The organism is Arthrobacter sp. NPDC057388 (genome assembly GCF_042668165.1).
In the GTDB taxonomy this organism is placed as follows: Bacteria; Actinomycetota; Actinomycetes; order Actinomycetales; family Micrococcaceae; genus Arthrobacter.
The window spans coordinates 103,276-159,701 of record NZ_JBHVBL010000001.1; the positions used below are offsets into that span (position 1 = coordinate 103,276).

Here is a 56,426-nt window from a genome sequence, read left to right on the forward strand (position 1 = left end):
TCCTGGTCACCACACCCGGGATTTACCGCCCCTCCGAGTGCCAGGGTGAGATTTGAGAGCACAATGGAGCGACTGTCAATTAGACGGGATTTCGCCCGATTCTGACGCCGAAATTGATGGGCGCGGTGGGTACCGGACCCTCCCAGGGTTTCTGTTCCCGCTGGCATGACACGATGGCTACTTGACCGAATATCCATTACCGGCGGCGGGCATGTGCGATACCAGCAACGCGCTCGGCTGCAACAAACACGTCCGATCACCGAAGGGGTAAAGACCCGCCCACTCAACTGCAGTCAGTCGAGTAGCGCTACGCCGAACTCAGCGACGACAACCCGTAATTCCCTGAGGTACCGCTGCGCTTGGTCTGTAAGCGGAATAGAGGCATGGCCGATCCAGCCGATCTCGATGCGTTCGTCAACCTCGAGCGGGATGGCGACGATCTCCGGGTCGAGCTGCCCGCTGATGATGCCCGTCGAGATCGTGTAGCCGTCGAGCCCGATCATGAGATTGAAGATCGTCGCACGGTCAGAGACCCGGATCTCCTGCTTGCTGGACAAGGTGGAGAGAATCTCCTCGGCGAAGTAGAAAGAGTTGTTCGCACCTTGATCGAAGGTTAGGCGCGGCAAGCCGGCGAGATCGGCGAGAGTCGCACGCTCTTTTGAGGCGAGCGGGTTCCTCCGTGAAATGAAAATGTGCGGATCGGCGAGGAAAAGCGGAGTGAACGCAAGCCCGGATTCCCGGAGCAGCTTGTCGATGACTTTCCGGTTGAAGTCGTTCCGGTAAAGGATGCCTATCTCGCTACGGAGCGTCCGGACATCTTCGATGATGTCCCAGGTGCGGGACTCACGCAGCGAGAACTCGTATTCGGCCACCTCAGTGGCCTTCACCATCCGGACAAAGGCGTCCACCGCGAACGAGTAGTGCTGCGTTGACACCCCGAGCAGACGTCGCGTCGGCGGCCTGCCTAGGTAGCGCTGCTCGAGGAGGGCGAACTGCTCCACGACCTGCCTGGCGTAACCAAGGAACTCTGCCCCGTCGGCGGTGAGGGTGACCCCGCGGGCAGAGCGAAGCAGGAGCGAACGGCCTACCCGGGCCTCAAGGTCCTTCATCGCTGCGGACATTGTCGGCTGCGCGACATAGAGAAGATCGGCAGCTGCAGAGATCGACCCCTCGGCTGCAACTTCAATGAAGTAGCGGAGCTGCTGCAGGGTCAGTCCGCTCGAAAGCTGTGGCATAGGAAAAGTCTATATGAATGCATAGTAGCGCCTAGTTACCCGATACCCCCCGGAAGGCGGCACCATGGATGCATCACCTTCTGGAAGGCCGTCTCCGGCCCATCAACAACGGATTGGCAGCGCATGGCAGACGACTTCACCTTCAGTATCACCACCACCCGCTTCGACGAGGACTACTGCCCGTCGGAAGGCTCCCGGATCACAACGAACTTCGCCAACCTGGCACGGGGCGAGCACCGCCAGGAGAACCTCCGCAACGCGTTGACCATGATACGGCGCCGGTTTAACGATCTCGCAGACTGGGACAACCCTGACCGGGACCGCTACACGCTCGAGCTTGAGATCGTCTCCGTGCAGATACAGCTCACCGCAGAAGGCACGGATCAGCAGTTCCCTCTGTTCGAGGTTCTCGACATCCAGATCGTCGACCTGCTGAACGGGGTCCGCCATCAGGGGATCGTGGGGAACAACTTCTCCTCCTACGTCCGTGACTTCGACTTCAGCGTTGTACTGCCGGCGGCAGCAGGGGACTCAGGCAAGCCCGCCGTTCCCGAGGACTTCGGCGATCTTCACGGCAAACTGTTCCAGCACTTCCTCGATTCCCCGGAATGCCAGGAACGCTTCCCGCAGCCCCCAGTGGTCTGCATCAGCGTCTCCACAAGCAAGACGTACCGGCGAACCGGGAACCGTCACCCGGTCCTGGGCGTCGAGTACCAGCAGGACGAGTACTCTCTGACGGACGCGTACTTCGCAAAGATGGGGCTGCAGGTCCGCTACTTCATGCCACGCGGCAGCGTTGCGCCGCTCGCCTTCTATTTCCGCGGCGACCTGCTCAACGATTACTCCAACCTGCAGCTCATCGGCACGATCAGCACCATGGAGACGTTCCAGAAGATCTACCGCCCGGAGGTCTACAACGCGAACTCCGCCGCCGCCGTCGTCTACCAGCCGAGCCTGGGAGAGCAGGATTACTCGCGGACCCAGATCGCTTACGACCGCGTCGAGCGCTCTCAGCTCGCTATCACGCAGGCGAAGTACACGGAGGAGCACTTCATCACACCCCACAAGGATCTGTTGGACCAGTGGACCGCCAACTACCCCGCTCTCGTCAACTGACCTACGGAGAATCGTCAATCATGAACACACTTTTGCCCACCACCCTTGTCGGGAGCCTGCCGAAACCATCGTGGCTCGCACAGCCGGAGACTCTTTGGTCCCCGTGGAAGCTGGAGGGAGATGCGCTGCTCGAGGGCAAGCAGGACGCCCTTCGCATCGCCATCCACGAACAGAGCCGACGCGGCATCGACATCGTCAGCGACGGCGAGCAAACCCGCCAGCACTTCGTGACGACCTTCATCGAGCATCTCAGCGGCGTCGATTTTGAACAGCGCAAGACCGTGCGCATCCGCGATCGCTACGACGCGAGCGTGCCGACCGTCGTCGGACCGGTGCGCCGCGAACGGCCGGTATTCGTCGAAGACGCGAAGTTCCTCCGCGCAGCCACCGACCGGCCGATCAAATGGACTCTTCCCGGTCCAATGACGATGGTGGACACGCTCTACGATGACCACTATAAGAGCCGCGAGAAGCTGGCCTGGGAGTTTGCCACGATCCTGAACCAGGAGGCGAAAGAACTGGAGGCGGCCGGGGTGGACATCATCCAGTTCGACGAGCCCGCGTTCAATGTCTTCCTCGATGAGGTCAAGGACTGGGGCGTGGCTGCGCTTGAGAGAGCGGCAGAAGGACTGCGTGCGGAGACCGCCGTGCATATCTGCTACGGCTACGGGATCAAGGCGAATACTGACTGGAAGGCGACGCTCGGCTCACAGTGGCGGCAGTACGAGGAATCGTTCCCGCTGCTGCAGAGCTCCAGCATCGACATCATCTCGCTGGAATGCCAGAACTCCCACGTGCCCATGGATCTCATTGAGCTCCTCCGTGGCAAGAAGGTCATGCTCGGGGCAATCGACGTCGCAAGCGAGACCATCGAGACCCCGGAGGACGTCGCCAACACCCTCCGCAAGGCCCTGCAGTTCGTTGATGCGGACAAGCTCATTCCCAGCTCCAACTGCGGAATGGCACCGTTCCCCCGGGACGTCGCACTGGCCAAGCTGAGTGCTCTCAGCGCAGGGACGAACATCATTCGCGAGGAACTCGCCCGCTCCGCCCCCAGCGTGTCATAACCATGTTTCACGCCTACCCAGCAGACACTTGGCTCGAGGCTCCGAAGCAAAGCTTCCCGTCCTCCCTCACGGCTGACGAATTCAAAGCACTGTTCCGTGGCCACCCGGGAGGTGTCGCCGTCATCACGGCGGATGCCGGCGAAGGACCGGTGGCGCTGACGGTATCGTCGGTCGTGTCAGTGAGTGCGGAACCTCCGTTGCTGATTTTCTCGGTCTCGGCACTGTCCTCTGCGTCAGAGGTGCTTTCGCGCGCCGAAACCGTCGTCGTGCACCTACTGGACGCGCACGACGTCGACCTGGCGAAGTTTGGAGCGACCCCCGGCGCTAACCGCTTTGACCAGACGCACCGCTGGTCGCCCCTTGCAACCGGCGAAGCGGTGTATGACGATGTCCGCGCCTGGGTGCGCTGCGCCGTCATCGACCGCATGGAGGTGGGGACCTCCACAATCATCGCCGTTCACGCCCTGGAGTCCCGCGTGATGCGTGACGTCCAAGCGGGCGAACCCGGCGACGCTCTGGTCTACCACAACCGTTCATGGCACCGTCTGGGCGAGCATTCCAAGCTTGAAGGCTGAGCGCCGCGCCAAAAATGCGAGGCAGCAAGCCGAACGGCTCACGACGGCGGGAGCACAACTCCCGCCGTCATCCGCGCTTCGTGGTTGGCGGCAAGGACGCACAGACGGCCAACGACCACATCCTTGCCGAGGGCCTGATTGAACATCTAAACCCACCAACAAGCATGTCCGAGGGGTGGTCACAGAGATCACCCCTCACGATGAAGGATCCCTTAAACAATGACATCAGCCGTAGCCAGCTCAGGTACTAAAACCGCCTCTACCCCGCAAGATAATGCGTCGTCTCCAGAAAAGTTCCGACTGATGCTCATGATGACCCTCACCCTCGTTACAGGCGTGGTTGACGCGGTCGGATACCTTGGACTTGATCACATCTTCACCGGAAACATGACCGGCAACGTGGTGATTCTTGCGATGGCGTTGGCCGGGGCGGCGAACCTGCCAACTTTGGGCCCACTGGTAGCACTTGGCGCCTTTCTCCTCGGCGCGGCGGTTGCCGGATTTACGCTCCAGTCAAGCCCGAAAGGCTGGAACCGCAGGGTCACGCTCCTTCTCACAGCGGGTTGTATGGCGTTGACGGGAACCGCCGCCATCTCTCTCATCGTGGAAGACGTCGGCCGGCAGTCCATTGGTGTCATTGTTGCCGCCGTTATCGCCATGCACATGGGCTCCCAGGCCCTGATTGCGCGGCATTTGAGCGTACGGGACATGACCACAGTGGTCATTACTTCCACGATGACTTCCCTCGCCGGAGAGTCACTTGTGGGCAAGCAACGGCCCCGGTTACTCAACCGACGGCTGGGCGCTGTCCTCGCTATGTTCGCAGGGGCCGCCATCGGAGTACTCCTGCTCCGGATCCATCTCAGCGTCCCGATCGGCCTCGGCATCGCCATCACCGCCGCTGTGACGGTCTTGGGGAGTCGCCGCTGGCATTGATGCGGTACATCCCACGCATAGCGCGAACACGTCAGTGTTGTCGCCACCGAACTCAACCAGCGACCACGCGAAATCCTCGGATGGCAGACCTCCATGGAGCACCTCGTTAGACGGGCCTAACCACCGACCGAACCATAAAGGTAGCCAAAGCCCACGGAGCAGCTTTACGTAATCTGCATTATCGGCGTTTTAGGCGAACGCTCGTTAAAATGCGAGAAACCGCATCTAGGGTGAAATGCGCGGCCTTGTCGGCAAATTGTCAAACGACCTGGCGAATTCTGCAGGGAGAGCGAAGAGTCCCGGCGGGTGGTCACATAGCGGGCTCTTCTCTGGTGGTTCGGCTTCTCTGCTCATGGTCGGCACAGAAGCTGAACCCAACGTATAGACAGCTATACAAGCTGCCCACGACTGCTACCGCCGCAAGATCGAGGAGCAGGAGAAGTACCTGCCTGACCTCCACGACGCGACAGCCACGCGCCCGACTGGATGACTAGCCCCGGCGGCGTCCCCTGCCGGGATGGTTCACCAGAGCGGCACTGCCCGCTTGGCTGAGGCGCCTGCCTGCCTGCCTGCCACCGGATGATCAAGGGCAGCCAAAACCTGAGGCAAAATCTCGAAGAGGCGCTGGAAGCCGGGTTTGGCGGTTCCGGTGTCATACCGAAAGCGACGTTTTTTTAGAGATTGATGCCTAGGAGATACCCAGTTTTCGGAGATACTGCAGCTGTCGGATCCACTGGTGCTCTTGACCGCCTTCGTGGTTGTTGAAGCGGTACACCTCAATGTTCTTAGTGACATCTCCCACATCGGAGCCGTAGGCGTTGTAGCTGGCGAAGACAGTGGATGGCGGGCTGATGTTGTCCATTTGGGCAACGGAGTACAGGGCGGGCGCGGAGGCCGCCCTTCCCAGATGCACGCCGTCGAAATAGTTCAGTACGGACAGCACGGTTTCGTGTTTCTCCCGGTGTCTGGCCAGGAACGTTGCCACTTCCGGGTAGGGCCCCCGGGGTGCAATGTCTACTCCGTGTGCGATGTCCTGAAGGAATGGAACGTCAGGCAGCACCGCTGCGATACCGTCCAGCCTCCCTGTGGCAAGGCCGGCGACGGCTATCGCCATTCCACCTCCTTGGCTGGAGCCTGTCAGCACGACCCTGGACGAATCCACGAAGGGATGGCTTTGCGCGGCCTCCACTGCCCGGAAAGCATCAACAAAGACGCGGCGATAATAATAGTCTTCACGGTTATCCACCCCGCGGGTCATTAATCCCGCGTAGGCCACTTGAGCGGCTGACGGGTGCGGGTCGGGGGTCTCCCCCACGACGCTTCCATAACCCTGGCCCCGGGTGTCCATGACGAAATGGGCGTAACCGGCCTGAGCCCAGCGAGTGTTCTGGTTGACCAGTCCCCTGCCGCCGGAGTATCCGATGTACTGGACCACTACGGGCAGGGGTGAATCCGTATCCCGGTGAGCCGGCAGGTGGAACCAGCCCTTGATTGGGTCTCCGCCATACCCGTTGAAGGTCACGTCAAAGGTGTCGATCAATGTCAGGTAGTTTTCGGTCGACTCGTACACGGCGGCAAGGGGAAGTTCTCTGGCCTGGGCCAGTGTGCTTTCCCAGAAACCGGTAAAGTCCGGTGGTATTTGCGCAGCCGACTGATAGTCGCGCAGCTGTGGCAGGTCGATATCGAACAGGGGCACCGTATTCCTCTTATTTCGCGGCACGTAGTTGCAGATGGAAGGAAACGTGGCTTGGGTCTGGGGCAGCACTCTGACGTTCTTGCTTGTAGCGCCGGATGTCGGGCTGGGACGTCGGGGCGAACCAGGCGGTGTCGGTGGCGTACCTGCTGACATTCTTCGCGAGCTGCCGGTAGTCCCGGCGGTAAAAGAATGCCTGATTGGACACGTTGGTGCTCGTTAGCGTCTGTGAGTGTATGCCGAAGTTTCGGTGACGCCTACTCCACCGGTGAGGCTGTTGATTGCTCCGGCTAAAACTTGCTGAAGAGGCCGGGCGATGTCAATCACCAGCCCGAGCTCGTCGGCCTCCAGTGGTTCGAGGGTTGTGAGTTGGGAGTCGAGCAGTGCAGCGGGCATGAAGTGTCCGGACCGGGCGGCTAGGCGTTGTTCGAGGACTTTTCTGCTGCCGTGCAGGTGCAGGAAGAGGGTATCCGGCGCCTGGGCCCGAATGGCATCACGGTAGCTGCGGCGCAGGGCGGAGCAGGCGAGCACCAGCCCGCCCTCACCTGCGTCTCTGAGTCGGGTGCCGGCGGTGGCTAGCCACGGCCACCGGTCCTTGTCCGTCAGCGGTGTGCCCGCTGCCATTTTGGCCACGTTCTCTGCCGGGTGGAGGGAGTCGCCGTCAAGGAACGGGACGCCCAGTTCGTGCGCCATCAACTCGCCGACCGTGCTCTTGCCGCAGCCGCATACACCCATCACCACAATCAGGGGCTTGCCCGCCACGTCACCAGTCATGGACGGTGCCGTCGACGAGGCGGTTGTAGGGCAGGTAGGCCTGCTGGTAGGGGAATGCTGCGGCGGCTTCCTCGTTGAATTCGACGCCGATGCCGGGGTTGTCGCCCGGGTGCAGGTAGCCATCCTTGAAGGTCATGGACTGGTGGAAGACCTGGTTGGTCTTGTCCGAGTGTTGCATGTATTCCTGGATGCCGTAGTTGTGGATGGCCAGGCCCACGTGCAGTTGTGCGGCGAAGCCGACCGGAGAGATGTCGGTGGGGCCGTGGAAGCCGGACTTGATCTGGTACTGCGCGGCGAAGTCCATGACCTTCTTCAGCGGGGAGATGCCGCCGAAGTGGGTGGATGCGGCCCGGACGTAGTCGATCAGCTGTTCCTTGATGATGGTCTGGTAGTCGTAGACGGTGTTGAAGATTTCCCCAATTGCCAGCGGCGTGGTGGTGTGCTGGCGGACCAGGCGCAGCGCCTCCTGGTTCTCGGCCGGGGTGCAGTCCTCCAGCCAGAACAGGTCGTAAGGTTCCAGGGCTTTGCCGAGCTTGGCTGCCTGGATGGGCGTCATGCGGTGGTGTCCGTCGTGCAGCAGCGGGATTTCGGGGCCGAACTCGTTGCGCACTGCTTCGAAGACCGTGGGCAGGTGGCGCAGGTAGGCGCGGGTGTCCCAGTCCTCTTCCTGCGGGAACGCGCCGCGGCCGGCGGGCTCGTAGTCGTAACGTTCACCCGAGGCCTGGGCCTGCGCCGCAACTCCGTACACGGCCTTGATGCCCGGAACGGCGGTCTGGATACGGATGGACTTGTACCCGAGTTCCAGGTGCTCGCGGACGGAATCAAACAGCGACGGGATGTCCGCGCCCGACGCGTGCCCGTAGGCGCGCAGCCCGTTCCGGGACGCCCCGCCCAGGAGCTGATAGACGGGCATGCCGGCGATCTTGCCCTTAATGTCCCACAGGGCCATGTCGACGGCGGCGATGGCCGCCATCGTGACGGGGCCGCGGCGCCAGTACGAGGACCGGTACAGGAACTGCCAGATGTCCTCGATCCGGTGCGGGTCCTTGCCGATCAGCAGCTGCGCCACGTGTTCCCTGAGGTACGCTGCCACCGCGAGCTCTCTCCCGTTCAAGGTGGCATCCCCGATGCCGGTCACACCGTCCTCGGTGGTGATTCTCAGCGTCACGAAGTTACGGGTGGGGCTGGTCACGAAGACGTCAGCAGCAATGATTTTCACAGAAGGTCCTTCGGAGGTGTACTAGGCGTGAGTGAGTGAGGGACGGCTCCCCGGAGCCGGTGGATCTGGGAGACGGCTGCTGGGTCGGCGGCCAGGTCAGGGCTGATCAGCCCAAGGAGGGCGGCGGTGCGCTGGTCACCCTTGAGCGTTTTGGCTTGCCGGATTTGTTCAGCGAGCGGGTCCTGACATTCCGCTGTGGAGGAGACGAAGGCTATCCACGCAGCGATCATCCTCATTGCGGCGGAACCGCTGCGCCCGGCTGCCTGCTCGGCCCGGAGCACGGGTAGGGCTCGCATGCGCAGTTTGGTGCTGCCGTCCGTGGCGATCTGGGCCAAGTGGTGGGCAATTCGGGAGTTGCCGAATCGGTTCAGAAGCGCTGACCTGTATTCGGGAATGCGCAGTTCGTGGCCGGGAAGGTGTCTGGCTGCCTCATCCCAGAATTCCTCTACAGCCTGTCGGCATGCCTTGTCGGCCAGGGCGTCCGCCACGGTGGCATGACCTCGCAGTTGCCCGGTGTAGGCCAGCAATGAATGCGCGCCGTTGAGGAGCCAGAGTTTGCGGTTTTCGTAGGGTCCGATGTCGTTGACGAATACTGCACCAGCATCTTCCCAGCGGGGACGTCCGGCGGGGAAATCGCCGCTCAAGACCCAGTTGTGGAACGGTTCGGTGACCACCGGTGCGGCGTCTTCGTAGCCGCACGCCTTGGAGACCTCAGCGAGGTCGGCTTCCGTGGTGCGTGGGGTGATGCGGTCGACCGAGGTGCTGACAAAGCTGACGTTCGCCTCAATCCAGGCGCCGAGCGCGACGTCGTATTCCCGTGCTAACGCCAGTACCTGGTTGCGGGCGACGCTGCCGTTGTCCGCGAGGTTGTCGCAACTGACCAAGGCGAGCGGCCCGGCCCCGGCGTCCTTGCGGGCAGCGAGGCCGAGAACCAAGCGACCTATGGGCGTCTTGGGTTCCTCTCCGGAGACCAGGCGGGGAAGATCCGCAGGACCGAGCGGGTAGGCTGCCTCGGTGATGGTCAGGGTGACTAGTGCGGTCTGGGGTGCGGCGAGAAGTTCGACGAGGCGGCTGAGGTTAGCGCCGTCCACTGCCTCCACGATGCTGCCGACCACCTCGAAGGTGTCGCCGGCATCCGAGCGTTCCACCACGGTGTACAGCCCGTCCTGCGCGGCGAGGATCTGGGCGGCGTCGGGACGCCGACCGGTGAACGACGCGATGCCCCACTCCCCTGCGTCACCGGCGCGTTGTGTATACCAAGCCTGGTGGGATCGGTGGAATGCGCCCAGGCCCAGATGCACGATCCGGACGGGTGCTTTTGGGGCAGACCTCACCTGACGGGTGAGGCGCGGAGCGGTGGCGCTCATAGCTTGAACACCCGACGTGGCGATGAGTCGACGACGTCGACAATGAGTTCATGTGCGCGTTCTTCGGTGACACGGTGTTCCGCGACGAGACGCGCGAGGAAGGAGGCTTCGATTCTGCGTGAGGCATCATGCCGTGCAGGGATGGAACAGAAGGCGCGGGTGTCGTCGATGAAACCCGAGGAGCGGGAGAAACCGGCTGTTTCGGTCACAGCGGAACGGAAGCGCAGCATGGCATCGGGAGCGTCCAGGAACCACCAGGGCGCGCCAAGGTACACCGACGGGTAAAACCCGGCCAGAGGGGCAAGTTCACGCGAGAAGACCGTCTCGTCAAGGGTGAAGAGGACCAGATGGAAATCCTCGGCGGTGCCGAAATCCTGCAGCACGGGGCGGATGGCCTCTGTGTAGTTGATGGCGAAAGGGATGTCGTGCCCAGTGTCAGCCCCGAACGTTTCGAATGTGGGGTGATGGTGGTTTCGGAACGAACCGGGGTGCACGGTCATCACCAGGCCGTCTTCCATGGACATGCGGGCCATTTGATACATCATGTGGGCTTCGAACGCGTCCCGGTCCCGGTCATCTGCTTTGCCGGCCCGCGCCCGGTCAAACAGGGCCTCCGCGTCGGACTGTTCGAGCTTGAGTGTGGCAGGTGTCCGTACGCCGTGGTCCGCGGACACGGCACCGTGATCGATAAAGTAGCGTCGCCGGTTCTCCAGAGCAGTGATGTACCCGCGGTACCCCGTTTCGCCGTCGGCCGCCTGTGCAATCAGCCGCTCCACACTGGTGTTCCACGCTGGGTGGGCGATATTGATGTAGGCATCCGGGCGGAACGTTGGCAGCACGCGGCCGTGGAAGGACGGGTCGGCTGCCAGTCGTGCATGGGCCTCCAGTCCATCCAGGGGGTCGTCCGTGGTGGCAAGCACTTCGATGTTGAAGTCTTTGAACAGCTCGCGGGGACGGAAGCCGGGCTCGGCCAGCTTGGCCGAGATGGCATCAAAACTGGCATCTGCGGTTTCGGGGTCCAGCTCTTTCCGAAGCCCAAAAACTGAATCAAATTGGGTTCGCAGCCAGTAACCGGAGGCCGTGCCTTCGAACAGGGGCCACGCGGCGCAAAAGAGGCGCCAGATTTCCCGTGGCGAGGCCGTGGGCGGCTGGAGGTATTCCAGCCCGATGCCCGAGGCATGAATGAGCCGTGTGACGTAGTGGTCAGGGGAAACCAGTAAGGTCGCGGGATCGGGAAATGGCGTGTTCTGCTCGATGATGGCGGCATCGACATGGCCGTGTGGCGAGATGATGGGCAGGTCCTGGACCCTTTCCAACAAGCTTCGGGCTATGCTGCGTGTACCTGGATCGGCAGGCAGGAGCCGGTCAGGATGAGCGGCTATAGAGACGTTCATTGTCTTCCATTCTCCAAGTAGGCGGCTGGCCCCGCCGAGCCGTCTGAGGGCCGTATATACATGCCCTGACAGTTTCAGCGGCGAGGTCAGCGCCGGACGTACTTTGAATTCTAGGCAGAAGATACGCGTTTGGCAATCGATTGCCAAAAGTTGGCCCCCGGCTTCGCTTGGAACTGTTGCTGCGTCTTATCGAAGCGCTTCACGCCAAGGGTGACCAGGTGTTCCATTGGTTATGTGCTGAGGTTGCGATTGGCCCAATCCACCACGCGATGCACGGTTCGGGCGGCTGCGTCTTCATGGGGACGGTTCAGGTGCCCGTGCGCGGTCCCTGGCTCCGTCACTGTTTCAACGGAAGTTCCTGCCTGCTGTAGTGAGGCAGCGAAGGCTTCACCGGAGACCCGTAGTTCATCTGCTTCACCGTTGATCATGATTGTTGGTGGAAAACCGCCTAGCTGGCCCAGATCGGCTGTGCCAGGAATTGCCGCGGCGGGTGCTCCCGCGACTGGCCCACCCAGATAGTTTTCATACATGGTCAGTAAATTCGGCGCTGAGAACCTTGTCGGATCGGGGAGGCGGGCAACGAGGCGCTGCAGGCTCTCGGGTGTTGGAGCCTGGACGGCGTGAAGTGTGGGGTATGCAAGGAAAACGCCGCTGGGAAGTTTATTGCTTGATGCTGCAAGGAGCCGCAGCACCGCCCCTGACACCAGGTTTCCGCCAGCGCTTGCGCCGCCGAGGATTAGCTTGCGCGGGTCGATTCCGAGTTCTGCTGCATGGTCCAGGGACCACTGCCAAGCTGTGAGGACATCATCCGAGGGTGCCGGCCAGGTGGTCCCGCCCTGGCATAACCGGTAATCCACGCTGACCACTGTCGCGTTGCAAGCGGCAAAGGATTCTGCCGTTTTATGTGCCTCCGGCATGTCCAGATCGCCCTTGACAAAGCCACCGCCATGAACCCATACAAGCCCCATGCCAGGCGGCACCTGTGGGTACTGTCTGCCATCTCCCGCACCTGGTTCGTAAACGCGGACAGGGACCTGGGCGCCTGTGCCGTCCGATATCGCTTTCGTCGCTGGGGCCAGCACCCGTGCGGTGTAACGTGCATCAGTGGCGGACATAGGGCTCCTTTTGTGAACGGTGAATAGGCTGCGCCGCAATCAGGTGCGCAGTGACGTGGCGCTACCCCGGTGATGCCGTTGCCATCGACGGACGCCCGCTGGACCCGCGCACTATCAGTTCGGTGTGCAGCGGCAGAGTTCTGGAGGCACTCGATGCCCGTTCGTTCTGTAGCGCTTCCAGCAGGCGGCCGGTAGCTCTGGCACCACATTCCCGAAGGGGTGAACAGATCGTAGTTAGCGGAGGCGAGGTGAAGTCCGCACCGAATATATCGTCAAATCCCACAAATGCTGATCATGTCCGGGACGGGAACATTCGCGGCTTGAAGCTCCTGCATTAGTCCTATGGCGAGTAGGTCGTTGTATGTCAGGACTGCCGTCACTCCACTTGCCAGCACTTCCTGGGCGGCCTTGCGGCCACCCTCTACGGTGGGATTCGCCGATCTCAGCAGGGTCGCCTGCAAGCGGCACCAGTCAGATGCGGACTTTATGCCGTCCCATCGCCAGCCCGACATCCAGGACTCAACTGGGCCGGCCACGTACAAGATGCGGCTGTGCCCGTTGGCGGCAAGACTTTGGATTGCCTGGCTGATTCCGCGGTCGACGTCGGGCACTACGCCTGGGATTCCCTTGACGTCCCGGTTGATGACCACGACCGGCTTGTCGCTGGGTAATTCCCTGATGTTTTCGTCATTCATTCGCGGGCTGGCAAGGATGAGGCCATCAACTGTGCCGAGCATCCCGGGCTACGACCAGCTCTTTGGCCGGTGACTCGGAGGACTCGGCGAGGACAAGGGTGTAGTCGGCTTCCGCGGCGGCCGTTTCAGCGACGCGGATGACATCGAAAAATATTGGATTGGTAATGTCCGAAACGATCAGGCCGATGGTGTTCGTCCTGCCGGTGGGAAGGGCACGAGCGAACACATTGGCTCTGTAGTTCAGCTTGGTGGCGGCCTGCTCCACAATTTCACGCGGCTTGGCAGTCACCCTGCCCGGGTTGTTCAACGCACGGGACACGGTAGACGGGTTGACCCCCGCCAGTTTGGCGATGTCGTAGATCGTTGCCGCGGCCCGTGGCCGTCCATCATCGGCGGTCAGGTCGTACACGCTGTGCCTCTCAACACTTCAGGTTCTTAGGCCCGGACAGGGAACAGGTTCTCGCTGCGGATCCGTTCGTTCAGCTCGGCCAGGTACTCTTCTTCGTCAAAGTCCAAGGGCACCTCGCGGCCTGTCCAGCTTGACAGGTGGATGGCGTTGGCGAGCCGTACACCGTTGATGCCATCCGACCCCGGGGCCAGGAGTGGGGTTCCATCGATGACGTTGGCTGCGAAGTTTTCCAGGACGCCGGCGTGCTGGCTCCCCCAGGCTGAGTCGAAGGTGATGGTTTCCTGGGTGTACATGGCTGCGGCGTCAAAGCCGCCGCTGAAGAGGCCGCTGACCTCTTCAGGGCTCAGGCCCTCGCTAATTTCCCGTTCTGGTTTGATGAGCCGCGTTACCGTGGCGGTGAGGCTGTTTTCGACGACGATCTTGCCTTGGTCGCCGAGGATTTCGAAGCGGTCGGTGCCGGTGAGATCATGCGTTGCGGTAACGAATACGCCGGTGGCGCCGTTTCCGTAGTCGACCAGTGCTGTTACTTCATCCTCGACGGCGATGTCCCGGCGGAAGCCATAGGCTACCTTCGCGTAAACGGATTTGGGCGCACCGCAGATCCATTGCCACAGGTCGAGCTGATGGGGAGCCTGGTTCACCAGAACGCCGCCACCTTCGCCGCCCCAGGTGGCCCTCCAGGCGCTGGAGTTGTAGTAGCCCTGGGGACGCCACCATTTGGTGATGATCCAGTTGGTCCGGCGGATAGCGCCGATCTCGCCAGAGTGGACGATCTCCTTGAGTCGCTTGTAAAGCGGGTTGTTCCGCTGGTTGAAAATGATGCCGAAGGACAGATGTGGTTTGGCCGCTGCCACTTCGTTGAGTTCCCTGACCTGTTTGGTGTAGACGCCCGCCGGTTTCTCTACAAGGGCGTGGATGTCACGGTTGAGGGCATGGATGGCCATTTCGGGGTGAAGGTAGTGGGGGACGCATGTCACCACGGCGTCCACATCGCCGCTTTCGAGCATCTCGACGTAGTCGGCGAAGAATGGCACATCGGAGTAGTTCGCTGACGCCTTGTCCTTTTTGGCCGGGTCCACATCACAGATCGCCCCGATGGTCATGTTCGGAACCATGCCGTTGGTGATGAACTCGGCGTAGGCGCTGCCTTGCTGGCCGAGGCCAATGATTCCGAGTCGCAGTTTCTTGCTCATGTTTGGTCCTCTGTTGTCTTAGAAAAGGTTGCCGACGCCAAGGCCGACCAGGTTGTCGTGGGATATCTGCAGGGCTTCCCACACCGTTCGGCCGTAGAGTTCGTCCTGTTCGACGAGGAGATACCTGGCACCGCCGTCGAGGGATTCGCTGACGATGGCGCCGAAATCGAGGTTCCCCTCGCCCACCTCGGCGAACTGGACTGTATTTCGGAAGTGTTCGAAGTAGCCGAGGATATCGCCCTGATCCAGCAGGTCGAATGCTTCCTCCGGCAGATTCCCAATTCGGTAGTCCTTCAGATGCACCATGGCGGTGCGGCCGGCATACTTGCGGAGTGTCTGCACAGGATCGAGCCCGCCTCGCTGCACCCAGTGGACATCGAGTTCTATGCCCATGGCCGGGGAGTTTTCCAGGATGATGTCCAGCAGGTACTGTCCGTCGTGTTTGGCGAATTCGACGTGGTGGTTGTGATAGTAGAGTTCGATCCCATGGTCTTTCAGCCGTTCGGCGTATCGATTAGCCTCTTGGGCGAAGGCAACCACATGATCTATCGACCTAAGCGCGGAGTAGGTCAGCATCCCGATACGCAGCATCCGGCTTTCCAGCCGTTCTGCTTGCTGCACGATTTTGTCAAAATCATCCCGCAGGGTGGCGCCGGCGCGTCCTTTGGGCAGTTCGATGGGCGCAGACAAGGCAGCGATGTCCATCCCGAGCTCCTGCCGTGCGCGGTCGAGTTCGTCGACATTGGCCGCGGTCATGGGGATCTGTGCGATCTCCACTGCGTTGTAGCCGATGGCTGATACTTTCCGGAGCGTCTCGAAGACTCCGATTTCTTCTACGCTGCCCTTGAGCATCATCGCCTGCACGCCGATTGTGGCCATGCTGTCCTCCAAAAGTGTGTGTGTCGGTCTCAGGCCAGGGCCCCGGCTTGTTCGTCTTGAGATTTTTGAATGGCCAGCAGTCTGTGCCGGTCGGCCCGTCTCTGTTCCTGCCGGTCGGGATCGGGCACCGGTGAGGCAAAAAGCAGCCGCTGGGTATAGGGATGTTCGGGGTCGCGTGTGACGATTCCGGCCGGACCTTGTTCCACGATTTCGCCCCGGTACATGACGGCGACACGGTGGCTGATGTGGCGGACGACGTCGAGGTCGTGCGAGACGAAGAGATAGGACACTCCGGTGTCCCGCTGGATCTGAAGGAACAGGTCCAGGACTTTGGCCTGAGTGGACAGGTCAAGAGCGCTGACGGGTTCATCGCACACGATCAGTTTCGGTGAAAGTGCCAGCGCCCGGGCGATGGCGACCCGCTGGCGCTGTCCGCCGCTGAACTCGCGTGGCAGGCGGCGCATTGCGTCGGCGGGCAAACCCACCTGGTCGAGCAGTTCCTGCACCCGGCGTTTGGCTTCCAGAGGCGGTACTCCCTGAACGGCGAGAGGCTCGGCCAGGATGTCGCCCACTTCCATGGCGGGGTTGAGGGATGTGTAGGGGTCCTGGAAAACCACTTGGAGGTCGCGGCTGAGGACGCGGCGTTCCCTTCGGGATGCGTTGCCAATGTCCTGGCCGTTGAAAACGATTCTTCCGGCCGTTACGGGTGCAAGTCCCAGCACGGCCCGGCCCAAAGTCGTCTTGCCCGAGCCGGATTCCCCCACCAAGCCCAGCGTCTCTCCTTGGCCGATGCTGATGTTGATGCCTGTCAGCGCCCGGAAAGCCTTGGGGCGAAAGCCTTTACCGCGGTATTCCACGGTCAGGTCCTGAACCTGCAGCAGATCCCCGCTGGTGTCGGGCCGGAGGGTGCTGCGTGGTGCTGTGCTCATCGAACGGCCTCCCTTTGAGCCTCGTTGGTGGATGCCTCGGGTGATTCCGGTGCGGGCTGCACAAGCATCGTCAGGGGCTCCTTGCCTTCCAACATTGAGGCAAGGAGCGTTCGTGTGTAAGGGTCCTGTGGTGAGCGAAGGATGTCACGGACGGGGGCTTCTTCCACGAGCCTGCCGTTCTGCATGACCACTACACGGTCGCAAAGGTCGGCGACAACCCCGAAGTTGTGAGTCACCAGGATCACGCCAACGCCGAGCCGGTTCTGCAGGTCCCGGATAAGATCCAGGACGTCAGCTTGCACTGTGACGTCCAAGGCCGTGGTGGGTTCGTCGGCGATGATCAGGTCCGGTTCGCAACTGATCGCACCTGCAATGAGGACTCGCTGGGCCATTCCGCCTGATACTTCGTGGGGGTATGCCGTGAACGTGCGCTCGGGGTTGACGATTCCGACGTCGGACAGCAGCTGGAGTGCGCGTTGGCGGGCTTCGGCTTTCGAAATGCCCAATACCTTGACCATCGGCCGCACGAGCTGGTGACCGATCGTGAACGCGGGGTCCAAATTGCTCATGGGTTCCTGGGGAATGTAGGAGATGCGTTTTCCCCTGAGTGGTTCGACCGTTTCCTGGTCTACCTTGTCATCGCCGGGTGCCACAGTGTACTTGCCATCGAACTGGACGGAACCGGCGACGATCCGGGCTGAGCCCGGCATCAGGCCCAGGATCGAGAAGGCGGTTTGTGACTTTCCGGATCCCGATTCCCCGACGATTCCAAGTACCTCGCCCCGATCGACGTGGAACGAGACATCATCAACTACCTTTTTGATGCTGCCGTCGGCCTGCGGGTAACCGATGCCCAGATGGGAGACCTTCAGGAGGTGGTGTTCGGTCCCGGGTTCGACATCAGCCAGGGGCCGGCGGGTACCGCGTGACTCCTTGCCCGCAGGAACAGCCTGCCCTCGCGTGACGTTCCTTTTGCTGCCTCTGCGCTGGCGAATCTTTGCAGCATCCTCCAACGCATCACGGATGGCGTTACCCAAGAGTGCCAAGGAGGCGCTACCCAAACCGATGGCCAGTGCGGGCCAAAGCAGGATGGTGGGGTTGAGGTAAACGTTTTTGAAGCCTTCATTGAGCATGACACCCCAGGTGGGAACCGTAGGGTCGCCCAAGCCCAGGAACTCGAGGCCGGACTGGATGGAAATAGCAAGGCCGCATACCGAGGCCGTCTGAATGATGATGGGCGCACGGACCACAGAGAAGATGTGCCTGCTGATGATGCTGGCGTCGCTGAGCCCGGACACCCTTGCGGCGTCAACGTAAAGTTCGTTCCGGACGGACTGCACGGCCGTTCTTGTCAGCCGGAAGTAACCGGGGCTGATGAGGATGCCGAAAGCAATCATGGATATCCAGACGGATGGGCCGAACGCCGCCCGGACGGCCAGCAGGACGATGATTCCCGGAAGACTCATGGTGACGTTCACGAACCAACTGGCCACCGCGTCGAATTTTCCGTTGTAGTAGCCGGCGATGAGGCCGCTGGGGAGTCCAATGCCGATTGCCACGGCCGCGCAAAGGACCGCTGAAAGCAACGTGGTCCGGGCGCCAAAGACCAGACGGCTCCAGATGTCCCGGCCAATGCCGTCCGTGCCCAGAATGTTGACGCTGTCGGGCACGGCCAAAGTTTTGCCGATGTTGGCATAGTTGGGATCGATCGGGGCGAGGATGCTGGCGAACACCGCCATTCCTGCCAGCGTTGCGAGGACCAGGATGGAGAGCAGTCCCATGGGGTTGCTCAGTACTTTTCGGACTATATGTGCCCGGACAACGACGCCGGTTTGACCGCTGAGCTGAACAGGTTCAGTCATGAGACTCGCACTTTCGGGTTGAGCCAACCGTTGATGAGGTCTACAAGCAGGTTGACGATGATGACGATGATGACCGTGTATACGACCACTCCCATGACCTGCGGAATGTCAGCCATGGTGGTGGACTGAACGGCGAGGCTCCCCATGCCGGGTAGCGCGAAAATCTGCTCAACTATCACGACCCCCCCGAGCATCCCGATGAATTGGAGGCTGAGGACTGTCAGCCCTGCGGGGGCCGCGCTGCGCAGGACGTGCTTGAAGAGGATCTCCGTCTCGGATATGCCGCGGCTGCGCAGTGTCCGTACGTAGTCTTTTTCCAGTTGTTTGATTACTGCGCTGCGGATTTGCTGAGCGCCTCCTGCAACGCCATTGATCACGATGGCGATCACGGGAAGGCTCAGGGACGCAACCCAGGCCCCGCTTCCGGCGTCCGGGGCAATGCTGGACGTTGCGGGAAAGATCTTGAGCTGGATAGCGAAAACCGTGACGAGGACGATCGCCATGACGAACCCCGGAATGGCGTCTCCGATAACCGCGGCAGACTGAACCACGCGATCGATCCAGCCGCGTTTGACCGCTGCGGCCATGCCCAGAGCCGTGGCAACGGCTCCAACTATGAGAATGGAAACCACGACGAGTGTCAGCGTTATGGGAAGCCGGCTGGTGATGGCCTGAACCACCGGTTCGGACGTGAACCAGGAGCTGCCGAAGTCTCCAGTGAGTGCATGCCCTGCCCAGCCAAAGAAGCGGGTCAAGAGTGGCTGGTTCAGGCCGAGCTCGGCTTCTTTCTGGGCCACCTGTTCCTGGCTTGCAAGCTCGCCCAGGATGTTCCGTGCGATACTCCCGCTGGAAAAATACAGCAGGAAGTATGTAATGAAGGAGATTGCGCACAGCACGACGAGTCCGGCCGCGAGTCTCCTGGCAATGAAAGTAAGCATTCTGTGCTCCGTTGCGCAGTCCGGTACGAACTGCTGGGGGGATACCGCTTAGTGCCGGGAACTGCTGCTCCCGGCACTAAGCATTGGCTAGTTGGCCGGCGAGTAGTTGTAGATGGACGGAACGGCCTGGTTCGCCTGGGTCTGAACGGTGATCTTTTTGGACGTGTAGTACATCAGGTCCGCACGGAACAGCGGCGCGAACCAAGCGTTATCGGTGACATACTTGTTGACCTTCTTTGCCAGCTCCGGGCTCTTCTCGCCGCCATTCTGTGTTTCTTTAATCAGAGACTCAAGTTCAGGAGTGGTGGTCTTGAACGGGTTGTAGAGGGCGGATGCGCCGATAGTCTGGGTGATGGAAGCCCACGGGTTCGCCTGGGCCAGCGAGTAGGAGCCGGCCGCGAACTTACCGGCGGCAAGGTCCGCAACGAGGTTAGGCTGCGGGACAGTTTCCATCTGCAGCTTGATCCCGACGTCGGCAAGCTGCTGCGCCACGACGGCGTTCAGGGCATCGCTGTTTGCAGTGGTGGGGTACTTCATGGTGAAGCCGTTCGGGTAGCCTGCTTCAGCCAGGAGCTGCTTGGCCTTGGCGGGGTCGTACGGGTACCGGTCATCCAGCTCGGGAAGGTAGGCGCCGCTTTCCGGCCCGAAGATCTGGCTGGTTACAGTTCCCTGCCCCAGGAACTGCTGGTCCAGGATGGTTTTGCGGTCAAAAGCGTAATTGATGGCCTGGCGGACCTTGACGTTGGCAAGCTCCGGGCTGAGTTTTCCGTCGCGGTCAAATAGCAGGATGCCCGTCCAGTCGACTTGGCTCTTATTGAGTTTCAGGCCGGCGCCCTCGGCCTGCTTCCCATTCTTGGCATCAAGAAGGGCGGCGTCGACCTGACCGGAGACCAGTGCGTTGGTGCGCGCCGTGACGTCGGGCAGGATCTTGATCGTGATCTTGTCGAACTTCTGCAGATCCTTGTTCCAGTACCCCTCTCGCTTGGTCATCACGTACTGGGACCCCTTGACCGAGTTCGCCTTGTCCAGGACATACGGCCCCGAGCCCTGGGGATCATTCTTCAGCTCGGGAGTATCCAGTGCCTTGGGGCTGGCCATAAAGCCAGCTGCGAGCGTCAGGTAATACGTGAAGGCCGGATCCGGTGCCGTGAGGGTGATGGCCACCGTCTTGGGATCCACCACCGAAACTTCCTTGACGGAGGACACCTGGTAAGCATCCTGGCCCTGGGCGGCCTTAAAATTATCGATGTTGGCCTTCACCGCAGCGGCATCGAAGCGGCTTCCATCGCTGAAAGTGACACCTTCACGCAGCGTGAGTGTCAGCACCGTGTTGTCGGCGTTGTACTTCCAGGCGGTGGCAAGCATCGGACTGATCGTTCCGTCCGGTTCACGCAACAGCAGGGTGTCGTAGACGCTCTGGAAGATGGGCATGGCATGCCCGGTGCGGGCATCCGTGGGGTCGAAGGACTTGGCGTCGGCCAGACTGCCAATGGTGATGCCGTTGGTGGCGTTGCCGGCGGCTGCGCCCCCGGAAGGCCCGCCGCAAGCAGAGAGGGTGAGGGCTGCGCAGAGCGCAGCCGCTGCCGCAGCAGCTTTTGGACCAAACTTCATTGTTGGCTCCTACATTGGAGGAATGGGACGGAGAAGAAAAATCTTGGAGGGCTGGCCTTTGGATGTGTTCTGGGCCACTCCGCTGAGAACAGCCTAACCAGCATTCCCACTCTTGGCAATCGATTGCCGTAAAAAGCTTTCCTGACTGACAATCGATTGCCAAAACTGCTTCCGTGTGGCAATCTGGCCGTTACTGCATGCCACAACAGGCCCGGCGGGTTTCCGCCAAGAGAGGTTACTTTATTATGGTTTCTCATGCTCCGGAAGCTTGGCTGCTGTCAGGGTTCGGCGACGAGATAGACGACGACCCGGCTGTGCAGGTTGCCGTTCTTCAGGCGCTCGGCGCCCGCCACATCGAGGTGCGAAGCGCCTGGGGAACAAACGTCGTGGAGCTCTCCGATGACCAGCTCAGGGACCTTGCCCGCCTGCTGGCAGACAAAAAGATGAAGGTATCGGCCATTGCATCGCCGGTGGGAAAGGTCAATGTCAGCCTCCCTGTCGAGCACGAAGTCCGGCGGCTTCGGCGGGCTATCCATGCCGCGATGGTCCTTGATGCAAAGTACATTCGGGTTTTCTCCTTCTACTACCCGGCGGCCACATCGCCGGAGTCGGTGCGGGAGGACGTCATTGCGCGGATGGCAGCCCTTGCCGCCGTGGCAGAAGAAGCCGGCATGATTCTGCTTCACGAGAACGAGAAGGACATTTTCGGAGATGTCCCCGACCGCGTGCTGGACATCATGGAAAGCGTCAATTCGCCTGCACTGAAAGTGGCATGGGATGCCGCGAACTTCGTTCAAGTAGGAGTCAAGCCGTTCGACGAGGCCTACGCCAAGCTGCGCCCGTATCTGGAGTACCTGCAGGTCAAGGACGCGGTTTTCGCCGACGGCCACGTAGTGCCGGCCGGGGAAGGCGACGGTGACCTGCTCCGCACCGTGGAGTCGCTGAAGGCTGATGGATATGTTGGCTTCGCCTCGCTGGAGCCGCATCTGGCGGCAGCATACGAACTTGGCGGCTTTTCCGGTCCGGCTGCCTTCGGGGTGGCCGCGCGCGCCTTCGCGAAGGTCACCACAGAGGCCGGCGTGCAGACGTCATGACATCACCAGTGGAGGTGGTCCTCGTCGGCTGTGGGGTTATCGGCTGGACCCACGCGGCCGCGCTGCAGGAACTTGCCGAAGGCAACATCGTGGGAGTGGTTGATCCGGCACCGGCGGCCGCCGAAGCCCTTGCCCGCTCCATAGAGGACCGGGGCAAGCCCAAGCCCTCGGTGTTCACCTCCCTGCAGGACGCCCTGACTTCGAGCCAGGTGGACCTCGTGGTTCTCTGTACCCCGAGCGGCCTCCACGTGGAACAGGGCCTGGAGGTTTTGCGGGCAGGGAAGCACCTGGTCATCGAGAAACCGTTGGACGTCGACCTCGCCAGAGCACTCCGGTTTGAGAAGGCGGCGGTCGAAGCAGCCGGCCGCGGCTTGGTGGTGTCGGTGATCAGCCAGCACCGTTTTGACCGGGCAAGCAGAGCGCTTGCCGGGGCCATCAGGGATTCGCGCCTCGGAACAATTACCTCAGCCATTGCATCTGTGGCATGGTGGCGCAGCCAGCAGTATTACGAATCGGGGTCTTGGCGCGGCACCTGGTCCATGGACGGTGGCGGCGCGCTGATGAACCAGGGAGTGCACACCGTGGACCTGCTGCTTCAGTTCATGGGCCGCCCGGTGGAGGTGTACGCCCAAACCGCCCTGCTCGGACACGAGGGGATCGAAGTGGAGGACACCGCAGCAGCCACCATCAGGTTCGAAGGAGGCGCACTGGCGTTGCTGCATGCCACGACGGCAGCGTATCCCGGGTTGACAGTCCGACTGCAGGTGATGGGCACGGACGGCTCAGCAGTCGTGGATGGGGACCAGCTGGAGTACTTCCATAGCAAACACGCGCCCAGCGGAGACCTGGACAGGATTCCGGACGGACAAGGGAACCACGCCGCCCATGAGCTGGCCCGGTTTGGGGACGACGTGTTTCCTCCCGGAAGTGATCCGCAAACTTACCCCCTGGGGCATGTTCGGCAGTACCGGGATGTCCTTGCTGCCATCGCGAGCGGACACCAGCCGGAAGTGACAGTGAGCGATGCCGTCCACGCCCTTGCCCTGATTCGTGCTGTCTACGTTTCTGCAACCTTAAATCGCCCGGTTCTCTTTACCGACGTTCTGGAAGGCGACTACGACGGGGTCGCCGTCCAAACCGGGTACGCGGTCCAGCCAAGCGTCTGATGCAATGAGGTCCAGACCCCCACTGGCCGGCGGCCCGCCAACATACGCGATCGTCGCCGCCCTCTACGGTGTGGCGCCCTCCACCGTTTGGCGGGCCCTCTCCCCCACCGGGAGCATCAGTCCCCGACGAAAGCGAGGATCCAGGCGGCCGCAGCGGAGCTGGGCTATGTTCCCAACCGCTCGGCGGGGCGCACTGAGTTCCGGACAGACCGGAACCGTCGGCATCCGGTGCCTGACATCTCCCGTCACAGCCACTCCGCCCTTGGTGGGCCGTGAACCTGCATCTCAAATCCGAAGGTTTCGCTCAAACGCTCGTGGACACTGAGTCAGTTGCGTCTGCGGAAACTGTAGCGCTGACGCAGCTCAGCAAGAGCGCTTTCTGGCTCATCATCGTGAATCCGGCTCTCACCGACAGCGAGTTGCTGGATGCAGCCCAACGGCATCCCCTCGTTGTCATCTACCGTCGTCCGGACGGAGTAGCTTGCCGTACACGCCGAGCCTCAGCATGCCATGGATCAGCTGCTGGATTATCTTCAGGCCACCGGCCACACGAAGATCGCCTTTGTCTCCGATACCTTCTGCACTCGGCATTTCGTTGCCCCTGGCACTGCCGAGCTGGCCAAAGCGGCCACAAGCAAGGGACTGGGTTTCTGCCTTTTGGGCCCCTACCTTCCGGACCCGGGGTCCGGACACATCGCCGCCGCCGCGGCCCTGGAAGTCCGAGCAACCCCATGCCTGGTCGCAAGTAGCCTTGTTGCACTGGGAATGGTGGGCAGTCTGCGTCAACAGGGCATCTCTGTCCCTGAAGACCTGTCGGTCATCGGCTGCGAGGACATCCCGGGCTCTGAATATGCCTTCCCCGCCCTCACTACCCTGGCCGCCGCTCCGCAGGAACTTGGCCGGCAGCCTCGACACTGCTGCTGAAAATCATCGTATCTCCCGCCGAGCCGGTCGGATCACGGTTGTCTGTGACCTCCCGATTCACGCTCCGCGCCTCCACAGGTCCGGTCCGTGAAGTCGGTGAGCCGTAAGCCAGAAGGCCCGGCCCCGCACAGTGCGTGCAGGTCCGGACCTTCTTTGTGTGAAACCATGCGGCTCCGGGGGCCTACAGGGGTGCCGGCGGCGGAGTTATTCCTGCCGGCCAGCGGAACCAGGAGGTGTCAATTTCCTCGTCAAGCCGGCGCAGATGTCCTGGCTCCAACACGCTGGTGTCCAGCAAACCGCGTGAGATGATCTTCGCGATGGCGGCCGCTCCTGGCGTGTTGAAGTGGGTGTTGTCGCGACGGTCGCCAACATACAGGAAGTACTTCTTGGTCTCCTCCGGCCCCAGCTGCTGCCACAGCGCCAGGGTCTGCGCCTGGACGTCGATAAGGGGCACGCCCTTTTCCGCCGCCAGGGCACGCATCGCAGCCGGATAATCCCCGTGGCTGGAATAGGCGTTTCCGCTACGCTCGAAGCGGCGTCGTTCAGCCGGGGTCGCCAGTACAGGCACGGCCCCACGGGAACGGGCCCCATCGACGTAGAGCCGCAAATGGTCCTGGTAGGTAGTCCACGGTTCGGTGTATCGCTTGGGGTCCTCCAGCTTCTGGTCATTGTGGCCGAATTGAACCAGCAGAATGTCCCCGGACTTAATGTCGGCGAGGATGGCTTCCAGATGTCCCTCGTCGATAAAGCTCTTCGAACTTCTTCCGCTCAGGGCCCTGTTGTCTGTCCGGACCCGCGGATTGAGGAAGAACGGCATGCCCATGCCCCAACCTGTCTCGGGAGCTACGTCTTCATGCTTTTGGCAGGAGGTGGAATCACCAGCAATGTAAAAGGTTCGGTCCACGGGGTGGGCGAGACTCTCCGCGTAGGCGGGGGCCGCTGCCACGGAGAGACTGGCGGCGCCCAAGGCGATCAGGGCCGTGCGCCTGCTTATTGCTTGTTTATCGGCCATGGTGGCGTCTGTGCCTTTCGTGCTTTCTCAGGAGATGTGTTCGGGAACAAGGGCCAGGAGCTGCATTGCCGCGAGTCCGTACTGTGCGCTGGCGTTGGTGGAGAAGGGCGCTTCGTCCACGGGCTTGAGTGCCTTGGAACCGTCAATCCGGACAGAGGCAAAGCGCAGCGAGTCCGGGTAGCCCGCGTGGCCGGTCCGGAGTTCCTTCCATGCCCGCTTCCCCAGGGCCGGGTCTTCCAGCTTGTAGGCAGCGTAGGCAGTGGCCCGGGAGTACGCTTGGCGGAGGTTGAGGCTTCCCCAGCTGCTTCCTGTAGCCGCGACCTGCTCGGCGCTGGTGCCGTTGTAGAGCCTGCAGTAGTTGACCCACTGCCGGGTGACAGTGTCGTCGTCGAGCAGGTCCACAACCTCGGCCATAACCTCGATGAGCCCGAAGACTGCATCAAGCGCCCCCACCTCAACGGTCTTTTCCGTCTCAGGCGCGTACTTGCCGTCCTGCAGGTTGTACTTGAGGGTGCCACCCTGGGCCCATCCGTTGGGCATGGCGGCAATGGTTGTGGCGCTGTTGACCAGTTTGGTACGTGCAATGGGGTCGCCGTTCCGTTCCCATTCGGCCAGCCATGCCATGGCCAGCGCTCCCCAGTCCGTGGTGTTGGTGATGCCGAGGGCGTCCGGCTGGGGAGCGTAGACATCGGTGCGGACTTTGCGGAGCGGGTCCAGGGCCATGAATGATTTGTCGGCGTCCACGAGGTCCCGCAGCAGCTCTCCGACCCGTTCATCGCCGGTGAGGAAGTAGTAGAACCGCCGGTAGCTGGCGTTGCTGATCCGGACCTGTTTGGCGCTGTCCGCCCAGTGCATGATTCCGTGGCGTGTGCCCAGGTCGCGGTATTTGCCCAGGTGGTAGACGTCCACTTCACCCGTATGGCGCGTCATTGCTTCTGCGAACCGGAAGGCCGCGGCATCGCCGGTTCGCAGGTAGTGGTACCACAGCCAGCTGTCGGTGGAGAGCTCGCAGTTGTCCCAGGCGTACCCGCCCACGTCATACCGCCACACGTGGCGGTCCTTGTCATATTCGTGCATGACGTCCCCGTAGTCCCAGAAACCGTACCAGGACCGCTGTTCCACCTGTTCCCGGTAGAACTTGTGCATGAAGTCCAGCTTGTCTTCGATTGCCGCCTTGGCCGGAACTGAGCGGTCAACGGGCGACCAAGAGCCGAACACTCCGGCCGAGTGGTTGTGCTGCGGGCTGGAGGCCAGAAGCGGGGGCGTTGCATTGGCCGCTGCCAAGTCGGCGAACTCATCGGCTGTAGGTGTTGCCGCCAGTGCCCAGAACATGAGCTCCGTGGTGCGGGCCACGCCATAGGGGCTGCCAAATCCTGGTTCGTAATCCTCGTAGGTGATTTCCAGGGCGTCCAGCTGCTTCTCGAACGTGTCCTCACCCATACCGTCATGGTAGAAGCGCAGGTCCATGGCGTCCGCCCGGGGAGACCACATCCAGACAGTCGCCTGGGCGGTGTCCGTGGCCGCTCCGGAGACTTCCAGTTCGGTGGGGTGCAGTTGCCAGAAGTTGCGCATCCCGAAGGCCAGACCCCCGGTGGGCGAACCGACATAGCCCAGTCCCGAGGCGCGCTGGCCCGCATCCGCCTTGATCCAGGAGTGCCCCGACTTGGTGCGCTTGCGGATCTCAAAACCGTTGGCGTTGAGCTGGCTCAGGCTGTAATCGCCAAAAGCCGGGATCCACTGCAGACGTGAGGTGACACGCTCGTCCCATGTTGACGTCGCGGGCGTGGCACGGCCTGCCACCTGGGCCTGGCGCACCGCCTCGCCCGGGTCCCGCCTGAGGCCGGTGATGCCGCGGACGGCTTCGGCCAGGACACCGCGCCCGTCACCGGCCAACCTGATATGGCGGTCATGGAGCTCGCCCCGCATGGGCACGTTGAACTGCATCCCGAGGGCTTTGATGAAGTCCTTGTTTTCGTCACCGTCAAAGACGAAGCTGTGCACCACCCGGATGCCATCGCTTCCGGCGTAGAAATAGAACCGGACGGTAAACGGCAACCACTCCCGGCCACCCTTCTTGTGCATGCCACTGACCTTGATGACGGCACGTAGGGGGCCGCTATGTTCCACCGTGGAACCTGTGACCGAACTGGTGAACGTCTCGTAATCCACGGTCTGGAGGCCGTCGGTGTCCGGCCGGTTTTGGCGTGCCGCTACAAGCGTCCCTCCGCGGGCAATTTCTGTGTCACCCCGGTGAATGGATTTGATCAGATGCTGACCGGAGCGTCCAAAGGAAACCTGGATAACGCCGGTATCTACCGTGATCACTTGACCGTTCGTAAACACGGCCAGCGGTTTCTGTGGCTGTGCCGGAGCACCGGGAGCGAGGGTATAGCTCGCCGCACGCGGCCCTGCTGCACTGATGGCGTGGGCCGTCCACTTCACCGACCCATCGGGCCACCAGCCCGTGGGCCAGGACTGAACAGGCACCGGCGTCCCTGCCTCGGTGGTCAGGGTGAACTGCTGGTCTGAGGCGAAGGAACCCTTGGGCCAGGGAACGCCCCAGGTGGTTCCCGACGCAAGCTGGGAAGGAACTCCCTCCTCGAGCCATCGGACGCCGACCGGTCCATGCGACCGAAGAGCCGGAGCTGCCGGCTGCGTAACGGACTGGGCATGTGCCGCCGTCCCGCCGCCGGCAAGCAAGGCAGTGGCCGCTCCCGAAGCCACCGCGGACGTCAATATGTTTCTTCTACTGATCTGCACCAAACGATCAACACTCCTCTGTGCCAAGGCGCTCTGCTCTGAGGCGCCGGAACTTGCGCGAAGTCAATTTGTGATGCCGGGCACACCCGGCTGCCGCCAAGGCTGCCACAACCGCCTGCCGCATGGCAATCGATTGTCGTAACCAAAAATCTTCCAGGTGCTTCTCACGGCACAGTTCCACCAAGAGGAGTTGACAATCGTTTGCCAAAGATTCCCGGGCATGATGCAATTGACAAATGACCGAGACCAACGCCAGCCCACTGGATCGACAGCTGAATATCGCTGACATCGCAGCCATGGCCGGCGTGGCAACCTCCACTGTCTCCCGGGCGCTTTCCAATCCGGACCGGGTCAACGCCAAGACGCGCGAAAAGATCGAAAAAATCGCGGCGGACATGGGATATGTCCCCAGCGGCCTTGCACGCGGGCTCCGGATGGGACGCACCGGAATCATCGCAGTGCTCGTTCCAGACGTCAGCAACGTCTTCTCCTTCGGCATTGTGCGGGGAACCCAGAATCAGCTGAAGGCCGCAGGCTACACACAGGTCCTGGTGAACACTGAGCAGGAGAACGGTTTTGAGCTTGAGGCCATGCAGAAGCTCCGGCGAACGTCGGACGGCGTTATACTCGGATCCTCAAGCCTCACCGATGAGCAACTCTCAGAACTGGCCGCCATCCAGCCCCTCGTGACCATTAACCGCCCCGCTCCCAACACCAGCTCGGTACTTATAGACACAAGCGCCGGAATGGCGGAAGCAATGAAGCACTTGGCTTCCCTTGGGCACACTTCCGTCACATACGTTGGTGGTCCGGCCACTTCCTGGTCAAGTAAGAGCCGATGGGAGTCGATCCAGCAGGCGGCACTCGACTTGCGGATGACGGCTCAGATGATCGGGCCCTACCCGGCCAGTGCCCAGTCCGGGATAGAAGCCGCGGAAAAACTGGCAAAGGTGAACGCTACAGCCGCCATCGCCTTCAACGACGTCATGGCAATCAGCATGCTGCAGCGGTTCGCCGAGTTGGGGCTGTCCGTGCCCAAGGACATTAGCTTGGTGGGCTGCGACGACATCTACGGTTCCGACTTTTGCAACCCTCCGCTGACGACAATTTCCACGCCGATCGAGAAAGCCGGCCACACGGCCGTCGAGATGCTCCTTGCCAGGCTGGATTCCAAGCGGGGCGCGAGCCCTGCAGAGCTTACGTCCTTACCTGCTCAGTTGGTGATCAGGGGATCAACGGGGCAGGTCCCCGGCTAGTGTAGACCCCGGAAAAATAGGCCCGTAATCACGCTAGCTGCTAATCAGATGTGGCGGTGGATTACACCCTGTCTGTTCGCTTCACGGTGCCAAGCTCAGCCACACCCCAACCTGACGTCGGGTGCGGCCTGGCCAGTGACGATCCGGCCTGTCGACTAAGCTCCGGACTTGTTTCTGGACACCCGAGAGTCGGAAGAAGCCTTATCGCCGTCCCTGGTATCGGAGTCAGGACGCGTAGGCACGGGATCGCATCCGGGCCAAGGCCGGTAAGCGCCCCTTGCAGGCAGTTGAAATGTGAGGCGGCAGGATCGTGTGCCATGGACCAAGCCGGACGGTGAAGCCACCGTCCGGCTGGATGTGTCTTATTAATCTTCTTGTTGACGTATGAGGCCGTGGGGAACGGTTGGATGTGCCCTGACGATGTATCGGCCTGGGCCGGTTCTGGTGATCATCACCCCGGTGCGGTGACGGTCTGCTGCGTCCATGACGGAGGCGACGGCGTTTTCCAGTGCCTGGTCCACGTCGGATGCTTCGCTGACGTTGACCTCGATCATCCCGGGTGTGAGGAGGGGCTGTGTTACGGATGTCATGGTGCGAGTTCCAGGGTGGTCTCGCCGGGCAGATCGGTTACCGAGAATCCGGCCCGTAGCGTGTATTCGCCGGGTTCGTAGGTCCAGCCGTTGTCCCAGTAGGCAAGCAGCCGGGACGGGACATGGAGGATCACCTCGGTGGTTTCGCCGGGGCCGGCCCAGACAGGGCTGGAGGCGACGAGCCACCGGATGGGCCTGTCGACGGCAGATCCGGGCTTTTCCGCGTATACCTGCACGACCTGTTTCCCGTGCCGGTATCCGGTGTTGGTCAGCGAAACGGTCATCGGAATGGTCTCGCCGGAGGCCGTGGCACAGGCTTCGGCTTTGACTGTGTTGAGGGTCCAAGTGGTGTAGCCGAGGCCGTAGCCGAAACCGTATGCGGGTGTGGCGCCGGTTTTGAGCCAGGCGCGGTATCCGATGTGGATGCCTTCGGTGTAGTGCAGTTTCCCGTTGGCATCGGGAGTGGTGTTCAGTACCGGGACGTCGGCTTGGGTGGCCGGCCAGGTGGTGGGGAGCCGGCCGCCGGCTTCGGTCGTGCCGGTGAGGATGTCGGCGAGGGCGTTGCCGAATTCCTGTCCACCGAAGTATCCGATGAGAGTGGCGGCGACCTCGTTTCGCCAGGGCATGATGACGGGAGAGCCGGCATTGACGATCACGACGGTTCGCGGGTTGGCGGCGGCAACGGCGTGGACCAGCCGGTCCTGCATGCCGGGCAGGTCCAAGCTGGTACGGTCGTAGCCTTCAGACTCGACCCGGGAGTTGGTGCCGACCACGACAACGGCAACATCCGCTTCCCGCGCGGCTTGGGCTGCTTCGATGATCAGCACCTCGGGATCGGTGTCGGCCGGTTCGGTGCCGAGGGTGATACTGAGGGCGTTGTCGAGGGGGCCACGGTTGGTGGTGTCCAGTTCCACGCGGATGTCCAACGGGACGCCTGCGGTGACGGGGATTTCCACTGTTGATGAGGGCGGGGCGAGGAAGGACTCGGCGATGTCTTTGCCGTGCACCTCGATGGTCGCCTCGTGGACCAGGGCCCCGTTGACGTGGACGCGTGTGTGGCCGACGGTGGCCGCTCCCAAGCGCACTGAGCCTGTTTCGTCCGGGGTGTAGACGGTGTGGAGCCGGACGGAGGAGGATTCGCGGATGGGGGCGTCTCCGCCGAACCAGACGAGTGCGGTGGAGCGGCGGTCTTCGGTGAAGAGTTCGTTGCCGTCCGCGTCGAGGAACGCGACCCGGAGCCCGGGTGTGCCAGTGGCGGGGTTGGTCAGGTGCTCGAGGGGGAGTTCTGCGACGCCTTCCTGGACGATGGCGCCAGTGCTGTAGGTGACATTGTCGGCGCCGAATGCCGCCCGGATCCCGTCGAGCGGGGTGACGACCTTTTCGGGCAGTACGGTGGCGGATCCGCCGCCCTGGGTCCGGGCGTACTTGGCGTTATGCCCGATCACGGCGATCTTGCCTGCTGAGGCCGGGTCGAGCGGCAGGACGCCGTCGTTCTTCACCATGACGGTGCCCGCGGCGGAGGCTTCCCGGGCAAATGCGACGAGGTCCTCCTGGTCGACGGGTTCGGCGCTGACCGGTTCGAAGCCTTCCAGTGCACCGACCCGTGCGGCGAGTTGCAGGATCCGCAGTACCTTCCGGTCGATGCTGGCTTCTGCGACCTCTCCGGACCGGACGGCGGCGACGAGTGCTTCGCCCCAGGGCCCGTCGGGGCCCGGCATGACCAGGTCCTGGGAGGCGTTGGCGGAACTGATGCTGCGGACGGCCGTCCAGTCGCTGATGACCACCCCGTCGAAGCCCCATTCGCTGTTCAGCGGGGTTTCGAGCAGGTCGTTCTCGGTGGCGGTGGTTCCGTTGATGGAGTTGTAGGCGCTCATGACCAGCCAGGCGCGGGATTCAACGATGGCTTTCTCGAAGGCCAGGAGGTACAGCTCCCGCAGGGGACGTTCGTCCACGATCGCGTCAACGGTGAAGCGGTCGGTTTCGGAATCGTTGGCCACATAGTGTTTCGGTGTGGCGCCGACGCCGTTGCGCTGCACCCCGGCCACGTACGCGGCAGCCAGTTCCGCGGTCAATACGGGGTCTTCGCTGAACGCCTCAAAGTGCCGGCCACCCAGGGGTGAGCGGTGCAGATTGATGGTGGGTCCGAGGACGACGTCGACCCCCTTGCGCCGTGCCTCGATGGCGGATGCGGCGCCGAGCCGGTCTGCGATGGCGGGGTCCCAGCTGGAGCTGATGGCCGTGGCCGAAGGGAAGTTCAGAGAGGGCTGGCGTTCGTCCCAGACTTCTCCGCGGACGCCGGTGGGGCCGTCGGAGACGAGGATGCGCCGCAGCCCGATCTTTTCCATGGGCCATGTGGTCCAGAAATCACGGCCTGTCAGGAGCTGGACTTTTTCTTCGAGCGTCAGTTCCGGCAGGAGGGCTTGGAGGCGCTGGTCGGTGGAGGTTTCGGAGGTGTGTTGTGCGCTGAGGGTTTCCATGGGGCGTGAGGGTGCTTCCTGATTGTCTGGGATAAGCGGTGGTGAGGGCACGTGGCCAGTGGGACACGCGCAATGGTTAGTCCTGCAGGAGTGCTTCCTGGCGGCGGCGTTCAAGGGTGTCGCGTACTCGCGCCACGTCCCTCGGGTAGCAGGCGTACAGGGCCGTGAGGACCACCGCGTTGACCAGCATCAGGATGACGAGGGTCCACAGGAACACGGTCTGGATGCCAAGAGAGGCGGCGAGGGCTCCGGCGCCGAGGGAGAAGACAGCCCAGCCGATGGTTTCGAACACGGTCAGGAAGATCGCGAAGGCCTGGTTGCGCAGTTCCGGTACGACGACGGCGGCGACAATGGGGCGGTTGGCGGGCGGATTGGCGCCCTGGGCGAAGCCCATCAGGGCCCAGAAGATGCTGTAGATGCCGATGTTGTCGTAGTTGAACTGGGTGGCGAAGAACGCGACGGCGGCGAAGAGGATCTGGGCGCCCTGCAGATAGGCCACGCGGCCCCTGTCCGGCAGGACCCGGTCCAGCAGCGCCATGAGCCAGCCGCCGCCCGCGGTGCCGGCGAAGTAGCCGATGCCGAAGGGCAGGAGCACGAAGGCGGCGACGGCGTTGGTGAAACCGCGCTCGGCGACGAGGAACTGAATGCCGAAGATCACGATGAGCAGGTGGCCCGAGAGCAGCCGGGAGAGCATCATCACCGAGAAGGTCGGGACGCGGAACAGGGAGAGCACGGAGCCGAGTGTGACCTTCGGGGCCAGCGCCTCACGGCCGGACAGGTCGGCGAGTTGCTTTTCGGATGCGCCGACGCCGGGGTCCTTCAAGAACATGGCCACGAGGAGGCCTGCTGCAATGCAGATACCTCCGATGGCCCACATGCCGTACCGCCAGCCGTCAGACATTCCGGTGAAGAGGGCGATGAGCGGGCCGATAAAGGAGCTGATGAGGCTGATGAAGCCGTAGAAGTAGCCGGCTGCCTTGCCCCGCTGGCTGTCATCGAAGGAGTCGGCGATGATGGCGTTCGCGATGGGGCTGCCGCCGATGATGGCTGCGGACATCAGCGTGTTGAAGATCAGCAACTGGACGAAGTCCTGGGAGAACCCGGCGGCGATGCCGAAGGCCCCGCCCACGAAGGTTGTCGCCACCAGCGCCTTGCGGCGTCCGATCTTGCCGGCGAGCCAGGCCCAGGCCGGGCCCGCGGGCACGGCGACCAGCTTTCCGAGGGCGGCCAGAAGTCCCAGGTGACTGCTTTGCAGCTTCAGTGCCGCGGCGATCGTGGGGAAAAGCGTGGTGCTGAGCCCGGCTTCAGTGTTATCAACCACGGTGACGCCGGTGAGGACGGCCAGGTTGCGCCACCGGTGCGGGACGTGGCGGGCCTGGGCGGAGCCTTCCGCCGGTGTATCGGTGGTCTGGTTGTGGGCGGGTGCGGGGCTGTGGTGAGCGGTCACGGAAAGTCCTGTCTACGTTGTCAGGGTGGAGAGGGGGTGTTGTCAGGCGGTGGGTACGGCGGTGAGTGCTTCAGCGATGGGGCGCAGCACGGCCGCCGGGACAGCGGCGACTGCGGCGAGCTGGTGGAGGGTGAACTGGGCCGGAAGGTTGACTAGTTCGGTGCTGACGAGGTCCGGCAGGTGCTTTTCCAGGACCTCGCGGGCTGCGGGGTCCTGGAGGAGTTCCAGGACCGGGACGGTGAGGGCGGCTCCGCCGCCCGGGAGGGATTCCAGGGCCGGCAGGGGTTCCAGGGCGAGGCGCGCGCGGTCGGCCTGCTTCCGGATCAGCAGATGTTCCTCGGTGGGCTCCCCACTGGTGGGAAGGCCGAGGCGTGCGAACTGGCTGGATGGTGCTTCGCTGGCGTGCATGAGCTCCGCGAGGAGCCGCAGCATGCGCAGCTCGGTCTCGTCGTCGGTGAGGGGGTTCTTCTGCTGCGGGTCGGTCTCGAGGTCGAACAGCAGTGTTCCGTGGGTCCAGGGGTTCATGAAGGACCGGGTCTGCACGCACATGGTCCGCAGGCCTTTCGTGAACCCGAACGGCTCGGCGGGCTGCCAGTCGGCCAGTTCCGGGACGGCGAAGCGGCTGCGCATGTGGGTGGGCATCAGGGTGTAGTCCTCCAGCGGCCCGTTAGAGGCTTCGGCTGCTGCCCGCATGTAGACGTACCGGCCGTCGGTGACGTTGACGTGGCCGCCGTGGATGCCGAACAGTGCAGCCTCCCGGACCTCGGCCGTGTCGTCTTCGATGATGACGGCGAGGTCTTGGCCCTGCATGTCGGCGGTGGGTTCCAGGCCGAAAAAGCGCAGCATGGTGGGGGCAATGTCGATGGTCTGGGCCAGGGCTGCCCGGCGGGTGTCGCGGCCGCCGGTACGGGGGTCCCAGAGGAACATGGGCAGGTGGACGAGTTCGTTGAACCAGGGCTGGACGGACTTGGCCCACCAGCCGTGTTCACCGAGCAGGAAGCCGTGGTCGGTGTTGACCAGCAGGAGGGTGTCCTCCCAGAGGTTGTGCCGGTCCATCGCGTCGAGGACCCGGCCGAGGGATTTGTCGCACATGGATACCAGGGCCGCGTACTCGTAGCGGGCGTGCTCGACCTGGTCCTGGGATTCGCTGACCTTCTGGTAGCCGGGCCAGTCGAATTCCGGGCCGTCGTATTCGTGCGGGTACATGGCCTTGTAGGGCTCGTGGGTGAAGAACGGCTCGTGCGGGTCGAACAGCTCAATCTGGAGCATCCACTTGTCGGCGGTACGGTTCACATCGATAAAGTGCAGGCCGGCGTCGACGGTTTTGGTCTGGGAGTGTTCTTCCTCGGTAGCCATGTAAGAGCGGTTGATCAGGTCCTGCCGCTTCATCTGTGAGCGCCAATCACCGGCCTCTCCTCCGGGCTCCACAACACCCTTCCACGGGTCGCCTTCCTGTCCGCGGAAGAATTCCCACGTGGTGTAGCGGGGATGGTAGGTGGCCCCGCCGTCCTCCCAGTAGTGCGGGTGGTCCGAGACCAGGTGGGTGTGCACGCCAGCCTGTTTCAGGAGTTCGGGCATGGAGTCGTCAAACGGCTCCAGCGGCCCCCAGGAACGGTGCAGGAAGTTGTACCGTCCGGTGTGCATTTCCCGCCGTGCCGGCATGCACGGCATTGATCCGGCATAGAAGTTATCGAACGTCGTGGCCTTGGCCGCAAGGCGGGCGAAGTTGGGCGCGTGCACGATCGTGTCCGCCGCGTAAGGGGAGAGCATATGCCGGTTAAGGCTGTCGAACATCAGGATGATGGCCCGCATGGGGAATCCTTTCAAAGACAAAAGTCAGATGTGGAAGACTTCGCCGGGGTCGGACCGACGCTGTCATATTCGGAAGTGGAGGATGCGGAAAGTGCCGGAACCGAGGGCTGGTCAGCGAGCTTCCCGTGAGAGCGCGTCCCCGGGCAGAGCGGTCAGTGACCGGGACGAGAGCTTGCCGTCCAGCAGGTCGCGGCGGAGCTCGATCATGTTGGCGACGTGGGCGTCAATGGCTGCAGCTCCCATCAGGTGCATCCGCTCCCCCACCGAATCGGCAAGCTCGGCATCGAACGGAATCGTCGGAGCCCACAGCTGCCTCCGGTCCCGGTTACGGTACCGGGCAATCTCCGCTTGCCGGGTCTCGATTTCGGTGTCGAGGATATGCAGCAGCTGTTCGGCGCTCATAAACCCGGAAAACGTCAGTCGCACGCTCAGCTCGGGATCCTGGAAGCGAGACGGCGGCTGGTACGGGCCCGTTAGCCAGTCAAGGAATACTGTCGCGCCCTCCTGCGTCACCCGGTACGTCTTGGCGTCCTGGGCGCCGGGGCGGGGGTCGACCTCATGCGTGACCCAGCCCTGCTTCTCCATGCTGTTCAGTGAGCGGTACACCTGGCTCATCTGCGTATTGGAGCGCAGGAACCGGCCATGCGTATCGAGGTACTTCTTGAGGTCATATCCCGTGCTGGGGTGCTCAAGAAGCACTCCGAGAAGAATGCTTTCCATCTTCATTGATGCCTCCGGAAGGTCTTCATTGTCGTGAGCTTTGTCACGCCGTCTACTTCGAGGATGACACAAGTAGAATCCCCGGTCAATAGCACTTGTGGAATGGTTGTTGCTAAGCTTAGGACAGGACCCGAGGAAGCGCCCTGTTCGGGCTCAGCTCCCTGTTTTCGAGGAGAACCGATGGATCGCTCTAACCCAGCCCATGGGGCCGGATGCTGCATGCCTGCCGCCCGATCAGGGACAGGCCAACCCATGATGCCTGACAGGCATCCGACCCAAGCGCCCCTGTCGACGGCCTCCGCCCCTGTCCCTGCGAGCCTGCACCAGGACGTGCAAGTCCCCGCCGGGTCGTTCCTTATGGGTGATGCATTTGGAGAGGGCTACCCCACTGACGGAGAAGGCCCCGTTCACCCAGTAGCCCTCGATGCGTTCCGAATCGACGCGACAGCGGTGACGAACCGGATGTTCGCCGCCTTCGCAGCTGCCACCGGATACCGGACCGAAGCCGAGAACTACGGGACCTCCGCGGTGTTTCACCTGCTCGTCAAGGCCCCCGAGCCAGACATCCTCGGCCGCGCCGACCGGGCGCCGTGGTGGCTGAACGTACGCCGCGCCGACTGGGCACATCCCGCCGGCAGCCTCTCCCATTGGGAGGACATTCCCGACCACCCCGTGGTCCACGTCTCCCACCACGACGCCCTCGCCTACTGCGCATGGGCCGGACGCCGCCTGCCCACTGAAGCGGAATGGGAGTACGCCGCCCGCGGAGGACTCCAAAGCAAGCGCTACGCCTGGGGTGACGACCTGACTCCCGACGGCGAACACCGTTGCAACATCTGGCAAGGAAAATTCCCCACAGCCAACACCCAGGACGACGGCCATCTCGGTACCGCTCCCGTGAAGTCCTTCCCGGCCAACGGGTACGGACTCTACGAGGTGGCGGGAAACGTGTGGGAATGGTGCAAGGACTGGTTCCTGCCCAAGTACTACCGCACCTCCCCTTCCCATAACCCCCAAGGCCCCAATAGAGGTGCCGGACGGGTCATGCGGGGAGGCTCCTACCTCTGCCACGACTCCTACTGCAACCGCTACCGCGTAGCGGCCCGAACCTCCAACACGCCGGACTCATCCTCCGGAAACTGCGGTTTCCGCACCATAGCCACCCACTAGGCGCACCACAGCCATCAACCAGGAAGCCCGACCATGGCACAAGCCGAACAATCCACCACCAAGCGCAACAGGATATCCGACCGGATCCTGCGCGGGGGCACCGAACCCGATCCCCGCTTCACCCTTGCCAATGAACGGACCTTCCTCGCCTGGATCCGCACGTCTCTGGCCCTGCTCGCCGGCGGGGTCGCCGTCGAAGCTTTCATGGCAGACCTCTTCAGCCCGGAACTCCGCAAAACCGTTGCCGTACTCCTGCTGCTCCTGGCCCTCGTGATCGGCGGCGGATCCTTCTTCCGCTGGCTCAACGTCGAACGCTCCATGCGCCACAAGACACCCCTTCCCCTGCCCTGGATTGCACCGATCCTCGCCACCGGAGCCGCCCTCGTGGCCGTGTTCATGGTCGCCTTTGTCCTCGCCCGACCCGCCTGACCATGCCCCCGCAACCACATGTCCCCACCCACGGGGACGCCGGGCTGCAGCCCGAACGTACCGACCTCGCATGGAGGCGCACTACTTTGTCCCTCGTGGTCGCCGCAGCCATCTTCTTGCGCTGGATTCCCCATCACGGATGGTTCGTCGGCGCTCTCGTGGCCGCAGCCATCCTTACAGCCGCCGCCATCCACTTCACCCGGAAACGCCGCTTTCACCGCGCAGTCAGAGGAATCAACAACTCACACATGCCGCCCGACCTCGGTTCGACCGCCGCCGTCGCCACAAGCGTCATCATTCTCGCCCTGCTCGGAATCTATACGGTACTTTTCCTGCCGCTCGAACCCTAGGAAAGGTTGAGGAAGGGCGTGGTTGAAGCACATCCCAACCTGACGTCAGGCGCGCCTGACATGGGTGGATGTGGGCTGTGGGCCAAGCTCCGGCTTGTTCTCAGACGCCCTAACCTTGCCTCAACTTGTGGCATAGCCACCCGTCGGCTTCAGGCCGATTCCACCACGTCCAGATTCTTTGGGATCACTGCGTTTATTCTCGAGTTACCCACGCCCGGGTTTCCTTCCAGAACTGTCAGGGTGGGCTCTGAGAACATCATGAGCCACTGTCTATAAAACCGGAATGTGGCTCTATTCTGACGCGAACCTCCGTGCGTCATGGCCGGTGCTAGGGCATGCTTGAACTCGTGCCGCCGGGCGAGCTCCTCCCTGCAGGAGGAAAACATGCTCAGCCGCGCACGATGGCTGTCCTGATTCTGAGGGTCACCCTTAAGCCGAGCCCGCATGGTCGTGCACTTGGTGAGGGGTTAAGAAAAGACTTTATCGGCGACTTTCTGCAGCTGTTCCCGGCGCCGGGACCATGCGTTTTGGATGTGTTGGGTGACCGCGTGCTGGGCGGCTTCGGGATCGTTGCGTGAGATCGCTTCAAAGATGGCTACGTGCTCGGCGTGGGTAACGGCTAGTTCGACGCTTTGCGCGGGAACCCAGTGAAGTTGCTTCCGGACCTGTTCGTGGATGTTGCGGACGATCCTTCGGGTCAGCCAGCTGCCGGAGATGCGCATGATGGTGCCGTGGAATTCAAAGTCGAGGTCCAGGTATGTCTTTGGGTTGTCCGTCTCCTTGGCCATCCGGGTAATGATCTCGCGGAGTTCTGCTACGTCGTCGGCCGTGGCATGGGCCGCAGCTTGGGCGGCCATCTGCCCTTCGAGAGCAACGCGCAAATTGGAAAGTTCCGTTTGGACGCGGAGGTTTTTGTCGTAGCGGATAGCGAGGGCAAGGACGGCCGGATCGAGGATGTTCCATTCTTCGGCAGGGCTGACGGTAGTCCCGAGTCCCTGCTTCGCGCGGACCACGCCTTTGTCCTCAAGCGACTTGATGGCCTCGCGGGTGACGGTGCGTGATACGTCGTACCCGGAACCAAGCTCTGTTTCGGGCGGCAGCACTGTGCCGGCAGGAAGGTCGCCGCGGATAATGCGCGCGAGCAGGTCATCCACGACAGCCTGGGCCAGACGTTTCGGGCGCCTGGGGGCGTTCTGCAGCTGAAATGCTGCCGGTTCCTCAAATTCCAAAGGTTCTGCCATCGCCATAACTGCATCATACATCACTTGACATAGGTCAAACGTATGAGGAATGATTTTTGTATGCCAGTTCACAGTCCGGGCAGAGCCGCCCAGAGTAGCGCCGCTTTGCCGCCACAAGAACGCAGGGCCTCACCGCCCGAAAACAGCCGGGGCAAAATGCCCTTCCTCCGCAGGTTCACCAGAAACAGCAGCGTCGCTTGGGCGTGGGCTCTTCTGGTGCCCAGCATCGTGCTCGTCGTCGCGGTGATCGCCTATCCGCTCCTGACCGGCATCTCCTTGAGCCTTCACACCGTGGTCATGACCCGTCCTGACCTTGGCCGGCCCTTTGTGTGGTTCGAGAACTTCGTACGGATGGTGCAGGACCCGGTCATCCTGGTCGCGGCCCGGAACACCGCAATTTACGTTGTGGTTGGCGTGGTCAGCCAGTTCATTGTTGGCCTGATCGCGGCCGTGGTTCTGAACCGTCGCTCCAAGCACATCTGGGTCGCCCGCACGGTCGTCATGCTTCCCTGGTTCCTGCCGCCGATCGCGGCAGCCTATATGTTCGCCTTCATGATCGATCCCCGCTATGGCGTGCTGACCAAGATGCTCAGCTTCGTGGGGATCGATATCAGCGGCCAGGGCGTCCTCGCCGATCCCAACCTCGCCCTGTGGGGCGCACTCCTGGTTGAACTGTGGCGCTCCTACCCGTTCTTCGCCCTGTTCCTCCTTGCCGCGTTGCAGGGCATCCCCGAGGAACTCTCCGAGGCCGCAGCCCTGGACGGTGCCACGCGCTACGGCTACTTCCGCCATATCGTCTGGCCCATGCTCAAACCGGTCGTCATCGCCTCAACCCTCCTGGAGGGAATCCGGCTGGCGAACTCGCCCACCATGCTGCTTCTGCTGACCAACGGCGGTCCCGGCGACTCAACGCAGGTGCTATCGCTGTACGCCTTCCAGCAGGCCTATCAGCGCTTCGACTTCGGTTACGCCTCGGCCATCGCCGTCGCACTGCTCGTCGTCGTCATCGGTTTCACCTCCGTCTACGTCCGTGTCAACCCATCCAAGGAGCCCTGAGATGACTGCCGTATCCTCCATGGCCCCCATCAAACGCAAGACCCAAACCCCGGCCGCGCCCCGCCGTCGTAGGTCAGGCAACCTGCTCGGCAACATCGGGCTCGCCGCGCTGCTCATATTCGCGCTGTTCCCCGTCCTGTGGTTCATCTACACCTCCTTCCGGCACGAGCCGGACATTATTGCCCGGTCTACGTCCTTCATCCCTGACGGATTCACCTTCGACAATTACGTCGCCACCTGGAACCAGACAGACTTCCCCAAACTGCTGTGGAACAGCTTTGTTACCAGTGCCATCACCGTTGTCCTCAGCCTGACCCTGGCGACATTGGCCGCCTACAGCCTGTCCCGGGCCAAGTTCCGCGGCAACGCCGCACTCCAGGCGGGTTTCCTGGCCGTCCGCGTCGTCCCCGGGGTCCTGCTGCTCATCCCGATCTACATGCTCATCCAGCAGCTCGGACTCCTCGACACCAGCATCGCCCTGGCCCTGACCTACACGACGTTCACTATGCCGGCGGCCCTGTGGTTCATGAAAGGCTTCTTCGACGCGCTGCCCGTGGACCTGGAAAACGCCGCACGTGTCGATGGCTGCAGCCGTATGGGCGCGCTGTTCCGCATCGTCCTTCCCTGCGTCCGGCCGGGACTGGCAGCAAGCGCCGTCCTGGTGGCCATCGAGGCCTGGAACGACATTCTGTTCGCCCTGCTCCTGACCTCCAGCGACCACTCCAGGACCTGGCCCGTCGGCCTGCGCCTGCTGATCGGCGAGTTCCAGCTCCCCTGGGGACAGCTCGCCGCAGCGACAGTACTGAGTCTGCTGCCCGTCGTCGTCGGCTTCGCCATCGCCGGACGCTCCATGGTTTCCGGGCTCACCGCCGGCGGCATCAAAGACTAACCAGCCCCTATCTCCAAAGACCACTCAGCGACTTACTATTGTTGAAAGGATTCAAAATCATGGACATGAATCGACGGCGCTTCGTGAGCCTTCTCGGACTTGCCGGGGCAGGAGCAGCCCTTGCCGGCTGCGTGCCCGGGGCAACCCAGTCCGCACCTTCCGCCGCGTCCATTCGGGCCGCGTCGCCGGCCGACGCGAAAGGCGAGGTCACTTACTGGAACCACTTCACCGGCGAGGACGAGCGCCGCGGCTTCGGTGCCGTCACCGCCGGATACGCCAAGAACTACCCGCAGGTGACGCTGAAGTCGGAGTCCATTCCCAACAGCGACTTCATGACCAAGTTCACCACCGCGGTGCAGTCCCGCAGCGTCCCGAACGCGGTGATGGTCCACGCCAACCGGGTCCAGGACATGGTGTCGATGCAGGGGCTCGTTGACCTCACCGATCCGCTGTCCGCCTGGAGTGGCAAGTCCGACATCGCCGACAAAATCCTTGCCCCGTTCCGCCGGCAGGACCGCATCTACGCGGTTCCCTCAGCGATGTTCGTGGACTGGTACTACTACCGCGCCGACTGGCTCAAGGAGGCCGGGCTGTCCGCTCCCCCGGCCACCTGGTCCGAGTTCCGTCAACTGGCCAAAGCCATGACCGATCCGGCCCGCGGCAGGCACGGACTCGCCCTGCGCGGCGGCGCGGGCGGCGGCGAACACATCATCAAAATGATCCGCGCCTTCAACGGCCCCCTGGTCGACGGTGACGGCAAGCCGGCGCTGAAGAAGGACGCCGTGGCCACCGCCCTCGAGGAATACTCGGCACCTTACCTGGTCGACAAGTCAGCTCCCCTGAGCGCACCCAGCGACGGCTACACCCAAGTGTTCCAGTCTTTCCTCAACGGCAACACCGGCGTGCTGATGCACCACACCGGATCCCTGAAGTCGGTCACCGCTGCCCTCAAACCAGGTGTCGAGGTCATGACGGCCCCGATGCCGAAAGCGGAGTTCGAAACAGGCTGGATCCAGCCCCTGGGCAACGGCCTGATGACCCTGGACGGTGCCGCCACCACCCTCAGCTGGCTTGAGTACTGGGGATCCTCCCAGCCCCAACTGGACATGTTCAACGCCACAGGCTACTTCCCTGCCACCACATCAGGTCAGGCGTCCCGGACGATTACCGCTGACCCCCTGTTCGCCGCGGCTTTGAAGCAGATTCGGACAGGCATCACACCGGAGTACTTCACTGGCATGCAGGCATGGCAGGACAACTCGGTCCTGGTCCAGTTCCAGGCCCTGCTTGTCGGAAAAGCCTCCGCCTCCCAGGCCGCGGACTCGATCCTGACCGACTTCAACTCCCACTTCTGACAGCAGAGGACAGCCTCACCATGAAAATCACCGACGTCGAAGTTCAGCTCAAAGACAATCCCGCCTGGCCAGGCTTCCAGTGGCGCCAGGGACTGCCCGGCTCCGAACCGGCCAGCACGTCAGCGATCCTGCGGATCCACACCGATGAAGGCATCTACGGCGAGGCCCATGTCCGCCGCGGCATCATCGCAAAAGACATTGTCGACCGCAGGATCCGCGACGAACTGCTCGGCGCCGACCCCCTGATGCGCGAGTTCCTCTGGCACCGGATGTGGGAACTGGATAGGGTGGAGGAATTCCCGATCTACGTCCTGGGCCTCGTCGACGTGGCACTTTGGGACCTGGCCGGAAAAGCGGCCGGACTCCCGGTGTGGAAGCTCCTCGGCGGACACCGCGAAGCCATCCCTGCCTACGCCTCCACCGTCACCTACGGCAGCATCGAAGAATACCTCGACATCGCCGACCAGTGCCTGGAAGCCGGCTACTCCGCCATTAAGCTGCACGCCTGGGGCGATGCCCGGCGGGATGCGGAGCTGAGCACAAAGCTCCGCGATCACGTGGGGGACAAAATCGAGCTCATGTACGACGGCTCGGCAGGTTTCGATCTTCCGGACGCCATTTACCTCGGACACGCCCTTAGCGACGCCGGGTACCTCTGGTACGAGGAACCGATGCGCGAATTCAGCGTCACCTCCCACAAATGGCTCGCCGAGAAGGTCCGCGTTCCACTGCTGGTCGCAGAAACGTCCGATGGCGCCCACATGAACACCGCCGATTTCCTCGCCAGCGGCTGCGCCGCCTATGTCCGCACCAGCACCCCGCTTAAGGGCGGCGTGACTGGTGCCATGCGGATTGCCCACCTGGCTGACGCCTACCAGGTCAGGGCCGAAGTCCACGGCCCCAGCGTCATCCACCAGCACCTGTGCATGGCAATCAGCAACACGACCTACTACGAGGCCCTCATCCACGGAAACCCCATCGAGTCGAACCCCGAGGTGGGCTCCGACGGCATGGTCCGTGCGCCCATGGCACCAGGCTTTGGCTATGAAGAAGGCCTAATCTCAGATGTCTTCGCCTTCGAGAACCGAAAGAAGTAGATGGTAGTGACAGCTCACATGCTCACCGCAAACTACCTCGGCAACAGGGAAATCGGCATCAGCGAGACTGACGTCCAACCCCCCGCGCCGGGCCAGGTCCAGATCGAGGTCGCCTATACGGGCATCTGCGGAACCGACCTTCACATCCTGCACGGCAGCATGGACACCCGCGTCAGCATGCCGGCAATCCTCGGGCACGAGATGAGCGGCATCATCGCCGCAGTCGGCGAGGGCGTGGAAGGCTGGCAAACCGGTGACCACGTCACCGTGATGCCCCTCGAATGGGACGGCACCTGCGCCGCCTGCCGGGCAGGCCACCAGCACATCTGCCAGAACCTGAACTTCATCGGTATCGACTCACCCGGCGCCCTGCAGCGACTGTGGAATGTCGCGGCCGCCCATGTCGTCGCCTTGCCCAAGGAACTCCGCCTGGACCACGCCGCCCTGGTCGAACCCGTCGCCGTGGCAGTACATGACGTACGCCGCGCCGAACTGGCACCCGGCGATAGCGCCGTGGTCATCGGCGGGGGCCCCATCGGCGCGCTCATCGCTACCGTCGCCCGGAACGAGGGCGCCCGCGTGGTGGTGGCCGAAATCGACCCCAGCAGGCGGCAGGCCATCGCAGACCTCGGCTTCGAGGTGCTGGATCCCGGCACCCAGGACCAGACCGCGTGGGTCAACGAATGGACCGGCGGCGCCGGCGCGGACGTGGTCTTCGAGGTCTCCGGCGCGGCAGCGGCGATTCTCGGTGCCACCGGGCTGGCCAAAGTACGCGGCACCATTGTGGTCGTCGCCATCCACCCGCAACCGCGGCCAGTCAACTTGCAGCAGGTCTTCTGGCGGGAACTGCGGATTCTGGGCGCCCGCGTCTACCAGCGCATCGACTTTGAACGCGCCGTGGAACTGCTCAGCACTGGCGTGATCCCGGCGGACCAGCTCGTCACGGGCATCGAGCCCATCACCGAGACTGCGCAGGCGTTCGCGACGCTCGAGAGCGGACAGGCCATGAAAGTCCTCATCGACGTCGGGTCAGGGGCCACGTCATGAGCGCAGAACACAACGGACAAAACGGGCTCTTCGACCTGACCGGGAGAACCGCCGTTGTTACCGGTGCACGCCGCGGAATCGGGCTCGCCATCGCCGAAGCGCTGGCCTCTGCAGGAGCGGACATCATCGGTGTCAGCGCGTCAATGGAAACCGACGGCGGTGAGGTGGCCCGCCGCGTTGAAGCCACCGGCCGCAAGTTCACAGCCATGCAGGCTGATTTCGCCGACCGTGCTGCCGTCCTCGACCTCGCCGCCCGGCTGGAGCCCATGGGCGTCAACATCCTCGTGAATAACGCAGGCACCATCGAGCGCGCCCCCGCCGCCGACCATCCCCTTGAACTGTGGGACAGAGTGCTTGAGGTCAATCTCAGCAGCCAGTTCGTCCTGACCCAGGCAATAGGCAGGTCCATGATGGCGCGGGGCGGAGGAAAGATCATTTTCACCGCCTCACTGCTGAGTTTCCAGGGCGGCATCAACGTCCCGGGGTATACCGCATCAAAATCAGCCATCGCCGGCCTGGCCAAGGCCCTCGCCAACGAATGGACCGCCGCCGGGGTCAACGTCAACGCGATCGCGCCAGGCTACATTGCCACCGACAACACCCAGGCCCTCCAGGAGGACCCCGAGCGCAGCCGCTCCATCCTCGAACGCATTCCCGCCGGACGGTGGGGAAACGCCGGGGACCTCGGCGGCGCGGCAGTATTCCTGGCCAGCCGGGCATCGGACTACGTCTCCGGAATCGTACTGCCCGTCGACGGCGGCTGGCTGGGCCGGTGAAACCTCCCAACATCGCAGGAACCCCCGACTCCTCGGAGCCCCTGGTGGTCTGCGTCGGCGAGACGATGGCCGTCGTCGCACCCCCCGCCACCGAATCACTGGCAATCGCTGAGGAATGCCTGCTGGGAATCGGCGGCGCGGAATCGAACGTGGCAACCCAGCTCGCCGAACTCGGGATTGCCGTTGCCTGGGCCGGAAGGGTGGGACGCGACGCCTTCGGGGAACGCATCCTGCACACCTTGGCGGGGCGGGGAGTTGATGTCTCACGCGCCGAGGAGGATGCCAACGCGCCAACCGGCGTCTACTTCAAGGAGCCGGATACCGGATCCGGTGCCAGAACGCTGTACTACCGCCAAGGTTCTGCCGCATCCCGGATGGAGCCCGGAGACCTGACCCGGTGGGGCCTGAAGACTGCACCGTGGGTGCACATCTCAGGAATCACCGCGGCGCTGTCCCCAGGATGCCGTTCCTTCCTTGAAGTTCTCTTCGACGCCCGCACAGCCAGCGGGGCACCCATCTCATTCGACGTGAACTACCGCGCAGCCCTGTGGTCAGCTACCGATGCCGCACCTGTCCTGCTCGAACTCGCCCGCCGCGCCGAGGTTGTCCTCGTGGGCCTGGACGAGGCGGGCACGCTCTGGGAATGCGCCACCGCTGAAGACGTTGCCCGCCTGCTTCCCGAACCGGCCCACCTGGTGGTGAAGGACGGCGGGACCGAAGCCGTGGAGTTTATACGCGCTCCGGATGGCGCCGAGCAGATACACCGGGCCCCCGCACGCCCAGTGAAGATCATCGAACCTGTCGGCGCAGGTGACGCATTTGCCGGCGGCTACCTCGCAGGACTCCTGCGCGGAGCCACCCCTGGGGACCGGCTCTCGCTGGGCCACTCAGTGGCCGCATGGACTCTCGGTACACGCGGAGACTACCGCCCCGGTCACGGCCTCACAGCACCCCGACCTCCACAAACAGCAAACCACTAACAAGGGAAAACCATGACCACCGCAGAATGGTTCAACAGAGACTTCTTCCGAGTTCCGGTCATCGCCGTCCTGCGAGGGCTGGATCCAGCCACCACCGTCGAATACGCCCAAAACGCCTGGGCCGCCGGCGTCGAACACGTCGAAGTACCGATCCAGACCCCGGACGCCATCGCCTCGCTGAAAGCAGCCGTCCAAGCCGCGTCACAACAGGGTAGGAAAGTAGGTGCAGGCACAGTCAACACCTTCGAACAGCTCGAAGCAGCCGCATCCGCTGGCATCTCCTTCACAGTCTCCCCCGGACTCAACCCCGAAATCGTCGCAGAGAGCATCAGACGTCGAATCCCCCACCTCCCCGGCGTCGCGACCGCCAGTGAAATCCTGCAGGCCCAGCGCCTGGGCCTGACCTGGCTCAAAGCATTCCCGGCCTCCGAGCTCGGCCCAGTCTGGGTCAGAGCCATGCTCAGCCCCTTTCCGGACATCAATTTCGTGGCCACCGGCGGCATGACACTGGACAACGCCGAGGAAATGCTCAACGCTGGCGCCCGGGCTGTCGGGCTTAGCTCAGCCTTCGCCTCGCCCCAAAGTTCCCAACGAGTAGCCAGTTTCATGGAAACGCACACTGCGTCTCGTGACAGCTTCTAAGAGTCACCTATAGCGGCGGCTTGCCCATGAAGGAACAGCACAACAGGGCTTCATAGCTGCAGATTGAACCACACCCCAACCTGACGTCCGGGGACTGCGCAAATGCCGTCAGATTGAGGTGGAATTCCTCTTTTACTGACAGCGGCCCGACGGACTCTAAGATGCCAGCCTGACAGTTTAAGAAGCCCAGGGCTTTAGTGGATGGTGCTCTGTCGTTAGCGGTTCCATTGCGGCCGCAGCGGCGAGGCTTTGCCTGCGTAGAGGTGTAAGTGTTCCGCCGTCATTCTGTAGGTCGATGCTCCGGTCAGCGGTTGCGGTTCGACGTAGATCAGGAACCCTTCTGATTTTTCGTAGATTCTGCGGGGTTGACTGCTGTCCGAGGTGATCCAGATGGCGGAGCCGTCTGGCATGGCCTCGTCGACGATTCCTGAGCGGACAACCTGTCCGTGTTGATGGACCTCGACGAGTGGTCCGATCAGGTCTTCCCACTGAGTGTGCCTGTGCATGCTGACGTGCTGCACCTTTCCTTGTTAAATGCGGATTGGCCGCCACTTTCCCGGTGGCGGCCAATCCGGGTTTAGTTGACGGCAGCGGCCTTGACGCGGTCCCGGATCTGTCGTTCAACGTCTTCCTGGTGAGGCAGGCGCTTGAGAGTTTCAAGCGCCTCCGATTGCGGAATGACCACAATGCCGTCCTGATCGCCGATCACGATGTCACCGGGGTTGCAGACGACGTTGCCGCAAGCAACGGGCTTGCCCACTGCGCCGGGCCCGTTTTTGGACGGGCCTGCGGGCACCGTCGCTTTGGCGTACAGGGCGAGGCCCATCTCGTTGATTTCCTCGATGTCGCGTACGGCCCCGTCGATGATGACCCCTGTCACTCCCTTGCTGAGGCAGATCTCGGCGAGGATGCCGCCGAACACGGACCGGTTGGTGACGCCGTTGCCGGAGATCACCAGCACGTCCCCGGGCTTGGCTTCATCAAGTCCCCGGTGGATCGCCAGATTGTCCCCTTCCCAGACCTGAACCGGCAGAATCGCTCCGGCCAGCTTCGCGCCAGGGGTGAGGCAACGGATATCAGCTGACATCATGTCCAGGCGGTTTCGGACGTCACCGATGAGGGCGGGAGGAAAGGCCGCGATGGCTTGGATCAGATCCTCGGATGGCCGGGGCCATTCCGGGTGGACGGCGATGTTGTCTGCGGAAACGTTGATAAACATGGCAGCTTTCTTGTCTCAGTCGTGGAATCAGGCGTGTGCCGGGCGGAGGTTCGGTTGATTGACGGGGTGGCTCGGTGCTTCACCGGCAAGGACCCGCTGCACCTCCGCCCATGCCACGGTCCCGGCCTCGAGGAACGCTTCTTCGGTCTGGCCGGCGATATGTGCGGTCAGGAGCAGTCCGGGGGTTGTGCTGTGCGGGAATGGTGTGTGGGGGAGCGGGTCCTTCATGTCGATGCTCTCGGCTTCGAGGACGTCGAAGGCAGCACCGGCGATAAGTTCCTTGTTGAGCGCATCCGCCAGCGCGGCTTCATCGACGAGGCCGCCGCGTGAGGTGTTGATGATGAACGCGGACTTCTTCATCCGGGCCAGTTCCTGTACACCGATCATGTGGCGTGTCGAAGGCAGCAGGGGAACGTGGATGCTGATCGCGTCAGCCTCGGTGATCAGCTCGTCAAGGGACACGAGCCGGGCACCGGCGGCAGCTACGTCCTCTGCCTTGGCGATCGGGTCGCAGGCCAGGACGGTCATCCCGAAGCCCCGGGCGATGGCTGCGACGCGGCGCCCAATGGCACCGAAGCCAATGATGCCCATGGTGCGCCCGGAGAGTTCGAAGCCGATCAGGTCGCCTTTACCTTCTGACCAGTTGCCGGCGCGGACCCGATGCGTGGCGGTCGGGACTTTCCGGGCTCCGGCGAGCAGCAGCGCGAAGACGTGCTCGGCGACGGCGTTGCTGTTGGCCCCGGGTGTGGTCGTGACCCAGATGCCCTGGTCCGTGGCGGCGTCGATGTCGACGTTGTTGGTGCCGACGCCGTGGCGGGCGATGATTTTCAGCTGCGGTGAGGCTTCGATGACGTCCTTGGTGAAGTTTTCTGCGCGGAGGATGACGGCATCAACGTTTTTGCTGACATTCAGGTAGTTGACCTTGTCCGGGCCGAAGCCGAGATGTACGGTTGCTGCTGCCTTGATCTCTGCCAGTACGTAGGGGTGGATGGGGTCGGAGACGTAGATCTCAGTCATGGTGGAGCAGGCCTAACGGTAGAGATGTTCGGACGGGTTGTGGTTTGGCTTGACGAGAAGTCCGACGACGAGGAGGCCGAGCAGGCCGGCGGCGACCAGCACGAAGGCGGGGACGAACGTGTTGCCGGTTTGGTCGATGAGCCAGGTGGCGAAGTAGGGGCCTGCGCCGCCGCCGATGACTGCGCCGACGCTGTGTCCGAAGGCGACGCCGGTGTGGCGGATGCGGGTGGGGTAGAACTCCAGCATGGAGCCGTAGGTGCCGGCCTGGCAGAGGGCGTAGGGGATGATGCCAAGGGCCAGTCCGAGGAATGCCAGGACGAAGGAGTGCTGGTTCATCAGGGCGAACGACGGGATCGAGATGGCTGCGTACGCGATGTAGGACCACAGGAGAACCTTGCGGCCACCAATGCGGTCACCGAGCTGTCCTGCGAAGGGGATCAGGACGGCGGCGAAGATCACGGCGAGCAGAACAATCGTTGATGCTTCGCTCTTCTTGAACCCGAGGACTTCGCTGAAGTAGACGGCGACGAAGACGGTGCCGATGTAGGTGCCCAGGTTCTGGACGAGGGAGATGGTCGTGACCTTGGCCAGGGCCTTGGGGTACTTGGAAAGCACTTCACGGAACGGCTTCTCGGAGGTCGTGTCCTTGTCCTTGATGGCCGTGAACTCGGGGCTGTCCTCGATCTTGAGGCGGAGAATAAGGCACAGGATGCCGAGCGGCAGAGCGAGCAGGAAAGGAATCCGCCAACCCCAATCAGCCATCGCTGCCGCCGGCATGGCTGCGGCGGCCAATGCTGCGAGGCCCGCTGCGAGGCCCTTACCGAACTGGGCAATGCCAGGAATCATCGAAACGTAGAGGGAGCGCTTCCTCGGTTCCGCCCATTCACGGATGTAGGCCGCGGCGCCGCCGATTTCGCCGCCGGTGGAGAAGCCCTGCAGCATACGGAAGAGGACCAGCAGGATGGGGGCGACGACGCCGATCTGGGCGTAGCCGGGTAGGAGACCAGTCAGGGTCGCGGCGGCGCCCATGAGCGAGATGCTGGCGATCAGGCTGTAGCGGCGGCCCTTGCGGTCACCGAGGCGGCCGAAGAAGACCGCGCCCAGCGGGCGGACGACGAAGGCAGAGCCGAACACCAGCAAGGTGTTCAGCAGCGACATCAGAGGGTCATCGCTGGGGAAGAAGACTGTGGCCAGAGTCGCGGCCACGTAGCCGTACACGCTGAAGTCGTAGTACTCGATGAACGTGCCGAAGGCAGCTACACCAGTGGCCTTTTTCGCTTTTTTGCGCCGCTCCAGATCCGGGGCGGCAATGGTGTGGGTGGTCATCCGAAGACCTCTCTGTCTTTAGATAAATGGGACAGTGTCCTATTTCTTGGGGTTGGTTAAAGAATGCATGTGTTCCATGCCACTGTCAAGATGAAAGAAATGCCGACCCGGGGGCAGCGGCCGGCGGGCTCCCTGCAAGCCGGTCAGCGCGTGAGATACTGCGGTCATGGAACAAGCCGGACGCTCAACTCAGCGCGACGGATCAGCGGAAGTCTTCGCGGCCATTGAGGCCGTCATCAGCCGTTCAGGAAGCGGTTGGGGAGTCCGCGAACTAGCCGAACAGCTCAACGCCAGCAAGAGCACTGTCAGCCGGAACCTAGGCAGGCTGGTTGAAGAGCGGCTTCTTTCCCGGGACGCCAACGGTGCATACAGTGTCGGGCCGCGCCTCCGGGTCCTGTCCCAAACTCTCCACGAACGTCACCCGCTGTTCGCTCAAGGCTCCCGCCTGCTTTCCCAACTCAGCAAGGACACTAACGCCACGGCCCTGCTGGCTATCGCTTCGAACTTCCCCGAAGAGTGCTTCGTACTGATCTCCCACGAGCCCGATTCACCCGTCAGGTACACCCTCAGGGCAGGCAGCCGACTGCCCGTCCATGCCGGCGCACTCGGGCTGGCGATCCTCTCACGCAGGGGGACATCAGGACTGCCCGAGCATCTGGCGAAATACACCGAACATTCAATGGAGACCCGCGCCCAAGTTGAGCAGGCGCTGCAAACCCATGCAGCCTTGGGTGCGGTGGTGAGCCTTGGCCAGCATATTCCCGACGCGGCCGGCGTTGCCGTGCCTTTCAGTCTCAGCGAACACGTCATCGGTTCGGTCTCGCTCTCAAGGCCGCGGAACGAATTCGACCAAGCAAGCATCCCCGCGACCACCGATTTACTGCAACGAGCGGCCGCCGAACTGGAATCGGCAGCGCGCTCTGCGTCGCAGGAGCCGGCGGTTCGCGAAAAGCGAGACCTGCCGCCCGCAACTCTGATCGAGCGGATATCCCGGCTTCTGACAGAACTTTGTGCAAGGCCCATGACCGAGCTTGGTTCCGGGCGTCTGGCCGAAGTGGTTGGAGCCGGATCAGTCGCGTCCCGGCGGCTGGCAGAAGCGGCCACCGAATCCGGACTAATGACTCAAATTTCCCCAAGGAGCTGGATCGCCGGGCCAACCCTCCTCCGATGGGCAGCAGAGCTGGGCCCCCAGGCAAAATTGACTGACCTGATCGTCGACGAACTTCGAGATCTTGCCGAACAAACAGGTGAAACCGTGGGCCTGGCGCTGTTAGACCACAACACTGGAGCAGCCCACATGGCGGCCACTTACGCCGGCTCCGATAGTGGAGTCCGCTACGTGTTGGAAATCGGATCCCAAATACCGCTCCATGCAGGGGCGGCGGGCAAGGCCATTCTCGCCCACATTCCGGCGGTAGTGGACAGCATCAACCTGGAGGCCTTCACCGAGCGCACGCTCACCAACCCTAACTCGCTAAAGGCAGACCTTGACCAAATCAGGCTTCGCGGGTGGGCCATCGGTGACGGAGAGAGGATCCCGGAAGCGTACGGCATAGCCGCACCCTTTTTTATCGACGGGACAGTCCGAGGCTCCCTCACCATCACCATCCCCCGATACCGGGTACAAGAAGCACCGATCGAGAACCTGACTGCCGCAGTCCGCGCCAGCGCCGAAAGAGTAACCAAGCTGCTATCAACTGAAGACAACTAGCAAACGCAGGGCGCTGTCCGCTGAGCCCTCAGGTTCCAAGAGAGTGCGTGAAAGCAAGGTTTTCCAGAGATCCGACTAGTTCGGGAGTGCTCGCGACCGCCTGTAGAACGTTGCCCTGGACATTCCGAGATCGCGGGCAACCTGCGCGGCAGGCTCACCGCCTTCGACCACACGAATTGCGCTTCTGATCTGACTGTCAGTGACCCGGCGCGGTCGACCGCCTAGATTCTTTCCGGCTTCCCTGCGCTTGCTGATGGAATCGACCACGCGTTCGTGTCTGATCTCGTGTTCCATTTGGGCGAGAGCAGCCATGATCGTGAACAACATCGACCCCATCAGAGTCGCGGTGTCCACGTCATCCCGCCGAGGTTCAATACGCGCAGGCCCGCGCCCCGGCTGCGGAGTTCATCGGCGAAGGCAAGCATGTTCTGCGTCGAGCGCCCGAGACGGTCCAACGTCGTAATGACAAGTGTGTCCCCTTCGATCACGCACCAGACGCCATTCACAGCAGTCCCTCCAAACACTCCGCGAGCGCCTTAGCGCCGGTGTTGACGCCCACCCCGTTGATTGAAAGGATCCCGCCCGTGGATACATGCGCGGACTTCGCCCGGTCGCCCGGCTAGCGCCGGATGGTCCTGTGGACCACGGATGTTCTGGGATCGCCCGGTCAGTCGTCCGGGCTCTGGTCCAGGACCTGGAAGTTGGGGCTGACGTTGACCTCGACCTCGGACCCGTCGCTCTTCCGGATCTCCACCTCATAGGCAGAACCTGAGCTGTCACCCCGCTCGACGTCGGTCACCTGCCCCGGACCCACCTTGGCCATCGCGGCGTCGACTGCCTTGTCGCGGTCGGTCTGGTTCAGCGGCTGCTGGCTGCTGTCGTTGGTGATCGAATCATCGTCGAAGGGGTTGACGGAAGCCGCCGCAACCGAGGCGCCTCCCAGAGCCGCCACAGCAACGGCTGCACCGATGATCCACGCTGTTCTTTTGCGCACGACGGGCTCCTTTCACATCGTTTTTTCCAGTGTGCCCCCGTGAACGGGGCGCCACAAGACGCTGTCAGCCCGCCGCTGCCCCGGACGGCGAACCGCCGGCCGCCGTCCCGCCGTCGTCATAAGCCTGCCGCGCAAGACCCGCGAAGTCCGGAATGAGAGCCGACGGATCGTCCTTCCAGTACACGAGGAACACGGATATGGGCGGGGCGTCCCGCACAATCTTGTAGGCCACGCCGGGCCTGGGGTACTGGGACACTGTCGCCTCCGATGACATGCCCATCGCCTGGCCGGTGGCGATCAGTGTCAGCCAGTCGTCCACGCCCTGGACGGGGCGCAGCGATGCCGGCTGCACTCCCGGATCCCAGAGGTCCAGCGTGGTGGTGCCCGTCCGGCTGTCCACCGCGATCGTCCGGCCGGCAAAGTCGGCCATGCGCAGGAAGCGACGGCGGGCGAGCGGATCCGTGGCCGCCACCGCGGCGTACCGCCGCTCCGTTCCAAGCAGCGTTTGGGCGAACCGTGCGTCGCTGAGCTCCCGGCGGACGACGGCGACGTCAACAGTTCCGTTGGCCAGCCCGGCGGCCGGCGAGTTGGACTGCACCCATACCAGCGCCACCCCGGGCTTCGCTTCCTCCCAGCGCCGCTGCAGGTACAGGGTCCGGCTGCCCACCGCGGACCAGGCGTAGCCGACCCTGATTTCTGCCGCATGGTCCCGCGCTGCCTCTTCCAGCAGCCTGGCTTCGTCGAGGACCCGGCGGGCGTGTTCGATGATCCGCTTGCCCGCCGCGGTGGGCGTGACGCTGCGCGTGGTCCGCTGGAAAACGCGCACGCCCAAGGCCTGCTCCGCGGCGGCTACGGAGCGGGAAACGCTGGCCTGGGAGGTGCCCAGTGCAATGGCGGCATCAGTAAACGTCTGAGCGTCCGCGACGGCCACGAGCGACCGCAGATGGCGCAGCTCAAGATTCATACGGTCATCGTATAGAACAGGCAGCGGAAGCATTTATAGGTTCCGGAATCTGGCCGCACACTGTGGATCATGGCGATACAAGCAGAGTCCGGCGCCGCCCGGGAGCGCAGTCAAACTGCCCCTGCCCAAGGCCGTTTCCTGGCTGGTGTCCTCACCATGACGGGCAGCGGAATCAGCAACCAGATTGGCGCCGGCATCGGTGCCCACGCCTTCCCGGCAGTCGGACCGGCGGGAGTGGTTGCGGTGCGGCAGATCGTCGCGGCCGCCGTGCTCCTGCCCGCGGCACGGCCTCCGCTCCACCGGTTCACCTGGCATCAGTGGTGGCCGGCGCTCCTGCTGGGCGCAGCCATCGCGCTCATGAACATCTGCCTCTACACGGCCATCCAGCGGATCGGGCTGGGCCTGGCGGTGACCCTGGAATTCCTCGGCCCGCTGGCCATCGCGCTGCTGCGCTCCAGGACCCGGCTGGACCTGCTGTGCGCGGCCTTCGCCGGCGGCGGGGTCTATGTCCTGGTGCTGCCCGGGCCCAGCAGCGATCTCGCCGGCATCGGCATCGCCATGACGGGCGCGGCTTGCTGGGCCGCGTACATCGTCCTGAACAGGGTTGCCGGGCAGCGGCTGCCGGGCCTGCAGGCCCCCGCCGTGGCCACCGCGGTTTCCCTGGTGTTTTACCTTCCGGTGGCTGCCTGGCTGCTGGCCCAGGGCTCCCTGGCCGGGCCGGCGCTGGGCTACTCCGTGGCCGCCGGCGTGCTGTGTTCCGTCATTCCCTATGCGGCGGACCTCATCGCTCTGCGCACCGTGCAGCCAGGGTTCTTCGGCATATACATGAGCATCAACCCGTTGCTCGCCGCCCTCTCCGGGACGCTGGTACTGGGCCAGCTCCTGGTGCTGCACGAGTGGCTGGGCATCGCGATCATCGTCGCCACCAACGCGGCGGCCATTCTGCTCGCCGGGCGCAGATCCCGCCGGTCCGTGCCCGCCGGGCGCGGCAACCCCCGGACGTTGCCGGCATCCCGGGAGTAGCCTTGGGGCATGACGGTCAGGAGCGCGGGCCTTCTGCTGTACCGGCGGAACGGCAAGAAGGAATTGGAAGTGTGGATCGCCCACATGGGTGGACCCTTCTGGGAGCGCAAGGACGAGCGCGCCTGGTCGATACCCAAGGGCGAGTACCTCGAGGAGGAGGACCCTTTGGCCGCCGCGCAGCGCGAGTTCGCGGAGGAGATGGGAGTCCCGGCGCCGTCCGCGGACTATGTGCGGCTGGGAACCTTCAAGCAGCCCTCCGGCAAGCTCATCACGGCTTTTGCGGCCGAGTCCGCCTTCAAGCCCGAGAAGATCCTGAGCAACACCTTTCCCCTGGAGTGGCCCAAGGGGTCTGGCACCGTCCAGCACTTCCCCGAGATCGACCGCGCCGAGTGGATCGGTGAATCCGAAGCCCGCGTCAAACTGGTCAAGGGCCAACTCCAGATCCTCGACGCGCTGCTCGGGCACCTCCACGACAGCGCCGGAGCATGACAGCCGCAAAGGCGGCGTTCGTACACCAGGCCACGGTGGCGATGAAGGCCGACGGCGACCTGCGCGCCCTGGGTGCCGCCGTCACCCTTGGGCTGTGCGGAAGCTGGGACCACCCGCCGCCCTGCCCGCTCGCGCCGCACCACACCCGGCCCGAGCGGAACGGGGACGCGGTTACCCTGCGGATCATCTTCGCCACGGAACCGGCGAACGAGGCCCTGGCCCGCAGCCGCATCAACAGCGCCCTCCGCCAGGGAAGCCTCACCGGGCCGGACGGCCGCACCAGCCGCTGGGAGTTCCTGGACGGCGGGCACGGCGAACTCGACCCGTCGGAGGCCGCGCACGCCCGGCGCCTTATAGACTCCTGAGACGGGCCCCAGCCCCCCAGC

Annotated in this window: 54 protein-coding genes and 1 pseudogene; 23 read left to right on the top strand and 32 right to left on the bottom strand. The window is 63.0% G+C overall.

The window, feature by feature from the left end; translation table 11 throughout:
• Positions 1–293: 293 nt before the first annotated feature.
• The gene (locus tag ACFUTU_RS00425; protein ID WP_377959794.1) at positions 294–1,235 is read right to left on the bottom strand and encodes a LysR family transcriptional regulator; all 942 of its coding nucleotides are present in this window, start codon (positions 1,233–1,235) and stop codon (positions 294–296) included.
• 123 nt (positions 1,236–1,358) lie between these two features.
• Here ACFUTU_RS00425 and ACFUTU_RS00430 point away from each other — a divergent pair, with 123 nt between their 5' ends.
• The 4 genes from ACFUTU_RS00430 (at position 1,359) to ACFUTU_RS00445 (ending at position 4,929) form a co-directional block, all read left to right on the top strand.
• Entirely contained in the window at positions 1,359–2,351 is a 993-nt protein-coding gene (locus ACFUTU_RS00430; protein WP_377959795.1) for a DUF1852 domain-containing protein, read from the top strand.
• 20 nt (positions 2,352–2,371) lie between these two features.
• On the top strand, positions 2,372–3,418 hold the full coding sequence (locus ACFUTU_RS00435; protein ID WP_377959796.1) for a methionine synthase: 1,047 nt from the start codon (positions 2,372–2,374) through the stop codon (positions 3,416–3,418).
• Positions 3,419–3,420: 2 nt separating this feature from the next.
• Positions 3,421–3,993, top strand: coding sequence for a flavin reductase family protein (locus tag ACFUTU_RS00440; protein WP_377959797.1), 573 nt, complete (start codon positions 3,421–3,423; stop codon positions 3,991–3,993).
• A 219-nt stretch (positions 3,994–4,212) separates the two neighbouring features.
• Positions 4,213–4,929: a YoaK family protein gene (locus ACFUTU_RS00445; protein ID WP_377959798.1), complete on the top strand. Its 717-nt coding sequence runs from the start codon at positions 4,213–4,215 to the stop codon at positions 4,927–4,929.
• Positions 4,930–5,617: 688 nt separating this feature from the next.
• On the opposite strand, the gene ACFUTU_RS00450 is transcribed toward ACFUTU_RS00445, so the two are convergent.
• The 16 genes from ACFUTU_RS00450 to ACFUTU_RS00525 form a co-directional block, all read right to left on the bottom strand.
• Entirely contained in the window at positions 5,618–6,625 is a 1,008-nt protein-coding gene (locus ACFUTU_RS00450) for an acetylxylan esterase (protein WP_377959799.1), read from the bottom strand.
• Between the two features lie 10 nt (positions 6,626–6,635).
• A complete protein-coding gene (locus ACFUTU_RS00455) occupies positions 6,636–6,830 on the bottom strand; it encodes a hypothetical protein (protein WP_377959800.1) in 195 nt (64 codons plus the stop codon).
• A gap of 11 nt (positions 6,831–6,841) precedes the next feature.
• Entirely contained in the window at positions 6,842–7,396 is a 555-nt protein-coding gene (locus ACFUTU_RS00460) for a gluconokinase (protein ID WP_377959801.1), read from the bottom strand.
• Entirely contained in the window at positions 7,386–8,615 is a 1,230-nt protein-coding gene (gene manD / locus ACFUTU_RS00465) for a D-mannonate dehydratase ManD (protein WP_377959802.1), read from the bottom strand. The genes ACFUTU_RS00460 and manD overlap by 11 nt, the downstream gene beginning before the upstream one ends.
• Positions 8,612–9,982, bottom strand: coding sequence for a mannitol dehydrogenase family protein (locus tag ACFUTU_RS00470; RefSeq protein ID WP_377959803.1), 1,371 nt, complete (start codon positions 9,980–9,982; stop codon positions 8,612–8,614). The genes manD and ACFUTU_RS00470 overlap by 4 nt, the downstream gene beginning before the upstream one ends.
• The gene (gene uxaC, locus ACFUTU_RS00475; RefSeq protein ID WP_377959923.1) at positions 9,979–11,376 is read right to left on the bottom strand and encodes a glucuronate isomerase; all 1,398 of its coding nucleotides are present in this window, start codon (positions 11,374–11,376) and stop codon (positions 9,979–9,981) included. Before uxaC ends, ACFUTU_RS00470 begins: the two co-directional genes overlap by 4 nt.
• A 230-nt stretch (positions 11,377–11,606) precedes the next feature.
• The gene (locus ACFUTU_RS00480) at positions 11,607–12,491 is read right to left on the bottom strand and encodes an alpha/beta hydrolase (RefSeq protein WP_377959804.1); all 885 of its coding nucleotides are present in this window, start codon (positions 12,489–12,491) and stop codon (positions 11,607–11,609) included.
• A 61-nt stretch (positions 12,492–12,552) separates the two neighbouring features.
• Complete coding sequence (locus ACFUTU_RS00485; RefSeq protein ID WP_377959805.1) at positions 12,553–12,774, bottom strand: substrate-binding domain-containing protein; 222 nt, start codon at positions 12,772–12,774, stop codon at positions 12,553–12,555.
• Positions 12,764–13,228 (bottom strand): substrate-binding domain-containing protein, encoded by a 465-nt coding sequence (locus ACFUTU_RS00490; RefSeq protein WP_377959806.1) that lies wholly within the window; start codon positions 13,226–13,228, stop codon positions 12,764–12,766. The genes ACFUTU_RS00485 and ACFUTU_RS00490 overlap by 11 nt, the downstream gene beginning before the upstream one ends.
• The gene (locus ACFUTU_RS00495; RefSeq protein WP_377959807.1) at positions 13,212–13,595 is read right to left on the bottom strand and encodes a LacI family DNA-binding transcriptional regulator; all 384 of its coding nucleotides are present in this window, start codon (positions 13,593–13,595) and stop codon (positions 13,212–13,214) included. Before ACFUTU_RS00495 ends, ACFUTU_RS00490 begins: the two co-directional genes overlap by 17 nt.
• Before the next feature lie 26 nt (positions 13,596–13,621).
• On the bottom strand, positions 13,622–14,788 hold the full coding sequence (locus tag ACFUTU_RS00500) for a Gfo/Idh/MocA family protein (protein WP_377959808.1): 1,167 nt from the start codon (positions 14,786–14,788) through the stop codon (positions 13,622–13,624).
• A gap of 18 nt (positions 14,789–14,806) precedes the next feature.
• Entirely contained in the window at positions 14,807–15,667 is an 861-nt protein-coding gene (locus ACFUTU_RS00505) for a sugar phosphate isomerase/epimerase family protein (RefSeq protein ID WP_377959809.1), read from the bottom strand.
• 29 nt (positions 15,668–15,696) lie between these two features.
• Positions 15,697–16,596 (bottom strand): ATP-binding cassette domain-containing protein, encoded by a 900-nt coding sequence (locus ACFUTU_RS00510; protein ID WP_377959810.1) that lies wholly within the window; start codon positions 16,594–16,596, stop codon positions 15,697–15,699.
• Positions 16,593–18,458: a dipeptide/oligopeptide/nickel ABC transporter permease/ATP-binding protein gene (locus tag ACFUTU_RS00515; RefSeq protein ID WP_377959811.1), complete on the bottom strand. Its 1,866-nt coding sequence runs from the start codon at positions 18,456–18,458 to the stop codon at positions 16,593–16,595. The genes ACFUTU_RS00510 and ACFUTU_RS00515 overlap by 4 nt, the downstream gene beginning before the upstream one ends.
• On the bottom strand, positions 18,455–19,396 hold the full coding sequence (locus tag ACFUTU_RS00520) for an ABC transporter permease (RefSeq protein ID WP_377959812.1): 942 nt from the start codon (positions 19,394–19,396) through the stop codon (positions 18,455–18,457). Before ACFUTU_RS00520 ends, ACFUTU_RS00515 begins: the two co-directional genes overlap by 4 nt.
• A gap of 87 nt (positions 19,397–19,483) precedes the next feature.
• Complete coding sequence (locus ACFUTU_RS00525; RefSeq protein ID WP_377959813.1) at positions 19,484–21,007, bottom strand: ABC transporter substrate-binding protein; 1,524 nt, start codon at positions 21,005–21,007, stop codon at positions 19,484–19,486.
• 245 nt (positions 21,008–21,252) lie between these two features.
• On the opposite strand from ACFUTU_RS00525, the gene ACFUTU_RS00530 reads away from it, so the two are divergent.
• The 3 genes from ACFUTU_RS00530 (at position 21,253) to ACFUTU_RS00540 (ending at position 24,191) form a co-directional block, all read left to right on the top strand.
• Entirely contained in the window at positions 21,253–22,101 is an 849-nt protein-coding gene (locus tag ACFUTU_RS00530) for a sugar phosphate isomerase/epimerase family protein (RefSeq protein ID WP_377959814.1), read from the top strand.
• The gene (locus ACFUTU_RS00535) at positions 22,098–23,267 is read left to right on the top strand and encodes a Gfo/Idh/MocA family protein (RefSeq protein WP_377959815.1); all 1,170 of its coding nucleotides are present in this window, start codon (positions 22,098–22,100) and stop codon (positions 23,265–23,267) included. Before ACFUTU_RS00530 ends, ACFUTU_RS00535 begins: the two co-directional genes overlap by 4 nt.
• A 510-nt stretch (positions 23,268–23,777) precedes the next feature.
• Entirely contained in the window at positions 23,778–24,191 is a 414-nt protein-coding gene (locus tag ACFUTU_RS00540) for a substrate-binding domain-containing protein (protein ID WP_377959816.1), read from the top strand.
• 181 nt (positions 24,192–24,372) lie between these two features.
• Here ACFUTU_RS00540 and ACFUTU_RS00545 read toward each other — a convergent pair whose 3' ends face one another.
• The gene (locus ACFUTU_RS00545; RefSeq protein WP_377959817.1) at positions 24,373–25,203 is read right to left on the bottom strand and encodes a rhamnogalacturonan acetylesterase; all 831 of its coding nucleotides are present in this window, start codon (positions 25,201–25,203) and stop codon (positions 24,373–24,375) included.
• A 27-nt stretch (positions 25,204–25,230) separates the two neighbouring features.
• Positions 25,231–27,939 (bottom strand): Tat pathway signal sequence domain protein, encoded by a 2,709-nt coding sequence (locus ACFUTU_RS00550; protein WP_377959818.1) that lies wholly within the window; start codon positions 27,937–27,939, stop codon positions 25,231–25,233.
• A gap of 260 nt (positions 27,940–28,199) precedes the next feature.
• Here ACFUTU_RS00550 and ACFUTU_RS00555 point away from each other — a divergent pair, with 260 nt between their 5' ends.
• Complete coding sequence (locus tag ACFUTU_RS00555; protein WP_377959819.1) at positions 28,200–29,219, top strand: LacI family DNA-binding transcriptional regulator; 1,020 nt, start codon at positions 28,200–28,202, stop codon at positions 29,217–29,219.
• A gap of 365 nt (positions 29,220–29,584) precedes the next feature.
• Here ACFUTU_RS00555 and ACFUTU_RS00560 read toward each other — a convergent pair whose 3' ends face one another.
• The 5 genes from ACFUTU_RS00560 to ACFUTU_RS00580 form a co-directional block, all read right to left on the bottom strand.
• Positions 29,585–29,809 carry a hypothetical protein gene (locus tag ACFUTU_RS00560; RefSeq protein ID WP_377959820.1) on the bottom strand — a complete coding sequence of 75 codons (225 nt, stop codon included), beginning with the start codon at positions 29,807–29,809 and terminating at the stop codon, positions 29,585–29,587.
• The gene (locus tag ACFUTU_RS00565) at positions 29,806–32,286 is read right to left on the bottom strand and encodes a beta-glucosidase (protein WP_377959821.1); all 2,481 of its coding nucleotides are present in this window, start codon (positions 32,284–32,286) and stop codon (positions 29,806–29,808) included. The genes ACFUTU_RS00560 and ACFUTU_RS00565 overlap by 4 nt, the downstream gene beginning before the upstream one ends.
• Before the next feature lie 76 nt (positions 32,287–32,362).
• Positions 32,363–33,733 (bottom strand): MFS transporter, encoded by a 1,371-nt coding sequence (locus ACFUTU_RS00570; RefSeq protein ID WP_377959822.1) that lies wholly within the window; start codon positions 33,731–33,733, stop codon positions 32,363–32,365.
• A 42-nt stretch (positions 33,734–33,775) separates the two neighbouring features.
• A complete protein-coding gene (locus ACFUTU_RS00575; RefSeq protein ID WP_377959823.1) occupies positions 33,776–35,545 on the bottom strand; it encodes a sulfatase in 1,770 nt (589 codons plus the stop codon).
• Between the two features lie 111 nt (positions 35,546–35,656).
• On the bottom strand, positions 35,657–36,271 hold the full coding sequence (locus tag ACFUTU_RS00580) for a PadR family transcriptional regulator (RefSeq protein WP_377959824.1): 615 nt from the start codon (positions 36,269–36,271) through the stop codon (positions 35,657–35,659).
• Between the two features lie 246 nt (positions 36,272–36,517).
• Between ACFUTU_RS00580 and ACFUTU_RS00585 the strand changes: the two genes are divergently transcribed.
• The 3 genes from ACFUTU_RS00585 to ACFUTU_RS00595 are packed head-to-tail and all read left to right on the top strand — an operon-like array spanning position 36,518 to position 38,214.
• A complete protein-coding gene (locus tag ACFUTU_RS00585; protein WP_377959825.1) occupies positions 36,518–37,435 on the top strand; it encodes a formylglycine-generating enzyme family protein in 918 nt (305 codons plus the stop codon).
• A gap of 33 nt (positions 37,436–37,468) precedes the next feature.
• Positions 37,469–37,864, top strand: a complete 396-nt coding sequence (locus ACFUTU_RS00590; protein ID WP_377959826.1) for a YidH family protein — start codon at positions 37,469–37,471, stop codon at positions 37,862–37,864.
• Positions 37,865–37,866: 2 nt separating this feature from the next.
• Positions 37,867–38,214 (top strand): DUF202 domain-containing protein, encoded by a 348-nt coding sequence (locus ACFUTU_RS00595; protein WP_377959827.1) that lies wholly within the window; start codon positions 37,867–37,869, stop codon positions 38,212–38,214.
• Positions 38,215–38,681: 467 nt separating this feature from the next.
• On the opposite strand, the gene ACFUTU_RS00600 is transcribed toward ACFUTU_RS00595, so the two are convergent.
• Positions 38,682–39,461: a FadR/GntR family transcriptional regulator gene (locus ACFUTU_RS00600; protein ID WP_377959828.1), complete on the bottom strand. Its 780-nt coding sequence runs from the start codon at positions 39,459–39,461 to the stop codon at positions 38,682–38,684.
• 210 nt (positions 39,462–39,671) lie between these two features.
• Here ACFUTU_RS00600 and ACFUTU_RS00605 point away from each other — a divergent pair, with 210 nt between their 5' ends.
• From ACFUTU_RS00605 to ACFUTU_RS00640, 8 genes are read left to right on the top strand one after another with little or no spacing between them, the layout of a single operon-like run.
• A complete protein-coding gene (locus ACFUTU_RS00605; protein ID WP_377959829.1) occupies positions 39,672–40,511 on the top strand; it encodes a carbohydrate ABC transporter permease in 840 nt (279 codons plus the stop codon).
• A gap of 1 nt (position 40,512) precedes the next feature.
• The gene (locus ACFUTU_RS00610; protein WP_377959830.1) at positions 40,513–41,400 is read left to right on the top strand and encodes a carbohydrate ABC transporter permease; all 888 of its coding nucleotides are present in this window, start codon (positions 40,513–40,515) and stop codon (positions 41,398–41,400) included.
• Positions 41,401–41,459: 59 nt separating this feature from the next.
• Entirely contained in the window at positions 41,460–42,755 is a 1,296-nt protein-coding gene (locus tag ACFUTU_RS00615) for an ABC transporter substrate-binding protein (protein WP_377959831.1), read from the top strand.
• A 20-nt stretch (positions 42,756–42,775) separates the two neighbouring features.
• On the top strand, positions 42,776–43,852 hold the full coding sequence (locus tag ACFUTU_RS00620) for an enolase C-terminal domain-like protein (RefSeq protein ID WP_377959832.1): 1,077 nt from the start codon (positions 42,776–42,778) through the stop codon (positions 43,850–43,852).
• A 6-nt stretch (positions 43,853–43,858) separates the two neighbouring features.
• A complete protein-coding gene (locus tag ACFUTU_RS00625; RefSeq protein WP_377959833.1) occupies positions 43,859–44,899 on the top strand; it encodes a zinc-binding dehydrogenase in 1,041 nt (346 codons plus the stop codon).
• Positions 44,896–45,675, top strand: a complete 780-nt coding sequence (locus ACFUTU_RS00630; RefSeq protein WP_377959834.1) for an SDR family oxidoreductase — start codon at positions 44,896–44,898, stop codon at positions 45,673–45,675. Before ACFUTU_RS00625 ends, ACFUTU_RS00630 begins: the two co-directional genes overlap by 4 nt.
• Positions 45,672–46,655, top strand: a complete 984-nt coding sequence (locus ACFUTU_RS00635) for a sugar kinase (protein ID WP_377959835.1) — start codon at positions 45,672–45,674, stop codon at positions 46,653–46,655. Before ACFUTU_RS00630 ends, ACFUTU_RS00635 begins: the two co-directional genes overlap by 4 nt.
• A 12-nt stretch (positions 46,656–46,667) precedes the next feature.
• Complete coding sequence (locus ACFUTU_RS00640) at positions 46,668–47,297, top strand: bifunctional 4-hydroxy-2-oxoglutarate aldolase/2-dehydro-3-deoxy-phosphogluconate aldolase (protein ID WP_377959836.1); 630 nt, start codon at positions 46,668–46,670, stop codon at positions 47,295–47,297.
• A gap of 215 nt (positions 47,298–47,512) precedes the next feature.
• Here ACFUTU_RS00640 and ACFUTU_RS00645 read toward each other — a convergent pair whose 3' ends face one another.
• From ACFUTU_RS00645 to ACFUTU_RS00660, 4 genes are read right to left on the bottom strand one after another with little or no spacing between them, the layout of a single operon-like run.
• The gene (locus ACFUTU_RS00645) at positions 47,513–47,818 is read right to left on the bottom strand and encodes a hypothetical protein (RefSeq protein WP_377959837.1); all 306 of its coding nucleotides are present in this window, start codon (positions 47,816–47,818) and stop codon (positions 47,513–47,515) included.
• Positions 47,819–47,874: 56 nt separating this feature from the next.
• Positions 47,875–48,516, bottom strand: coding sequence for an RraA family protein (locus ACFUTU_RS00650; protein WP_377959838.1), 642 nt, complete (start codon positions 48,514–48,516; stop codon positions 47,875–47,877).
• A gap of 27 nt (positions 48,517–48,543) precedes the next feature.
• Positions 48,544–49,533 (bottom strand): hydroxyacid dehydrogenase, encoded by a 990-nt coding sequence (locus ACFUTU_RS00655; protein WP_377959839.1) that lies wholly within the window; start codon positions 49,531–49,533, stop codon positions 48,544–48,546.
• A 12-nt stretch (positions 49,534–49,545) separates the two neighbouring features.
• Complete coding sequence (locus tag ACFUTU_RS00660; protein ID WP_377959840.1) at positions 49,546–50,859, bottom strand: MFS transporter; 1,314 nt, start codon at positions 50,857–50,859, stop codon at positions 49,546–49,548.
• Positions 50,860–51,025: 166 nt separating this feature from the next.
• Between ACFUTU_RS00660 and ACFUTU_RS00665 the strand changes: the two genes are divergently transcribed.
• The gene (locus tag ACFUTU_RS00665; protein ID WP_377959841.1) at positions 51,026–52,570 is read left to right on the top strand and encodes an IclR family transcriptional regulator; all 1,545 of its coding nucleotides are present in this window, start codon (positions 51,026–51,028) and stop codon (positions 52,568–52,570) included.
• 75 nt (positions 52,571–52,645) lie between these two features.
• Here ACFUTU_RS00665 and ACFUTU_RS00670 read toward each other — a convergent pair.
• The 3 genes and pseudogenes from ACFUTU_RS00670 to ACFUTU_RS00680 form a co-directional block, all read right to left on the bottom strand.
• Positions 52,646–53,058: pseudogene (locus ACFUTU_RS00670) on the bottom strand (recombinase family protein); the annotation flags it as partial.
• A 179-nt stretch (positions 53,059–53,237) separates the two neighbouring features.
• Entirely contained in the window at positions 53,238–53,564 is a 327-nt protein-coding gene (locus ACFUTU_RS00675) for a PepSY domain-containing protein (protein ID WP_377959842.1), read from the bottom strand.
• Between the two features lie 64 nt (positions 53,565–53,628).
• Positions 53,629–54,528: a LysR family transcriptional regulator gene (locus ACFUTU_RS00680; RefSeq protein WP_377959843.1), complete on the bottom strand. Its 900-nt coding sequence runs from the start codon at positions 54,526–54,528 to the stop codon at positions 53,629–53,631.
• Positions 54,529–54,597: 69 nt separating this feature from the next.
• On the opposite strand from ACFUTU_RS00680, the gene ACFUTU_RS00685 reads away from it, so the two are divergent.
• Genes ACFUTU_RS00685 through ACFUTU_RS00695 form a run of 3 tightly spaced genes read left to right on the top strand, consistent with a single transcriptional unit; the run spans position 54,598 to position 56,405 of the window.
• Positions 54,598–55,551 (top strand): DMT family transporter, encoded by a 954-nt coding sequence (locus ACFUTU_RS00685; RefSeq protein WP_377959844.1) that lies wholly within the window; start codon positions 54,598–54,600, stop codon positions 55,549–55,551.
• A gap of 9 nt (positions 55,552–55,560) precedes the next feature.
• Positions 55,561–56,040, top strand: a complete 480-nt coding sequence (locus ACFUTU_RS00690) for an NUDIX domain-containing protein (protein ID WP_377959845.1) — start codon at positions 55,561–55,563, stop codon at positions 56,038–56,040.
• Complete coding sequence (locus tag ACFUTU_RS00695) at positions 56,037–56,405, top strand: hypothetical protein (RefSeq protein ID WP_377959846.1); 369 nt, start codon at positions 56,037–56,039, stop codon at positions 56,403–56,405. Before ACFUTU_RS00690 ends, ACFUTU_RS00695 begins: the two co-directional genes overlap by 4 nt.
• Positions 56,406–56,426 lie beyond the last annotated feature (21 nt).

Coding starts and splice junctions, on each gene's coding strand:
- ACFUTU_RS00470 (WP_377959803.1), bottom strand. CDS start 9,982: ATGAGCGCCACCGCTCCGCGCCTCACCCGTCAGGTGAGGTCTGCCCCA.
- ACFUTU_RS00585 (WP_377959825.1), top strand. CDS start 36,518: ATGATGCCTGACAGGCATCCGACCCAAGCGCCCCTGTCGACGGCCTCC.
- ACFUTU_RS00665 (WP_377959841.1), top strand. CDS start 51,026: ATGGAACAAGCCGGACGCTCAACTCAGCGCGACGGATCAGCGGAAGTC.
- ACFUTU_RS00680 (WP_377959843.1), bottom strand. CDS start 54,528: ATGAATCTTGAGCTGCGCCATCTGCGGTCGCTCGTGGCCGTCGCGGAC.
- ACFUTU_RS00460 (WP_377959801.1), bottom strand. CDS start 7,396: ATGACTGGTGACGTGGCGGGCAAGCCCCTGATTGTGGTGATGGGTGTA.
- ACFUTU_RS00580 (WP_377959824.1), bottom strand. CDS start 36,271: ATGAAGATGGAAAGCATTCTTCTCGGAGTGCTTCTTGAGCACCCCAGC.
- ACFUTU_RS00690 (WP_377959845.1), top strand. CDS start 55,561: ATGACGGTCAGGAGCGCGGGCCTTCTGCTGTACCGGCGGAACGGCAAG.
- ACFUTU_RS00660 (WP_377959840.1), bottom strand. CDS start 50,859: ATGACCACCCACACCATTGCCGCCCCGGATCTGGAGCGGCGCAAAAAA.
- ACFUTU_RS00520 (WP_377959812.1), bottom strand. CDS start 19,396: ATGCTTACTTTCATTGCCAGGAGACTCGCGGCCGGACTCGTCGTGCTG.
- ACFUTU_RS00590 (WP_377959826.1), top strand. CDS start 37,469: ATGGCACAAGCCGAACAATCCACCACCAAGCGCAACAGGATATCCGAC.
- ACFUTU_RS00615 (WP_377959831.1), top strand. CDS start 41,460: ATGGACATGAATCGACGGCGCTTCGTGAGCCTTCTCGGACTTGCCGGG.
- ACFUTU_RS00505 (WP_377959809.1), bottom strand. CDS start 15,667: ATGGCCACAATCGGCGTGCAGGCGATGATGCTCAAGGGCAGCGTAGAA.
- ACFUTU_RS00515 (WP_377959811.1), bottom strand. CDS start 18,458: ATGACTGAACCTGTTCAGCTCAGCGGTCAAACCGGCGTCGTTGTCCGG.
- ACFUTU_RS00545 (WP_377959817.1), bottom strand. CDS start 25,203: ATGGCCGATAAACAAGCAATAAGCAGGCGCACGGCCCTGATCGCCTTG.
- ACFUTU_RS00435 (WP_377959796.1), top strand. CDS start 2,372: ATGAACACACTTTTGCCCACCACCCTTGTCGGGAGCCTGCCGAAACCA.
- ACFUTU_RS00565 (WP_377959821.1), bottom strand. CDS start 32,286: ATGGAAACCCTCAGCGCACAACACACCTCCGAAACCTCCACCGACCAG.
- ACFUTU_RS00575 (WP_377959823.1), bottom strand. CDS start 35,545: ATGCGGGCCATCATCCTGATGTTCGACAGCCTTAACCGGCATATGCTC.
- ACFUTU_RS00595 (WP_377959827.1), top strand. CDS start 37,867: ATGCCCCCGCAACCACATGTCCCCACCCACGGGGACGCCGGGCTGCAG.
- ACFUTU_RS00610 (WP_377959830.1), top strand. CDS start 40,513: ATGACTGCCGTATCCTCCATGGCCCCCATCAAACGCAAGACCCAAACC.
- ACFUTU_RS00510 (WP_377959810.1), bottom strand. CDS start 16,596: ATGAGCACAGCACCACGCAGCACCCTCCGGCCCGACACCAGCGGGGAT.
- ACFUTU_RS00490 (WP_377959806.1), bottom strand. CDS start 13,228: ATGCTCGGCACAGTTGATGGCCTCATCCTTGCCAGCCCGCGAATGAAT.
- ACFUTU_RS00630 (WP_377959834.1), top strand. CDS start 44,896: ATGAGCGCAGAACACAACGGACAAAACGGGCTCTTCGACCTGACCGGG.
- ACFUTU_RS00525 (WP_377959813.1), bottom strand. CDS start 21,007: ATGAAGTTTGGTCCAAAAGCTGCTGCGGCAGCGGCTGCGCTCTGCGCA.
- ACFUTU_RS00695 (WP_377959846.1), top strand. CDS start 56,037: ATGACAGCCGCAAAGGCGGCGTTCGTACACCAGGCCACGGTGGCGATG.
- ACFUTU_RS00430 (WP_377959795.1), top strand. CDS start 1,359: ATGGCAGACGACTTCACCTTCAGTATCACCACCACCCGCTTCGACGAG.
- ACFUTU_RS00445 (WP_377959798.1), top strand. CDS start 4,213: ATGACATCAGCCGTAGCCAGCTCAGGTACTAAAACCGCCTCTACCCCG.
- ACFUTU_RS00425 (WP_377959794.1), bottom strand. CDS start 1,235: ATGCCACAGCTTTCGAGCGGACTGACCCTGCAGCAGCTCCGCTACTTC.
- ACFUTU_RS00640 (WP_377959836.1), top strand. CDS start 46,668: ATGACCACCGCAGAATGGTTCAACAGAGACTTCTTCCGAGTTCCGGTC.
- ACFUTU_RS00440 (WP_377959797.1), top strand. CDS start 3,421: ATGTTTCACGCCTACCCAGCAGACACTTGGCTCGAGGCTCCGAAGCAA.
- ACFUTU_RS00535 (WP_377959815.1), top strand. CDS start 22,098: ATGACATCACCAGTGGAGGTGGTCCTCGTCGGCTGTGGGGTTATCGGC.
- ACFUTU_RS00530 (WP_377959814.1), top strand. CDS start 21,253: ATGGTTTCTCATGCTCCGGAAGCTTGGCTGCTGTCAGGGTTCGGCGAC.
- ACFUTU_RS00500 (WP_377959808.1), bottom strand. CDS start 14,788: ATGAGCAAGAAACTGCGACTCGGAATCATTGGCCTCGGCCAGCAAGGC.
- ACFUTU_RS00560 (WP_377959820.1), bottom strand. CDS start 29,809: ATGACATCCGTAACACAGCCCCTCCTCACACCCGGGATGATCGAGGTC.
- uxaC (WP_377959923.1), bottom strand. CDS start 11,376: ATGAACGTCTCTATAGCCGCTCATCCTGACCGGCTCCTGCCTGCCGAT.
- ACFUTU_RS00600 (WP_377959828.1), bottom strand. CDS start 39,461: ATGGCGATGGCAGAACCTTTGGAATTTGAGGAACCGGCAGCATTTCAG.
- ACFUTU_RS00685 (WP_377959844.1), top strand. CDS start 54,598: ATGGCGATACAAGCAGAGTCCGGCGCCGCCCGGGAGCGCAGTCAAACT.
- ACFUTU_RS00650 (WP_377959838.1), bottom strand. CDS start 48,516: ATGTTTATCAACGTTTCCGCAGACAACATCGCCGTCCACCCGGAATGG.
- ACFUTU_RS00480 (WP_377959804.1), bottom strand. CDS start 12,491: ATGTCCGCCACTGATGCACGTTACACCGCACGGGTGCTGGCCCCAGCG.
- ACFUTU_RS00655 (WP_377959839.1), bottom strand. CDS start 49,533: ATGACTGAGATCTACGTCTCCGACCCCATCCACCCCTACGTACTGGCA.
- ACFUTU_RS00620 (WP_377959832.1), top strand. CDS start 42,776: ATGAAAATCACCGACGTCGAAGTTCAGCTCAAAGACAATCCCGCCTGG.
- ACFUTU_RS00555 (WP_377959819.1), top strand. CDS start 28,200: ATGACCGAGACCAACGCCAGCCCACTGGATCGACAGCTGAATATCGCT.
- ACFUTU_RS00540 (WP_377959816.1), top strand. CDS start 23,778: ATGGATCAGCTGCTGGATTATCTTCAGGCCACCGGCCACACGAAGATC.